The following is a 57,671-nucleotide window of genomic DNA, read 5'->3' as shown; positions in this document are numbered from 1 at the left end:
CATGCCACCGCCAACACCCCGGGCCACACCGCGCAGGACAAGCAGCACGGCAAGGATCAGGCCGCCAAACAGACGGCCCGGCAGGCGCCGCAGCCAGCCGCGCTTGTCCTCGGCGGGATCCGGCAGGGCTTCGGTTTCACCCGCATGCTGGCCGGGCACGGACAGCATGGGAATCACGGCCAGGGCAATCAGCAAGGCCAGCAGCAGGGAAAAGGTAATGGTCAGGGCCTGGTCGCCGAACAGTTGGCCGGCCAGGCCTTCCACGAAGATCAGGGGCAGAAAGACCGCCACCGTGGTCAGGGTGGAGGCCGTGATGGCACCGCCAACTTCGCTGCTGCCACGGACCGCGGCTTCCAGGGCGGAATCACCGGCCTGGCGCCGGCGGGCGATGCTTTCCAATACCACGATGGCGCTGTCCACCAGCAGGCCCACGGCCAGGGCGATGCCACCCAGGGACATGACATTGAGGCTGATGCCGGTGCCGTGCATGAGCAGAAAGGTGCCCACCACCGACAGCGGAATGGCGATGCCGATGATGAAGGTTGGCCGGGCACTGCCCAGAAAGAGGTACAGAACCAGCGCCGCCAGAAAGCCACCGATCAGGCCGGCGGACACCACTTCCCGCACCGCCTGGCGGATGAACTGGGACTGGTCGGCAATCACGGCCACTTCCATGCCCTCCGGCAGACCGCGCTTGACCTGCTGCAGACGCTGCTGAACCAGATCCGCCACCCGCACCGTATTGGCATCCCCTTCACGGTAAATGCCGATCTCCACCGCCTGCTCACCATTGAGTCGAGTGATGGCCTCGCGGTCCTTGTGGCCCATGCGGACCTCGGCAATCTCCTCCAGGCGAATGACTGCGCCCTCTCGACGGGCCACCACCGTGCTGCGGATGTCATCCAGATTGTCGAAGCGGTTCAGGGTGCGCACCAGCAGCTCGCGCGAGCCCTCGAAGAGGCTGCCACCGGAGACATTGACGTTCTCCGCCGCCAGGCGATTGCGCACATCCTCGATCTGCAGACCCAGGGCATCCAGGCGGTCGTCGTCCACCAGTACCTGGACTTCGCTGTCCAGGCCGCCGGATACGCGTACCGCCGCCACGCCATCCACCGATTCCAGGTCACGGGCCAATTGGTCTTCCGCGTAGCGGCGCAGGCGATCCAGGGTGGCGGCTCCCGTCTCACGGCCGTCTCCCAGGCTCAGGCGCAGGATGGGGTCGGTGGAGGGATCAAAACGCAACAGCAGGGGTCGCTCGGCCTCCAGGGGCAGATTGATGCGGTCGAGTTTCTCGCGCACTTCCACCACGGCGGTATCCATGCCGGTGCCCCAGGCGAATTCCAGGGTCACGTCCGACTGGCCCGCGCGGGAGACGGAGTTCACCCGGCGCACGCCGCTGACCGTGGCCAGGACTTCCTCCACCGGTCGGGTGAGCAGGTATTCCACTTCCTGTGGCGCACCACCCGGCAGCTCCGTGCGTACGGTCAGGCTGGGGTAGCTCATTTCCGGCAGCAGATTCACGGCCAGGCGGGACTGGGCCACCAGGCCGAAGACCACCACGCCCAGTGCAATCATGGCGATGGTGACCCGTCGACGGGTGGCGAACTCGACTATGCCCAGGGCTTTGCGACGCATGCGGCGAATTCCTTGATGGTGAAAGGGGAGTGGCGCCGAGGGGTGACATCAATCACCCCCCGGGGCCGGAATCAGATGGACTTGTTCTCGGCGACGGCCATGCTGTCCTCGCGGCCATTGATGCGAACCTTGGCACCATCGCGCAGGGTGGCGTGACCCAGGGTGATCACCGGCTCGTCGACCATGAGGCCGTCGAGGATCTCCACCCAGCCTTCCTCACTGTAGCCGGTCTGCACTTCGCGGCGCTCGGCCACGCCGTCGCGGATCACGAACAGGGTGGTGCGGCCATTTTCGAAGCTCAGGGCCTGGCGCGGCACCAGCAGGGCGTTGTCCCGGGTGTCGTAGAGGATGCGCAGGCGGGCGAAGGTGCCGGGCCGGAGCAGGCCGTTGCCGTCATCCACCGACACCGTGGCGCGCACGGTGCCCGAATCGGCATCCACCACCGGGCTGATGCGGCTGATGCGGCCGCCGTGCACCCGGTCGGGGGACGCATCGCTGCGGATTTCCACCAGCTGATCCACCGCCAGACGCCCCATCAGGCGCTCGGGCACATGCACCTCGGCTTCCAGGCGCGAGGTGTCGGTGACGCGGAAGACCACATCGCCCGGGCTGACGTTGTCACCCAGTCGAATGTGGCGCTCCGAGACCACGCCGTCCACCGGCGCCTTGATGCGCGTTTCCGCCAGTTCCACTTCCGCCAGGGACAGCGCCGCCCGCTGGGCTTCGATCTGGAAGCGCAGTTTCTCCACGGCATCAGCACTGACCAGGTTTTCTGCCTGCAGCTGTTTCTGGCGGGCATAGTCCTGTTCCAGGCCGCCCAGATCCGCGCGGCGCTGGCGAACTTCCAGGGCCCGGCGCTCGTCGTCCAGCACGGCCAGGATCTGTCCGGCCTGTACCCGGTCACCTTCCTCCACGCGCAGTTCCCGTACCAGGCCGTCGGCGCGGGAGACCACGCGGGCGTCCGAGATGGCCCGCAGGGTGGCGGTGGTGCGGTGATTGGCGCTGACCCGCTCAAGGCGCGGTGTTTCGGCGCGCACACTGGCGCGGGATTCTTCCGCCTGCTGGTTTTCCGGGGTATCCGCTTCCTGCTGGCAGGCCGCCAGTGACAGGGTCAGTGCAACCGCCACCAGCAGCCGGGGGAGCCAAACCATCTTGCGATCAGCCATGTTCATTCTCGTTCTCCTGCGCATGCTCTGCGTGACTTACCGTTCAGGTGATGTAGCTAAGTATAACACTAGGTCCGAGCTTGGCAAGGGTGACGGTGATTTTTTTCTCCCGCAAGGCGCCGAGATTGGGCGATGACCCTTGGAGCGCCCCGGATGGGAAGGGTTCTGGGGTGGGGCGGGAAATTCGGCCTGATGCCAATGGAATGATTATCTTGCCCCCTGTAGGCGCGGATGAATCCGCGCCTGCGGTGCCGGCACCCCCCCCGATTTTCCCATTGGCCCTGCCCTGACATAGAATCATGGGCCTGTTATCGAATGGATCAAGGGAGCACCTGATGCGTTATTGCCTTTCCGCCCTGTTTCTGCTGCTGCTGAGCGCCTCGCCGCTGCTGGCTGAAGAGGCAGAAGAACGCGATTATCGCGCCGAGGCCATCGAGATTCTTGAGTCCGTGCCCCTGATTGATGGCCACAACGACGTGCCATGGCAGTACCGTCAGCGGGTGGACAACCGCATTGCCCGGATCAATATCGCCGTCGACACCAGCGAGATGGAGCCGCCCATGCACACCGATATCCCGCGCCTGCGGCAGGGGCGGGTCGGTGGCCAGTTCTGGTCAATCTATGTGTCGCCGGACATGCCCGGTGCCGAAGCCACCAAGGCTCAGCTGGAGCAGATCGATGTGGCCCGGCGAATGATTGCCCGCAATGAGGACCTTCAGTTCGTGACCACGGCGGACGAGGTCGAGGAGGCCTTTGCCGACAGCCGCATTGCTTCCCTGCTGGGCATCGAGGGTGGCCATGTGCTGGATAACAGCATTGCCACCCTGCGCACCTTCTATGCCCTGGGGGCCCGTTACATGACTCTGACCCACTGGCAGAACAATGACTGGGCGGATTCCGCCACCGACGATCCCCGTCACGGGGGGCTGACCGACTTCGGGCGCGCCATCGTCGGCGAAATGAATCGCATTGGCATGCTGGTGGATCTCTCCCACGTGGCCCCATCCACCATGCACGACACCCTGGATGTCACTCATTCCCCGGTGATCTTCTCCCATTCCTCGGCCATGGGCGTGACACCGCATCCGCGCAATGTGCCCGATGACGTACTGGACCGCCTGCCGGAAAACGGTGGAATCGTCATGGTGACCTTCGTTCCGTCCTTCGTGAATGAACAGGTTCGGCAGCACGGTGCCGAGCGTCAGGCGCAGCAGGCCCGCCTGGCCTCGCTTCATATCGGGGATCCGGGCGCCCGCGAGCGCGCCATGGGGGAATGGGATGCGGCCAATCCCGCGCCCCGTGCCACCCTGAATGATGTGGCCGACCACATTGACTACATTCGTGACCGGGTCGGTGCAGATTACATCGGCATCGGCGGAGACTTCGACGGCATCACTACCGTTCCCGACGGTCTGGAGGATGTTTCCACCTATCCGGCCCTGTTTGCCGAGCTGCTGCGCCGGGGCTATGAGCGCGAAGAGCTCGAGAAGATTGCCGGGCTCAATCTGCTGCGGGTGATGCGAGCCAATGAGGCCTACAAGGCATCGGTCAGCGAACGTCGGCCAACGGATGTACGCATCGAGGATTTCCAGTGAGGGACGGCTCATGAAGACGGGGCAGACCATCGGCATTGTCATCGGAACCATTCTGGTGGTTCTGCTTGCAGTCACCACCCTGCTGCCGAAAGAGGTGCCGCATACTTACGAAAAGCACTTGTGCGCGCCGGGATCGGTCAGTTTTGCCCAGTTCCATGATCTGGAAGAGATGGTGAAATGGTCCCGGCTGCTGGGCGCGCCCGGGGGCGAGCGTGAATTCGACGGGCGTAGCGGTGAGGGGGCGTCCCTGCGTCTTGTGGACGGCAACGAGCGCTGGTTCTCACTGACCATCACTGAAAGCCGGCCGCAGGAAAGACTGTCCTATCATTTCCACACCCACGATGACCTCAACACCCGGGTGCGGGTGAATTTCGAAGCCATGGGTGACGATACGCGGCTGACCGTGCGTCTGGTTCAGGAGTTCGGCACCCTGTTCGGGCGCTGGGCCATCGTCTTTGTCCGTTCGGCCCTGGATGACTTCATCGTCAGGGAAATGGAGTCGCTGGAGGCACACCTGCAGGAAGCCGGCTTCGCCTGCGGCGATTGAGCACGCCTCGAACGATGGCCCGGCTGTGCTCGGCAACGATGTCGGCGATCAGCGAGACCACTTCTATTGGCGGAAGAGATGCAGCAAGCGCGGGGCATGGGGTTTGTCCGCGCCGGGCACCGGAAAGCGGTGGCCGATGTCCTCCCGCCTGAGCCAGTCGAGAATGGCCTGGTATTCATCGCCGCCACCCGGATGGCCACGATAGATCATCAGGCTGATCAGCCCGTCCTCGCGCAAGTGAGCCAGGCTGGCCTGGAGGGCTTTTAGGGTGGTTTCCGGGCGCGTAACGATGTCATGCCGCCCACCGGGCAGATAGCCGAGATTGAACATCACCACGGCCAGCCCCTGGCGCATGCCCGCCGGTAGTACCTGATCCAGGGCCTCATGTCCGCACTGAAGCAGATCCACCGAATCCATCAGACCGGCACCCTCCAGTCGTGTCCGGGCCACCCGGATGGCGGATTCCTGGATGTCGAGACCCAGGACGCGGCCACCCGGGGCGACCTGCCGGGCCAGAAAGCAGCAGTCGTGGCCATTACCCACGGTGGCATCCACCGCCATGTCACCGGCCTGGAGGCGATCCCGGATCAGCTCGTGGGCGATGGCTGTCAGCGATTTGCGCATGATCCACTCCCCGTGGGCGGCCTTCAGCCAGAGGCACTGTTCCGGCGTTCATGCCAGTAACGGGCGTCGGCCGGTTGCGGGATGGGCGAGCCCTTTTCCATGTGGTCGGCAAGCAGCCGGGCATAGTGGGGGGCCAGGATGGCGCCCTTTGAGCCAAGGCCGTTTAAGATGGCCAGCTGGGGGTGGTCGGGATGGCGGCCGAGCACCGGGTGATGGTCGGTCTTGCCCGGGCGGATGCCGGCCAGATGCTCCAGGACCGTCACCGCCGGCGGATCGAGAAAGAGGTTGCGGAAGCCCTCCAGCAGTTCACGGCGTGCGGCCTCGGTGGGCGTGGTGTCAGTGTGATCACGCTGGTAGGTGGCCCCGAGTCGATAACGACCTTCCCCCAGGGGGATCAGTCCCTTGCCGGCACTGATGATGCCCTCGGGCAGGGGGCGGCGTACGCCCACCGTCAGCACTTCCCCCTTGGACGGTCGCACGGGGGCCCAGTGAAACCAGGGGTTCTGTCCGACCCGGTGCCCCTCACAGAAGACCACCTGGCGGGCTCGCAGGTGGCGCCAATGCACGAGGCCGTCCCGGATCTGCAAATCCTCCGCTTCCAGGCGCTGCTCGATCAGACGGGCGGTATCGCGATAGAACTGTCGCAGGCGGCCAAGCAGTTTCGGCAGATCCACCCGAGCCCCCCGGATGCAGACACTGCCCCGCGGGTCAGCCAGGCCGTGGCCCAGTTTGCCCGGCGGCCTCCGTTCGCCGATATAGGGTTGATAGGCGGGATCCTCCGCCCGCTTGGCGAGCTGGGCGGCCTCCAGATCATCATTGAAGATTCGCCAGATTGGCGTCTCCTGGAACAGGATCAATCGAAAGGCTTCTTCGATTTCGCCATAGAGATCGATGGCGCTGCTCAGCAGCGGCTCAAGGTCGGCCGGCTTGGTGAAGCGCCGGCCACTCATGGGGTTGATGACCCCGCCGGAGACCCAGGAAGCACCCGGGTCAGCGTCATTGCCACCGGGGTCGGCGATCACGACCCGCCGTTGGCGGCGAATCAGCTCCCAGGCCAGCAGGCTGCCGGCAAGACCCTGGCCCACGATCAGGCAGTCCACAAACTCGGTTTGGCTGTTCATGACGGGATTGTATGCCAGGCCGTGGTGCCGTGGCCAAGCGATCGGCCTCCTGGGCCTGGGCCGTGACACAGCCGGGGAGTGCTATCTTCTCCGAAATGGCGCAGAATCACGCGCCTGTCAGACATTCAAACACCAAATGGGGAGTATTCATGCCAGCACCGAAAGCCCTCGCTGTCGAGCAGTTGTATCAGGTCTGTGATCCGGCCAATCTCGATTTTCACAGCACGGACGAACTGGACAACCCGGAAGGCGTCATCGGTCAGCAGCGGGCCCTGGATGCCCTGTCCTTCGGCGCGGGCATGCGCAGCCGTGGATACAACATCTTCGTTCTCGGGCCCAATGGCGTGGGCAAGAAGACGGTGGTACGGAAATTTCTGGCCGAGCAGGCCGCGGCCGCTGCCACGCCACCGGACTGGTGTCACGTGCACAACTTCGAGGATGAAAACCGGCCACGCCTGTTGCGTTTCGAATCCGGTCAGGGCCAGGCCTGCCGGCGCGACATGGACAAGCTGCTGGATCGGCTCAAGACCGTGCTGCCGGCCTCCTTTGAAAGCGAGGATTATCAGAACCGCCTGCAGGCCATCAAACAGGATTTCCAGAAACGCCAGCAGGAGGCGGTCAAGGAAATCGAGGATGAGGCGGAAGAATACGATATCGCCCTGATTCAGACCGCCTCGGAAATGTCCTTTGCCCCCCGCAGCAAGGGTGAGGTGATGGAGCCGGAGCAGTTCCACAGTCTGCCCAAGGCGGAGCGGGAACGTTTCGAATCACGCATCGAAGCCCTGCAGGAGCAATTGCAGACCGTCGCCGGGCAATTTCCAAAATGGCGAACGGAAATGCAGGAACGCGTCCGGGAACTCAATGAGGCGACCATACGCGAGGCCAGCGAGGCCTTTCTCGAAGACGTGGAGCGCAGCTACCCGGATCATGCCGAGCTGCATGACCATATCCGTGCCATCGGCAGCGACCTGGTCGTGAACCACGGGATCATTGCGCGCCTGGCCGAGGAGGACGAACCCGAAGTCAGGGCGGCATTCGAGCATTTGTTCACCCGTTACGGCCTGCTGGTTCTGGTGGACAACAGCGATCAGGACGGGGCGCCGGTGGTCTATCATGATTTCCCCACCCATCAGCACCTGATCGGGCGCGTGGAACACAAGGTGCGCCATGGTGCCCTGGTGACCGACTACTCGCTGATTCGCCCCGGTGCCCTGCATCGGGCCAATGGCGGTTATCTCATCCTCGAAGCGGAAAAGGTACTGAGCCATCCCTTCGCCTGGGACAGCCTCAAGCGCGCTCTCTACGCCCGGCAGGTACGCATTGAGTCCCTGGAACAGATGTACTCCTCGGTGAGTACCGTGTCCCTGGAGCCCCAGCCCATGCCCCTGGATATCAAGGTGCTGCTGCTGGGCGATCGTCATACCTACTATCTGCTGGCCGAGCATGACCCGGAATTCGGTGAGCTGTTCAAGGTACAAGCCGATTTCGAGGATGATCTGCCCCGCGGCCGTGACAATGACATGGGGCATGCACGTCTGGTGGCCTCCATCGTGCAGCGGGAGTCGCTGCTCGCCCTGGGGCCGGAAGCGGTGGCGCGCGTTATCGAGCATGGCAGTCGTCTGGCGGAAGACAGGGAGCGCATGTCCGCCCATGCCGGCAGTATCGCCGACCTGCTGCGGGAAGCCGATCACTGGGCCAGGATGGACGCGGCCGAGCGTATTCGTGTGGAGGACATCCAGAAGGCCATCGATCAACAGGAGTATCGCGCCCGGCGGGTGGAAGAGCGGATGGATCGCGAGATTGCCCGCCAGACAGTACTGCTGGATACCAGCGGCAAGGTTCCGGGCCAGATCAACGGGCTGACCGTCATGCAGCTTGGCAGTCATCATTTCGGCCGCCCCGTTCGCATCACGGCGGCGACCCGTCTTGGTTCCGGCTCCGTGGTCGATATCGAACGGGAAGTGGAGCTGGGCGGCCCGCTGCATTCCAAGGGGGTGTTGATTCTGTCCGGCTTTCTCGGCGCGCATTACGCGCCGGAGCACAATCTGTCGGTGAATGCGAGTCTGGTCTTCGAGCAGGGTTACAGCGAGATCGACGGGGATTCCGCCTCCCTGGCCGAATTGTGTGCACTGCTTTCCGATCTGGCCGGGGTGGGTATTCGCCAGGCCCTGGCGGTGACCGGTTCGGTCAACCAGAAGGGACAGATCCAGGCCATTGGTGGTGTGAACGAGAAGATCGAGGGTTTCTTCAAGGTCTGTCAGCAGCGTGGCCTGGATGGTTCCCATGGTGTCATCATCCCCCGATCGAACCTGGGTGATCTGATGCTGGATCACCAGGTTCGCGACGCTGTTTCCCGGGGGCTGTTCAATGTCTACGCCGTCGCAGATGTGGACGAGGCCATGTCCCTTCTGACCGGCAGGAACGCCGGTCGACGCCGTCGTGACGGCAGCTATCCCGCGAAATCGCTCAATGCCATGATCGAGGAGAAACTGGTACGTTTTGCCAGGATCAAACAGGAAGAGGAGGGCGGTGACGATGAATAGGGTGGTTCCGGTATTGCTGTGCCTGTGTCTGCCCATGCTGTTCTCCTGCACCCACCTGCAACGGGAACTGGAGCCACCTCAAGTGCGGCTTGATGCCATTGCGCTGGAATCACTGTCCCTGAGTCGACAGCGATTCCGCGTGACGCTGGAAGTCCATAACCCGAATGCCTTCCGCCTGCCCATCGCCAGCATCACCTACCACATGACCCTAGCGGATGTGCCCCTCACCCGGGGGCGCTTCGACGAGGGCCTCTCGCTGGCGGCGGGGGCAAGCCAGACAGTGAATCTGAGTGTGGAAACGGATCTGATGGCGACCGGCCAGGGGCTGTTGGAATGGCTGCGCCAGCCGAGCGAAGACCTGCCTTACCGCATGGAAGGGGAAGTGTTGCCGGATTTCTCCTGGGCGCGGGCGCGCCCCTATCGCCAGGAAGGGCGCATCCGGCTACAGCATTGAGCCGTATTCTGCCAGTGCTGGTGGCGGCATCATGCTTTGCCGAGTAGAATGCTTCTTAGGGGAGGCGGCGCAAGGAGATTGCGCGTCGATTTGGGGCTTGCGTTCAGGGAAGGAATACCGTCATGACAGAGTCGCTCGACAACTCCACGGGCATGCTTCAGCATCGGGGGCCAGGTCGCCCCGGTGTTCTCGAGGCCTTGTGGGATGTCTACCCCGATAATCTCTTCCTGATCCGGGTCGAATCCAGCGGCAGCTTCATTGTCGAAGCCGTCAACCCGGTGCTGCGGGAACGCTTCGGCATGCCCCGTGCGGCCATTGAGGGAAAGACCATCGAGGCCATTCACGGGCCGGAAATGGCAGCGGAAATTGTCGCTCGTTATCGGGAATGCCTGCTCGTCGGAGCACCCATCGAGTACGAAGAACCCAGCCGCTCTCCGCTTTCCGAAGGTGAAGTGTTCGAAACCATCCTCATGCCCTTGCGTGATAGGGACGGCCATATCAGTCATCTGCTGGGAATCTCACGGGCCATTACCCGGCTGCGTCGTGCGGAGCAGGTTCTGCGCCAGGACAATCGCGAGCTTGAACACCGGCTGAGCAGGAAGCGTGAAGAGCTGGATCAGCTGCGTGACAGTCTGAGGCGCCGTGCCCTGCGCGATGAAGTCACCGGCTGTTATACCCGTACCATCTTCCTGGAGATGATGGGAAGGGAGCTGGAGCGGGCAAAAGCGGAAGGCCGTCGACTGGGTCTGCTCATCATCGATCTGGATGATCTGCCGGCGTTGACTCGCCACTTTGGCAGTTCCGCCCGTGATGCCATGGTGTCCACCGTGGTCACCGTGTTGCGGGAATCCGTTTCGGAAATGGAACTGCTCGGGCGTTGTGACAGCGGGGAGTTTCTCCTGCTGCATGAACGGGATGAGGCCGGCAGCGAAGCGTTGGCCGAGGAGCTGTGTGCGCAGGTGCGGTCACTGACACCGGTCTGGCAGGGGCGGCCCATCGAGCTGTCCCTGAGTATCGGAATGGCCATGCTGAAGCCTGGCGCCGTGAGCAGTGTGGAACAGCTCAGTGAAATCGCGATGAAACGGCTTGAACAGGTTCGTGCAAGCGGTAGCGGAGGCTGGTTGTCCGAGCCGGTGGCCGCGCAGGGCTGAGCATTGGATTCGTTCCGTTCCCAAGATCAATCATCCGCCAGTTCCACTTCCGTGATGACCCTGTTTCTTCCCATTGCCTTGCCTTGGTAAAGGGCAGCATCCGCCCGCTTGAGCGTGTCATGCAGTGATTCCCCCGGTGAAAACAGAGCCAGGCCGAATGTCACGCTGATGGATATGGGCTTGCCTTCATGCATGAGCGGGCTGTCGGTAACAAGCGTGCGCAGGTTATTCGCCAGGCTCTCTCCACCGGCCAGATCCGTTTCCGGAAGCAGAAGTAGAAACTCTTCTCCGCCCCATCGTGCGACCAGATCCTCGTTTCTCACTCGTCTTGACAGTTTTTCCGCGACGGCCTTGAGCACCTCATCCCCGGCATCGTGGCCCAGTTCATCATTGATGCGTTTGAAGTGATCGATATCCGCAAGGGCAACCGTCAGTGGGCGCTGATGCCGCCTGACCCGATGGGCTTCCTGCTTCATCCACTCCTCGGCGGCCCGTCGATTGGGTAGTGTCGTGAGGGTGTCGGTGCGGGCCAGGCGTCGCAGTTCCTCCTGAGCGGCTGTCATCCGCTTCAGCGCATTCTCCGCCCGTTCGTTCTCTCGCTCCAGTGCCGTCATCTGTCGTGCGTTTCGGAACGCCGAAATCGCGTGCCGCCGGAAACGCTGAAAGCGCTCGGCATCGGCCTGCCCAAAGGCGCTATGATTACGAGTACTTTGAAGAATGAGAAAGCCATCCGCTTCACCGTCCAGTGCGATGTCCATCACCACCATTGCCTTCTGTGGATCCGATTCCTTGAGTGCTTCGTGACCTTTCAGTGGTGGCAGATTCTGGAAACGGCGCACGCCATGAACGAGAGGGAGGCCACCGTCGGTGTAGCGCCGTCTTGCCGTCTCGCCCTCCATGGTGATGTTTCCGATGGCCGCGTAACGATAGCCTTGATAGACAGCAACACGGTAGCGATCCATCTCGCCTTCCTTGACAAGGAAAACCCCGCGATCGGCATCCCGGAAGAAACTCAGCGCCTCTTCAAGTACTCGGCTGAGCATGTGGGAAAAATCATTCTCTGTATTAAGCGTGGCCACGATTCGGTCCAGGGATTCAAGCTCCCGGTTCCGGGCCTCAATCAATCGGCTGCTTCGACTTTTGAGGCGGTAACGGTTGAAGAGCAGGGCAATGATGAGGAGCAGGCCGAAGGTGCCGACGATCAGGCCGTTTCGAAGAATGGTGCCGGTGCGTTGACGTTCCTGGAGGAGCTTGATTTCCTGCTCTCTCTGCTCAACTTCGAACAGGGCTCGGAGCTCGCCGATCTGGCGACGGCTGTTTTCGTTATGCAGCTCTTCACGAAGCGTGATGTAGCGCCTGAGAAAGGCAAAGGCATCATCGGGCCTGTCCATGTCGTGGTAGAGGTCCGCGATCTGTTCGTAGGTTCCCATCAGGTGGTTGCGAGCGCCAATCTCGCGATTGATCTCGATACTGTCCAGGAAGAAGGGTTCCGCAGCCTCAAGGTCACCGCGGGCAACCATGATCTGGCCGAGGTTATGCAGTGATCGGGCAATGGCGTAGCGGTCACCGATGTTTCGATTCATGGCCAGTGCGCGTTCGTGATAGTCCTGCGAGGTGTCAAGATCGCCCCGATCATAGGCGATGATCGCCAGATTGTTGAGGGAGGCGGAGATACCGCTTCGCTCGTCGATGCGTTCACGAATGGCCAGGCTTGCCAGGTAGTGAGCTTCTGCTTCGTCAAGTTGCTGGCGATTCCGATGAATGACGCCAATGTTGTTGATGGCGCTGGCAAGCCCCGCCTCGAGGCGGGCAGATTCCGCTTCCGCCCGCGCCTGTTGGAAGTGGGTCAGACTCGCATCCAGGTCGCCAAGGCGAAAGTGAAGCGCTCCCATGTTGTTCAGTACCTCGACCACTTCCTGCGGTGCGGCCAGGTCACGATAGAGGCGAAGGGCATCCAGCTGGTAAGCCAGGGCCTGCTGGTAGTCACCCAGCTCGGTGAGCACCGCTCCCTTGCCGACCAGCAGACGTGCCTGCCAGTCTGACTCCTGGTTTGCGTCGATGAATTCCTCGGCCTCCCGGAAATGGAGCAGGGCATCAGCCAGTTCCCCCTGGGCCTGTAGCGCACGGCCCAGACGGTAAAGGGCACGGCCCGTGTCGAGGCGGCGCTGATGCTCACGCGCCAGCAAGAGCGCCTGTCGCGCATTGTCGGCAGCCAGGCCGGGTTGGCCGTCAAGGACTTCCCGTGACTGCTCCAGCAGCACATTGATGCGGACTTCGGTGCCGGACTGGGCCCGGGTCGGGAGGGAATGGGAACACAGCAGGGCGAGAAGGGCGACAGCGATCAGGCCGTTGCGGTAGGGCATGGACAGGCTCCTGCATGGGGCCTCCCTGTCCCCTGGTTCCGATATCAAGGGCGCTGACCGAGGCGATGAACGAATCGGCAGACCCTTAACAAGCTTAGCAGCAATGCCCGCTGGTGGATCCTCCTTCTTTGAAGCCTCTGATCAGAGGCTCGCCAGGTAAAGCCCGATCACCCTTGCCGCCACGAAGGCACGGCCCCTCAGCACTCAGCACTCAGCACTCAACCCCCACCTCCTGCCGTCATTCGCTGAGGGTGACCCCCAGGCCGGCCCCGGTATCCAGTCGCATGACGCCGTTCTCCAGAGTAAAACCACCGCTGGCCGGATCACGGCCCAGATCCAGGTGGCCGTCCAGATCCAGATAACGCGTGGCCGGGCTGGCCAGGGCGGCATGCAGGGCGGCGGCAATGCTGATGCGGGATTCATCCATGCAGCCCCACATGAGGTGGATGTCCGTCAGGTCAGCGATGTCGGCGATCCGTCGTGCGGCATGAATGCCGCCACATTTCATCAGTTTGATGTTGAATATGCCGCAGGCCCGGGGTGGCGCCGCGAGCCTGAGGGCATCCAGGGGTGACAGAAGGCTTTCGTCGGCGGCCAGCTGATCCCTAAGGCCCGGGCTGAGCAGGCGCATGTCGTAGTCGCTGGCCAGGGGCTGTTCCACGAACTCCACGCCACAGTCGCTGACTGCCTCCATGAAGCGTTTCAGGTCCGGCACGCCATAGCCCTGATTGGGGTCCACGCGAAGCGCAATGTCCTGGCCGAAGCGGGCGCGCAAACGGCGGATGCGTTCAACGTCTTCTTCCACTCGCTGGCCGGTCTTGACCTTCAGATGCCGGAAGCCGCGCCCGATGTATTCGGCGGCTTCTTCCAGGGTTTCCTCGATGCCCATGATGCCGATGGTGATCGAGGTGGGCAGCGATTCATGGCATTGCCCCAGCATGGCCGCCAGCGGGATATCCAGCTGTCGTGACAGGACATCATGCAGGGCCATGTCCAGGGCGGCGCGGGCAGCCGGCGTGTCGGGCAGGTGCCCGTCCAGCTGGCGCAGCAGCCGCGGCAGCTCACGTACGTCCTGGTTGATCAACCAGTCGAGACTGCCCGGATCAAGTGCCGCTTCGCAGTCATCCAGTGTTTCGCCGGTGACATGATGCTCCGGTGCCGCGCAACCCAGGCCCGGGCTGCCGGAACTTGGGATGATGCGGACGAAACAGTTGCCGACGGCCTCGGTGCGGCGAAAGGCGATCTCATAGGGGCGGCTCAAGGGAATGTCTTCGCGCCAGGTTTCGATGCGGAGAATTCTCATCCGGTGTTCCTCCGGTCGAGTCGGGCTTCGATGGCCGCGAGCAGCTCCGGGCTGTCTTCGAACAGTGGGCAGGCCACCGGCAGCTGCAGGGTATCCGAGAGGGTCTGGCGGGCCTCTGCCACCACGGGGTCGTCCGGGCGGCCATAGAGGGTGACGCCAATGGTCTCGACCCCGTAATGGCGGATGAGGGCGATTTCGTCCGCCACCGTGGGCAGGTGATAACCGCCCGCCTCGAGACCATCGAAATACTGCCGCTTCGGATCATGCTGCAGGATCACGGCGTCGGCGGCACCCGAGAGCAGGAACTCCGCGCCACAGGGGCCGCTCGGATTGCGCAGGGAGGACTGCCCTTCCAGCAGCATGATGTCGGGGTTCAGCTCCCGCGCGCAGCTCAGAATGGCATGTTCCAGTTCGCCACTGACGTAATCGTTCGGTGTGGCATCGAAGATGAAGCCATAGCGACCACCCTGCAGCCAGCCCGTCTGCCCGGTGTAGATCATCTCCGCCGTGTGGCCGCGCTGGCGCAGCGCCTGAATCAGCACGCGACTGGTGGTGCGCTTGCCGATGGCGCAGTCCATGCCGAGGACGGCAATGCGCGGTGTGGCGACATGGCGGATCTCGCCGGTCCAGAAATGCAACTGATCATTGGGCGGCGGGCGACGCAGGTCGATGATCTCGACACCCTGCTCCCGGGCGACCCGGTTCATGTCGGGATCCAGCCCGGCCCAGTCATGCAGGCCGTTGACCAGGCCGAGGCCGGCGGAGAGTGCACTCAGGGCGGCTTCGCGCAGGGGTGGGTTGAAACGCCCGCCATGGGGCGCAACCCCCAGGACACACCAGCGCGGTGGTGTGGGACAGGCGGCGATGGCTTCCGCCACCGACTCCACCACCGGAATGTCCCGGTGGGTGCCGTCCAGCCATTCCCCCGCATCACTCCCGGCGGCATCCGGATCCACCACTGCCCTCACCCGGAAACGCTCGCTGCCCCTGATCAGGCCGTGAGCCACCTTGCCATTGGCTGTCCTGTAGGCCCCATTGGCCAGAACGATTGCCTCTTCCTGCATGCCTTGCCTCCTTGTTCGGGAGCAACATTCTACCGTTCCCGTCGATTCGGGTAAGCCCGTCGCGGGCGAATGCGGGATGACTCAGGCGACGATTTGCGAGAAAATGGCGCCATGAGGAATTACACCACGGCATGCCGCGCGGACGCGTTCCGGTTCTGATGGAACAGCATTCGCAGCGGCCCATCGGTCTGTTCGGTGGCACATTCGATCCGATCCACCACGGTCATCTGCGTCCTGCTCTGGAACTGCTCGAAATCCTCGAGCTGGAGCAGGTGCGGCTGATTCCCTGTGCTGATCCGCCCCATCGCGGCGCGCCCATGGCGCCCGGCCCCTTTCGCCTGGAAATGGCCCGGGCCGCGGTGCATGACCAGCCGGGGCTGGAAGTGGATGATCGGGAGATGCGCCGGCCCGGCCCCTCCTACACCCTGGATACCCTGCTGGCCTTTCGCGAGGAACTGGGGCCGAAACGTCCGCTGTGTCTGATCCTTGGCAGTGATGCCTTCCTCGGACTGCCACGCTGGAGCCGCTGGGAAGCGCTGTTGGAGCAGGCCCATATCGTGGTGGCCCATCGACCCGGCTGGCAGCTGACGCCGGACGGTGACCTGTCCCGGGTGCTGGAGGCCTGTCGCAGTGACGACAGGGCCGACCTGCACCGGCTGCCGGCGGGCCGGATACTGACCCAGCAGGTGACGCAGCTGGAGATTTCCTCCAGCGTCATTCGCGAAATTCTCGACCGGGGCGGGTCGGTGCGCTATCTCACGCCTGACCCGGTGGTGAGAATGATCGAGAGCAGTCCCTATTACAGTCGGCGACCTGCCCGATCCTATGCCCGCGTGACGCGGGAAGGAGGAGTGTAAGACCGTGACGGATGAAGCGAAGACCGTACTCAGTGGCGCAGCCCTGAATGAGTGGCTGGTGGATGTGCTTGACGACATGAAGGCCCGTGACATCACGGTGCTGGATGTGCGCGAAGTCACGCCCATCGTGGATACCATGATCATCGCCTCCGGTACCTCCAGCCGACATGTGGCGTCGGTGGCCCAGCACCTGCTGCGCTCGGTGAAGAAGGCCGGCATGCAGGCCGGCATCGAAGGCGAGAAGGATTCGGACTGGGTGCTGGTGGATCTGGGCGAGGCCGTGGTGCATGTCATGCACCCGGAGACCCGGGCCTTCTACAACCTGGAAAAGCTCTGGAGCCTGGACGACCGGGATGAAGGCAATCGGGAGGCCCGTGCCCGGGTCGCCGGCGGCGGACGCCCGCCGTCCCTGTCCGGTCACTGAGACGCACTCGCCATGCGGATTCGCCTGCTTGCCGTGGGCCAGCGCCTGCCGGCCTGGATGAACGATGGCTTCGCGGAGTACGCCCGGCGTCTGCCCCATGAATGCCGTCTGGAGCTGAACGAGATCCCACCCGGTCGCCGCAGTGGCAAGACCGCCCCGGATCGTGCCCGTCAGCAGGAAGCCGAGCGGATTCTGAAAGCCATCGGCAATGATCGCCTGATCGCCCTGGATGAACGCGGCCAATCCCCCGACACCGTCAAACTGTCTGCCTGGCTGGGAGACTGGCTCATGGACGGGCGTGACCTCAGCCTGGTCATCGGCGGCGCCGACGGTCTTGATGACAGCGTCCTGGCACGAGCCGAACGGCGCTGGAGCCTGTCACCCCTGACCCTGCCCCATGGCCTGGTCCGCGTCGTGGTCGCCGAGCAACTGTATCGCGCCTGGTCGGTCCGCAGCGGTCATCCCTATCATCGCGCGTAGGGCGCTTCGACCCAGCACGGCCAATCCTTGTCGTAGTCGTAATCGTAATCGTAATCGGCATTACGAAAGCAGCAACGAGCTACGAGTGACGAATGACGAGCTAAATGACGAAAACCTCGCCGTGCAGGTTTCTGGTTTTTTGCTCGTCGCTCGCTGCTCGTCGCTCGTCGCTTGATAAATGCCGATTACGACTACGACTACGAGGGGCCGGTATGCACCGGCCCTGATTCACGCACCCCCCATCCCTGCGGCACAATGCCCCCTTGTTCACCCACCAAGGCAATACAAAGCCCATGCCCCGACTCATTCTCGCCTCCCAATCCCCACGTCGCCGTGAATTGCTGGAACAGATCGGGCTGACATTCGATGTGATTCCGGCGGACATCAACGAATCCGTTCAAGCCGGTGAGTTGGCCGTGGACTTTGTCGCGCGCATGGCGCGGGAGAAAGCCGAAGCCGTGGCCCGACAGCAGCCGGATGCACTGGTACTGGGTTCGGATACCGCCGTGGTGGTGGATGAACACATTCTTGGCAAGCCGGCGGATAAGGCCGATGCTCGGCGCATGCTTGGCCTGCTGTCCGGGCGTGAACATGCGGTGCTGTCAGCCGTGGCCCTGATCGTTCCGGGGCAGGCTGAGCGGGTGATCACGCAGGTGAGCCGGGTGCGTTTTCGTTCCATCAGCGAAACGGAGATGCACGCCTACTGGCGCAGCGGCGAGCCCAAAGACAAGGCCGGGGCCTATGCCATTCAGGGGCTGGGGGCGGTCTTTGTCGAACATCTCTCCGGCAGTTATTCCGGGGTCATGGGTTTGCCGCTGTTTGAAACCGCCCGGCTGCTCGAGGAAGCCGGCATCTCTTCGCTCTGACGGTCATTTTCAGGGGGCAGGCGGAGTCAGGGGGTAGCCCGCCTGTGGCAGAATGGGGGTTCTACCTGAAACGGATCTGTCGGGCATGAGTGAAGAGATTCTGGTCAACGTCACCCCCCGGGAAACCCGGGTGGCACTGCTGGAGAATGGCTCGCTCCAGGAAGTGATGATCGAACGCTCCAACAGCCGGGGGCTGGTCGGCAATCTCTACAAGGGTCGGGTCTCCCGGGTGTTGCCCGGCATGCAGGCCGCCTTCATCGACGTGGGCCTGGCCCGCACCGCCTTCCTGCACGCCAATGACATTGCCCGCTCGGCCCACACCGAGAACGAAACCCCCTCCGCCGGCCCGGCCAACATCCGCGACCTGGTGCATGAAGGCAAGGAAATACTGGTTCAGGTGCTCAAGGACCCCCTCGGCAGCAAGGGAGCGCGCCTGACCACCCACATCAGCATCCCTTCCCGTTATCTGGTCTACCTGCCCGGTGGCAAGGGCGTGGGCCTGTCCACGCGCATCGAAAATGAACACGAGCGGGCGCGACTGCAGGCCATGCTCGGGCAGATCATCGATGATGACACCCCGGGAGGCTACATCGTGCGCACGGCGGGCGAGGACGCCACCCTGGATGCCCTGCGCGCCGACATGCTCTTTCTCAGCCGCCTGTGGGAATCCATCCAGGATGTCTCGGCCACGGCAAAGCCGGGTGATCTGGTGCATGAGGATCTGCCACTGCCGGTGCGCATACTGCGTGACATGATGGGGCAGGGAGTGGAACAGGTGAGAGTGGATTCCTCCACGGTCTTCAGCCGCATGAAGGGGTTTGCCGACCAGTTCATTCCCGAGCTCAGCCCCCGGGTGCAGCATTACACCGGCCGCCGCCCCATTTTCGATCTCTACGGCGTGGATGATGAAATCAATCGTGCCCTGGAGCGGCGAGTGAATCTCAAGTCCGGTGGCTACCTGATCATCGATCAGACTGAAGCCATGACCACCATTGACGTCAACACCGGCGCCTTCGTGGGCAGTCGCAATCTGGAAGAGACCGCGCTCAAGACCAATCTGGAGGCGGCCCGTGCCATTGCCAGGCAGCTCCGTCTGCGCAATCTGGGCGGCATCATCATCATCGATTTCATCGACATGGACGATCAGGAGCACAAGGGCCTGGTACTCAATGCCCTTGAACGCGCTCTGGCACAGGATCCGGCCAAGAACCAGGTGTGCGAGGTGTCCGCCCTCGGCCTGGTGGAAATGACCCGCAAGCGTACCCGGGAAAGCCTGGAACACGTGCTCTGCGAGCCCTGTCCCACCTGTGAAGGCCGCGCCTCGGTAAAGACCCCCGAAACCGTCTGTTTCGATATTTTCCGTGAAGTGCTCCGCGAGGCCGGGCAGTATGAGGTGCAGGAGCTGCTCGTGATCGCATCCCAGGCCGTGGTGGATCTCCTGCTGGATGAGGAATCCGCCAGTCTGGCCGAAGTGGAGGAAATGGTGGGCAAACCCATCCGCCTCCAGGTGGAAAGCCAGTACTCCCAGGAACAGTTCGATGTCGTCCCCACCTGATATCCCGCTGCGTCAGCGCATTCGCCGCTGGCTGGCCGCCGTGCTGGCCACGCTGGTCATTGCACTGGCGATTCTGGTGGGGCTGTTCCGCCTGCTGGTTCCCCAGATCAGTGAATACCGTGACGTGATTGCCCAGTGGGCCGGTGACGCCCTGGGGGCGCCGGTGGAAATCAGCGAGATCGATGTCCGCTGGCGCTGGCTGGTGCCGGAAGTGGTGCTGGAAGACGTCATCATCCGGCCGGAAGCGGAGGGCGTGGATCCGGTTCAGGCCGGTGAGATCGCCATTCGCGTCTCGCCGCTGGATCTCATTCGTCCCGGCCCCATGCGGCCCGGGCGGGTGATCCTTCGCCGGGGCGATTTCGCTGTCCTTCGTGACCGTGAAGGGCGCGTCCGCATCCCCGGGGTCGCGGTCTTTGACCCGGCCGGCCAGGACAGCCGTGACCAGAACTGGCGAGTGGTGCTGGCCGATATTCTTGCCAATGCCGATTATCGGGTGGAAGACAGTCGACTGCGCCTGCGGGATGAAGTGCTCGACCTGGGCCCCTGGGATCTGCGCATTGCCCATACCCGGCTGCATTCGCGGGCCGACCGGCATCACTATCGCAGCGAACTGCAGTTGCCCGAGGAGATCGGCGGGCATCTGCGAATCGATCTGCTGGCCGAAGGCGATGCGCGGCATCCGGAGAACTGGGACTGGCAACTGGATCTGGATACCGAGGCGGCCCGGTTGGGCCTGCTTTCCGACCTGCTCTCGTGGGAACGACTGCGCCCGTTGCAGGGCGGTATCCGCGCGGATCTTCAGCTGCGTGGAAGCGGGGCGGCGGCGACCCTTCTGCGGGGTGACCTGATGCTGGATGCCCTGGAAGCCCGCTTCGACGAGCCCGCCCTTCGTCCCGTGGGTGACGAGAGTGGCTCCCGTCACCTTGTGTTCGAAGGAATCCGCTGGGAGACGGAGCGGGGTGGCTGGCGCCTGCAGGTAAGGCAGCTGGATCTGAGTCCCCAGGGTGTCCGCTGGCCGAGTTCGCAACTGGAGCTGCGTCGCCGTGATCAGCACCTCAGCGGCAATCTCCGTTATGCCCGCATCCAGGATCTGGCCTCACTGATGCAGGAAATCACCGCCCATGACCAGGCGGTCATTCAGTGGCTTGACCGTCTTCGGCCCCGGGGCGAGGTTCGGGATCTGCTGGGGGAGGTGCGCCTGGAAGACGGCCAGCCAAAGGATTTTTCCCTGCGCGGGCGGCTGACCGGAATCGGCATGCGGAGTTGGGAGCGGATTCCGGGGTTTGACGGCGTCAATGGCTGGCTGCGGTTGAATCAGGACGGTGGTCGCATGGAAATCGATGCCGGCCCGGTGCATTTCGATTATCCCGAGCTGTTTCGGGAGCGGCTGTCGGCGGAGCGCATGCAGGCTACCGTGGACTGGTCACGCCAGGGCGAGGGCTGGCGTCTTGTATCCAGTGATATTCGGGCCCGCAATCGGGATGCTCGGGCGACAGCCGAGCTCGGTCTGGATATCCAGCCGGATCAGCCGGTATGGATTCGACTCGAGGCGGACGTTCCGGAAGCCCGCAGTGACAATCTCTCCGACTATCTTCCGGTTGGCCGCATGCCGGAGGCCACCGTGGCGTGGCTGGATGAGGCCATTCAAGCCGGCGTTGCCCGCAACGGCCGAGTACTGGTGGACGGTCCAGCAATGCCCTTTCCCTATGCAAATGACGAGGGCCGTTTTCTCGTCACATTCGATGTCGACGATGGCAGGGTCGATTTCGAGCCGGGCTATCCGCCCCTGGAAGGGGTGAGTGCTGCGGTGCGCTTCGAACAGGCGGGCATGGCGATCCGCGCCCGTTCCGGCCGCATTGCCGGCTATCGTCTGAGGAGTGCCGAAGCACGAATCCCGGACGTGCGCGAGCCAGAACTGGAGCTGGAGGGCCAGGCCAGTGGCGGCCTGGCCGATGGCCTGGACTTCCTGCGTCAGTCGCCTCTGGCCGAGTGGTTCGCGGCACCCCTGGAACCGGTGCGGCTGGATGGGCAGGTGGACCTGGAACTGGCCATGCACATTCCCTTGAGAGAAGCCGCAGAACTGCAGCTGGATGGGGTCGCCAGACTGGCCGCGGGCCACGGACAGGTGGACTGGCTGCCGGGGGAAATCTCCGAGCTGGGTGGTGAGCTGAGCTTTACCGAGGAAGGTGCGCGGTCGGATGCGCTGACCGGTCGTCACCTGGGGCACCCCTTCCACGTCCAGGTTGATCCGGGCAGTCGTGGCCGACAGGCCGCCCCGGATGCGGAAAGGGAAACGGTAGCCATGCTACGGGGCGGGATCGACAGCGAACGCCTGCGGGCGGCTATGCCGGGTTACCGAATGCTGGACTGGCTGGAGGGTGATTTCCAGTGGCGGGGACAGGTTCGGGTGCCCAATGAGCCGGGGCAGGGTGACATCCAGGTGATTCTGGACAGCAAGCTGGAGGGACTGGCCATTGCCATGCCCGCCCCGGCGGGCAAGACGGCGGAAACCCGTCGTCCGCTGCAGGTTCGTTTTCCGGTGGGCAGCAGTCACAGCCGGGTGGATGTGGATTATGGCGCGGATCTGGCACTGAGCCTGAACGTGGCCATCCCCGATGAAGGGGCCGCTCATGTCCGTGGTCTGCATGTGGATGTGGGGCAGCCTCGGCAAGTGGCGCTGCCCGAAAGCGGGATTTCCGTTGCCGGCGACATCGCCGAGCTGGATGGCGTGGCCTGGTTGCGGGTGGACTGGCCGGTGGCAGCCGAAGCGGATGATGATGGATTGGTGCTGGATGCCATTGATCTTCGTGTCGGCAATCTGCGCGCTGGTCGTCTGCAGTTCGAGAACCAGACACTGAATCTCCTGCGCCGGGATGAGTACTGGCGGCTGCAACTGGAGGGCGAGGATGCCGAAGGCGAGCTGCGCCTTCCCTTGAATGTTGTCAGTGAGCGGGCCACGATCCGCGGGGCATTGAGTCGCCTGAATCTGCGTCCACTGGCCGCGGACGACGCCGGTGCCCCGGTGGAGCTCAACCCCCTGTTCATTCCCTCCCTGGACGTCCAGGTCACCGCCCTGATGCGCGATTCCCGCCTGCTGGGCGCAATGGATCTTGCCGTAATGGCGGTGCCGGGCGGCGTGATCACCGAACGTTTCAGCCTCAGCGGCACTGACATGACGGCGGAAATGTCCGCCGGCTGGCGCCTGGATCCGGACGGCGGGCAGCGAGGACGGTTGAGCGGCGAGGTGGAAAGCCGGAACGTGTCCGCCGCGATGGATGCCCTGGGCTTTCTGCCCGGCATCGAAGCCGGCTTCGGGCGGCTGGAAGGCAATGTTTCCTGGCGAGGCAGCCCGGGGCCTGATGCCCTGAGAACCCTGCTGGGTCAGGTGAGTGTGGAGCTGCGGTCCGGCCAGCTGCGGGAAGTCAACCCGGGGGCCGGGCGGGTTTTCGGTCTGCTGAGTTTTTCCGCCCTGCCACGGCGCCTGTATGGTGATTTCCGGGATGTTTTCGGACGCGGCCTTCGCTTTGATCGGGTCAATGGGGATTTCGTGCTTGCCAACGGGGATGCCTTTACAGGTAATCTGAAACTGGAGGGGCCGGTGGCCAATGTGGAACTGATCGGGCGTACGGGGCTCGTCAGTCGGGACTATGATCAGCGTCTGCGGGTGGAAACCCAGGTTGGCTCGGCCCTGCCGGTGGCGGGCGCCATCGCCGGCGGCGTGGGTGTGGGGGCCGCCATGCTGGTGATCTCCGAAGTCTTTCGCGGCCCACTGTCCAGAATGGGGCGGCTGGAATACCGGATTGACGGAAGTTGGGATTCACCGCGGGTGACGCCGCTTGATGAAGCTGCGAGGAGGGCGCTGGATGAATGAAAGGTCACATGGACGGTTGCTGCCGGCAGCCGGGCTTGTCATGGCGGTGATGTTGCCCCTGTCGGCCATGGCCGAGAGCTGGCAACTGTCGGCCGAGGAATGGAGCCGGCCGCGCTCGGGTGAAGTGGTTCTTTCCATGACACCGGTGTCCCGGGCCATGGCAGCCTGGGAGGGGCGGAACGATGCCCGGCTGGAACTGGTCTATCCGGGCGGAGAGCGGGGCGAACTGTGGGCCTCGGAACTGAAGGACTGGCTGGTGGCACTCGGGGTCGAAGCCGATGAGGTGCGCCTGCTGCCCGGTTCCGGTGCCGAGGACGTGCTTATCCTTCGCTTGCGTTGAAGCAACCACGAAAACGTTGAAAGACAGGGGAATGCATTGACCATGACCGAAAAAACAGAACAAAAGGATCCGGTTATTGCGGCCATCCAGATGGCCTCGGGGCCCCAGGTGAGCGCCAATCTGATCGAAGCTGAACGTCTGCTGGAAGAAGCGAGGGCCGCGGGCGCCTGTCTGGCTGTCCTGCCGGAAAACTTCGCCATGCTGGGCCAGACCGACGAAGAGCGCCTGCAGGAGGCCGAGTCGGATGGAGACGGGCCACTGCAGACCTGGCTGGCCGATCGGGCACGGCGCCTGGACATGTGGATTGTCGGTGGCACCATTCCGTTGGCCGCCGGAGCCGGCCGGGTCAGCGGAGCCTGCCTGGTGTACGACGATACCGGTGAGCGTCGGGCCCGCTTCGACAAGATGCACCTGTTCGATGTCACCCTGCCGGATGGGCGCGAGCGTTATCGGGAATCGGATTCCACCCGACCCGGTGACGAGGTCGTGGTGATCGATTCCCCCGTGGGCCGCCTGGGTCTCGCCGTCTGTTACGATCTGCGTTTCCCGGAGCTGTTTCGGGCCATGACCGACCAGGGCGCCGAAGTCTTCGCCGTGCCCTCGGCCTTTACCGTGCAGACCGGCCGGGCCCACTGGGAACTGCTGCTGCGTGCCCGGGCAGTGGAGAACCTGGCCTATGTGGCGGCTGGCGCCCAGGGCGGCTTCCACGTCAGTGGCCGCGAAACCTGGGGCCACAGCATGATCGTGGAACCCTGGGGTTCGGTGGTGGCCGAACGCAAGCAGGGCGCAGGCGTGGTGACCGCCCCGATTTCCCTGGAACGCCTGCGCACCCTGCGCGAGAGCTTCCCGGTACTTGAACACCGGCGCCGGACGGGCGCCTGAACGTGATTGTTGGAGAAACATGACGCAAGCACTGGATATTGCCAAGCAGCAACTGCTGGAACCGGGAGGTCTCGACGAGAACGCCCTGGCCCGCGTGCTGAATCGCATGATGAGTGCCTCGGTGGACGAGGCCGACCTGTATTTCCAGCTTCGGCGCAGCGAGAGCTGGGCTCTGGAAGACGGCATCGTCAAGGAGGGTGGTCACGGCCTGGATCGTGGTGTGGGCCTGCGTGCCGTGTCCGGTGAGAAGAGCGGCTTCGCCTATTCCGATGAAATCGTGCTGCCGGCGCTGGAAAAGGCGTCGGGGATGGCGCGTGCCATCGCCTCCGGCGGGCAGTCCGGGCGTCTCCAGGCCTGGCGGGCCGGGGGCGGGCGCAGCCTCTACCAGCCCATGGATCCCATCGAGACCCTGAGCCCGGACGAAAAGGTGGCCCTGCTGCAGCGGGTGGATGCCGCCTGCCGGGCCGAGGATCCGCGCATTTGCAAGGTCAATGTGAGTCTTGCCGCCACCCATGAAGTGGTGCTGGTGGCCGGCAACGATGGTCGTCTGGTGGCCGATGTGCGGCCGCTGATCCGCATGAACGTAGTCTGCATTGCCGAGCACAAGGGGCGCCGTGAACAGGGCATGGCCGGTGCCGGGGGACGTTTTTCCATCCAGACTCTGCTGGAGCGCGATGAGCCCCTGCGTCTGGCGAAGGAAGCGGCCCGTTCCGCACTGGTGAACCTGGATGCGGTCGAGGCGCCGGCCGGCAGCATGCCGGTGGTTCTGGGCCCCGGCTGGCCTGGCGTGCTGCTGCACGAGGCCATCGGCCACGGCCTGGAGGGCGATTTCAACCGCAAGGGCACGTCGGCCTTCTCCGGTCGCATCGGCGAACGGGTAGCCAGCGAATACTGCACGGTGGTGGACGACGGCACCCTGGAAGGTCGACGCGGATCTTTGAACGTGGACGATGAAGGGGAAGCCACCAACTGCACGGTGCTGATCGAGAACGGCATCCTCAAGGGCTACATGCAGGACCGCATGAACGCCCGGCTAATGGGGCAGAAATCCACCGGCAATGGCCGGCGGGAATCCTACGCCCACCTGCCCATGCCACGCATGACCAACACCTACATGCGTCCGGGGCCCCATGACCCTGAAGAGATCATCCAGTCCGTGGAACGCGGTCTGTATGCCGTCAACTTCGGCGGTGGCCAGGTGGATATCACCTCCGGCAAGTTCGTGTTCTCCGCCAGCGAGGCCTACCTGATTGAAAACGGACGCATTACCCGGCCGGTCAAGGGTGCCACACTCATCGGCAACGGCCCCGATGTCCTGACCCGGGTCAGTATGGTGGGCAATGATCTGGAGCTGGACCGCGGCATCGGCGTCTGCGGCAAGGATGGCCAGTCTGTCCCGGTGGGCGTCGGCCAACCCACACTCAAGGTCGACAGCCTGACGGTGGGTGGAACGGGGTAGTTTTTTTTCGTAGTCGTAATTGTAATCGTAATCGACATTTTCGGGTATTAAGGAAAACCCGATTACGACTACGGTTACGATTACGACTACGAGGAAAAACCTGAGGCTGCGGGATTTTCGGCTTTTAGCTTGCCGCTCGTGGAGCGTGGCTCGTTGCTGTGTACAAAACCCGATTACGATTACGACTACGAGAAAAGAATGAACAACAGCCCCAACTTCTGGCGCACCGGCCTCATCATGTTTCTGATCATCGTCGGTGGTCTTTCCCTGTTGCCCTACATTATTCCCACCGGGGCCGATCAGCGGGTGCCGGAGTCACCGTTTGCGGAGAGTCGCTTTCAGGCCGTGGGAGGCGTGACGCTGCATTACCGCGAGTTTCCGGCACGACCGGCGGAGGGGCAGGCGGTTCGTGGACAGCTTCTGCTGGTTCATGGCCTGGCCGGATCCACCTACAGCTGGCGCCATGTGCACGGGCCTCTGCAGGCGGCCGGTTATCATGTGCTGACGGTGGATGTGCCGCCTTTCGGATACAGTGAACCGATCGTGCCCGGGGCGGAGGGGCCGGATGAGGCCGAGCTGCTTTGGGGGCTGATCGACGCGCTCGGTGAGCAGCGCGGGCGCTGGCATCTGGTTGGCCATTCCATGGGCAGCGCCGTGGTGGCGAGGATGGCCGCGGCCGCGCCGGATCGGGTCGATCAGCTGGTGATGGTCGCCGGGACCCACGAGACCGCCAGTGAAGGTGGGGCCGGTATTGGCGGCGTGATCATGCAGTATCCGCCGGTGCAGCGCTGGCTGACCGTGATCGGCAGCCGGCGCCTGTTGAACGAGCCGGGCATGGAGCGGGCGCTGAGTTCGGCTTACGGACAGGAAGTGGAAGAGGCGGTGGTCGCCGCCTATCTTGCACCCTTGCGCATCCGCGGCAAGCCCGACGCGGTCATTCGTGGCCTGCAGGCCGGCAGTCCTCCGCTGGCGTCGGCGGAGCTGAGGCCCTTTTCGCTTAACCTGATCTGGGGTGGTCATGACGAATGGGTGCCCCTGTCCCATGGGCGCCGTCTTGCTGAGGCGGCCGAAGCCGAGCTCCACCTTCTGGATGAAGCCGCCCATAATCCCATGGAAACTCATCCAGACGCCTTCCTCGATCGGCTGCTGGCGATTCTGCCCTGACAGCCCTGTAGTCGAGTCGAATGAGCCCAGAATGAACCCGGGGAAGGGCCGCCGGCGGTTGGGCGCTTTACGCAGGTGTTATGTTATTGCATAATGTTGAGCTCTCGGATCAGAGCAATGGGCAGCCTTATCGGATGAAGGAAGTACCCGCCAACAAGGCCCGACTGGACTTTGCCGCCATCGGCATGTCCCTGCTGTGTGTCCTGCACTGCACGGCATTGCCGGTGATGGCAGCGGCCATGCCGTGGATTGCGGCCCTGGGCATCGTGGACGACTGGTTCCACCGGGCCATCCTCTTGCTGGTGATTCCGGTCAGTGGCTGGGCGCTGGGACTGGCCTGGCGGCGGCGCGGCGAGACGGGCTTGTTGCTGACAGGCATGGCCGGAATGGCCCTGATGGTGCTGGCGACACTGGAATTTGCCGCCTGGCATACAAATACCCTTGAAGTGGTGCTGACACTCGGCGGCGCCGCCCTTCTGAGCGCGGCGCATTTGCTGAACCTCCGGAACTTCCTGCGACCGAATACCGTCACTGATTCCATGGTGGCCGGTCATCCCCGGGCCTGGCGATAGCCGCCGCTTGACTCCGGCCTGTATAACCTGCCCCGACCGCTCACTTGACACGGGTGACTGACATGGCGAATCAACGCAGAACGCCATTGCATCGAGTGACCTGGCTGGCCTTCGTGCTGGTGAGTCTCATGCTGCCGGTCTCCGTGGTGGCGCACGGTTTCGTTCATGATCATGAGCACGAAACGGCTCATGTTCTGGATCAGTGTCTCTTCTGCAAGGTGGCCAGCCAGCAGGCCGGCCCCCTGCCCACCGGAAAGGCCGAGCTGCCGGTACCTCGCCGCCTGATTGTGGCGATCATTACTCATCCTGGCAGCAAGCTCCCCATTACCCTGGATTCCGCTTCCATCAAGGTACGCGGGCCCCCAACGGCCTGAATCCGGGCGCAGGCCCGTCATTTCCCCTTCAGGAACCGCAGCGCATCGCTCATGGCGATGCGCCTGCTGATGCATGACCATTTGAGGAGTCAATCCAATGCGAACGAAATATTCTCTGGCCAAGCTGTCCGGAATGGCCGCCATGGCGATTTCGGTCAGCCTGATTTCGAGTACGGTCGTTGCCGAGGACGACAATCTGCGCATGGACGATGTCATCGCCCAGGCCGAGACGCCGGAAGCGCAGCAGCGGCGACAGTCCGGTCCGGCCCGTGATCCGCTGGATCCCGCACCGGCCCGTACCCGCGCCATGCAGCTGGGTGGTGGTGATCAGGCCGTGACTTCCGGTACGCAGTTCAACCCGGCCATTTCCGTCATTCTCGATGGTATCTACTACAACGAATTCAGTGGTCATGTGGAATCGCCGGGCGGTTTTGACGCCGGTCATGGCCATGGGCATGGGCATGACCACGGCCACGGCGGCCACGGTTTCCAGGATGGATTCCAGATGCGCGACGTGGAGTTCGCCTTCTCCGCCACCGTGGATCCCTATTTCGATGCCTTCGTGATGTTCACTTTCGAGAACGGCAGCGTGGATCTCGAAGAGGCTTTCATTTCCACCCGCGCACTGCCGGCGGGGCTGCAGCTCAAGGCCGGTCGCTTCCTGAGTGACATCGGCTACATCAACAAGCAGCATCCCCATGACTGGGCTTTCGTGGATCGTCCCTGGATGAACGAATATCTGTTCGGCGACCATGGCCTGCTGGAGACGGGGGTGCAGATGAGCTGGATGCCGGCTACCCGTAGTTACACCCGCTTCGGTGTGGAACTGCTCAACGGTGAGAGCTCCGGTGTCGCCCCCTACATTGGTTCCGGTAACCACGAAATGGTCACCGTGCTGCCCAATGACCCGGAAAACGATGATTTCTCCCCCAACCGCAACCGCTGGCGTGCCAGCAACGGTTTTGACGACGTGACCGGGCCGCGTCTGGCCACGGCCTTTGCCAAGTGGGCGCCGGATCTGGGCTACGACCATGCCCTTCAGCTGGGTGCCTTTGCCGGTTGGAGCGAGGCCTATCAGCGTGATGAAGCCCATTCCAGCGGCCGTTATGAAACCTGGGACGGTGACGCCTCCTTCTGGGGTGTGGATGCCGTCTACAAGCGTGATGGTGGCGGTACCATGGGGCACCGCAACTTCACCCTGCAGTTCGAATACGCCATGCGCGAAATTGACGCCCTCTACATGAGCCGTCAGTTCACCGACTTCAGCACCCTGGAGCCCACCACCCGCAACCCGGATGGTGACGTGGTGAACCAGCGCTGGAAGCAGGACGGTTTCTATCTGCAGGGCACCTATGGTTTTGCCCCGCGCTGGAACTGGGGTCTGCGTGTGGAAGGCATGGGACTGACCAACGATGCCTACGCCGACCACTCGGAAGGTCGCGGCCTGCCCACGCCTTTTGAATCTTCATGGCGCTATTCCACCCAGCTGACCTATGCCCCGACCGAGTTTTCGCGTATCCGGGCCCAGCTCAACTATCTGGATGTGGGTGATGAGGCCGGTCACCATGACCATGAGCATCACGATGCCTGGGAGTTCATGCTGCAGTACAACATCAGCATCGGCGTGCATGGCGCCCACACATTCTGACGGGCGCCTGCCATGGGCAGGCTGATGACGTTCGAGCGGATCGGCCATCGAGGGCGATCCGCCCATGACTGAAATGGAGAGCGGGCCCGGGAACGGGCCCGCCACTCAGGAGGCAAACATGAAGCAATGGATCCTCGGAAGCATTCTGATGCTGGCGGCGGTGGCCGCCAGTGCCGAAGTCCGCGTGGCCGCCACCGTGCCGAACATGGGCATGCTGGCCCGTGTGGTGGGTGGCGAAGCCGTTGATGTCACCGTGATGGCGCCATCCGATCGGGACGCCCATTATCTGGAAGCCCGGCCCAGCATGATGGCGGCCCTGCGCCGTGCGGATCTTGTGGTGGCCGTGGGTGCCGAGCTGGAAGTAGGCTGGCTGCCGGCCGCCCTGCAGGGCGCCAACAACCCGCGGATTCAAGTTGGCCGCGCGGGCTACTTCGAGGGAGCTGCCCATATTGAGCTGATCGAAACCGGCGTCGAAGCCGACCGGGCCGGGGGCGATGTTCACCCCATGGGCAACCCGCACTACTACATGGATCCGGGCCGCATGGCGCAGGTGGCCCACGCACTGGCTGATCGCCTGGCACGTCTGGACGGTGACAATGCGGATTATTTCCGGGCCAACGCCCAGGCCTTCGCCGATGCCGTGGACGCCCGCATGGACGGCTGGCGCGCCAGGGCGGAAGGCACGGCCGGTGCGGTGCTGTATCATAAGGACGCGAACTACCTGATGCGTCTGCTGGATGCGCCGATTCTCGGTTATCTGGAGCCCCTGCCAGGCATTCCGCCCACGGCTCGCCACCTGCGGGAGCTGGTGCGGGGTCTGGAAGGTCAGCAAGGCATTACCCTGTACACGAACTTCCAGCCCTCCCGGGGTGCGGAGTTCCTGGAGCGGGAACTGGGGTGGCCCAGCCGTCAGCTGCCGAACCAGGTTGCCACGGATGCCCGCAAGGTGGATGCCTACTTCGAGATGATCGATCGTTGGGTCGAGGCCCTGGCCAGTGTCAAATGATGACAACAACAAGCCGCTGTTGACCGTGGACGGTCTGGTGGCGGGATACACGGGCCCCGTTGTGGGGCCCGTGTCTTTTGATGTGTTTCCCGGTGAAGTGCTTGGGCTGAGTGGCCCCAATGGAGCCGGCAAGTCCACCGTGCTCAAGGCCATCACGGCCGAAGCCAAACGTTTTGCCGGCACTGTCAGGCCCTGCCAGGGGCTGACAGTGACCCATCACCAGCAACGCCCCGAGCTGCCACCGGAACTGCCGTTGCTCGGGCGGGAGCTGCTGAAGGTCATGGCTGCCGACCGGCGGGATGCCCCTGCCATCATCCGTCCGCTCCTGGATCGCCCCATCAATCGCATGAGTGGCGGACAGTTCCAGCTGCTTGAAGCCTGGGCCTGTCTGGGAGGCGATGCCGAACTGGTGCTGCTGGATGAGCCAACCAACAACCTGGACGGCGACGCCATGGAGGCGCTGGCCGAGTTCATTAGGGCCGCGCGGCCCCCGCGTGCCATTCTCATGGTCAGCCATGAACGGGATTTTCTGCAGAAGAACTGCAGCCGCATTGTCGAGATTTCCCACCGAAAGGCCGAGGCATGAGCGATTTCATTCTCTTCGACCCCATGTTTCGCCTGCCGTTTCTGATTGGCCTGCTGCTGGCCGTGGGCCTGTCCCTGATCGGCGCCTACCTGCGCATGCGCGAGGAGTGGCTGGCCGCCCTGGGTCTGTCGCATATGGCGGCGGCCGGTGGCATTGCCGCCCTGCCTCTGGGTATTCCGGCCCTGGCGGGTGCCCTGGGCTTCGCCGGCCTGGCGGCCCTGCTGAAGGGGCTGCTGCCCAAGGCCAGCAACAATCACTATGGTCTGATGCTCCTGCTCGGCTGGGGTGGTGCCCTGATGCTGGCCGCCAATACCCATCAGGGTGAAGTAGTGGGTGAGGCTCTCCTGCGCGGTCAGCTTTACTTCACCAGCAAGCCGCATCTGATCGCGGCTTCCCTGCTGATACTGGCGCTGTTTTCCAGCCTCAGCTGGCTCTCGCCGCGCCTGCTCACCGAGCGCTTTTTCCCGGACTACTTCTCCGCCAATCGCATTCCGGCCTGGCCTCACCGTCTGGTCTTTGGTGCCCTGGTGGTGGTTGCCGCGGTTCTGGGCACCCTGGCCATGGGTGCCATGGCCGCCTTCGCCATGTTCTTCGTACCTGCCTGGGTGGCCTTCGTGCTGGCTCGTGGCTGGCGTCGGGCGTTGATGCTGACCATAGTCCTGGCGGTGGCCAGCTACCTGACGGCTTTCGTGGCCTCCATGCTGCTGGATCAGCCCTTCGGCCCGACCCTGGTGCTCTGCCTGGCCCTGACCGCCACCCTGCGTCTGTTCGCCAACCGGGCTGCCCGCCTCTCCGGTGCGCCGGGCGAGTGAATCGTGAATCGGACGGGGGCGTCGATCGGAGCCGGGGTTGTGGGAGAGGCTTCAGCCTCGATCAGCGGTTGTCGGAGCCGTTAGCGGTCACAGTGCCACCGCTCGTTCGACGGCTCCGAACGTGAGGTGTGAGGTGTGAGGCGTGAGGTGAAAACCTGAAGCCTCCGGCTTCCGCGCTGCGCGCGTTCAGGCCGGCCAAAGGCCGGCCGTTGGGCGCCAAAGGCGCCCCGCCTTTCACCTCACGCCTTTCACCTCACGCCTCACGCCTCACGCCTAACACCTCACGCCTAACACCTCACTTTCGAAGCCGTTCAGCAATGAGCGCCTCGGCACCTTCTAAGGCCCCCCTCCGATTCACGATTCACCATTCACGATTCACTCGTCTCCCCACCTCCCATCCCAACTGCGCTACCATTAACGCCCAATTCCACACGCCGCCATCTTCATGAAAATCCGTCCCGAACAGCTCGACGCCCACCTCCAGAAAGGCCTCGCCCCCCTGTATCTGCTGGCGGGAGACGAACCCCTTCTTCTGGACGAGGCGGCGGCGAGCATTCGTCGCCGGGTGCGCGAAGCCGGGGCCGAGGAGCGCATTGCCCTGGTGGCAGAAAAGGATTTCGACTGGTCACGACTGACCGAAGAGGCGGCCAGCCTGTCCCTGTTCGCCAGCAAGCGTCTGATGGAGTTGCGCCTGCCCGGCGGCAAGCCTGGCCAGGAGGGGGCGAAGGTTCTGACTCAGTGGGCCGAGCGGCCGCCGGAAGACACGACCCTGGTGGTGATCAGCGGCAAGCTGGACCGCGGCAGCCGCAACGCCAAATGGGTCAAGGCCCTGGAGCAGGCCGGCGCGATGGTGGAGTTCTGGCCCATCCCCCGGCACCAGCTGCCGGCCTGGGTGCAGAAGCGCATGGCCGCGTCCGGCTTGAGCGTCTCCCGCGAAGCCGCACGATTCATTGCGGAACGGGTGGAGGGCAACCTGCTTGCCGCCGCCCAGGAAGTGGAGAAGCTGCGGCTGTTGCTGGGCGAGGGGCAGGTCAGTGATTCGGATGTGCAATCCGCCGTGGTGGACAGCGCCCGTTTCGACCCCTTCCAGCTGGCCGATGCCGCGCTCAATGGGGAGACCGCCCGCGCCGTACGCATCCTGGAGGGGCTTCACGGTGAAGGTGTGGAACCACCCCTGCTGGTCTGGGTGCTGGCCCGGGAAGTGCGGTCACTGGCCGACATGGCCACCGGCATGGCCCAGGGCAAGCGCATGGAGGATGTCACCCGCCGGGTCTGGGCCAGCCGGCGCAGCCTGGTGGAAAAGGCCCTGCAGCGTCACCCGGCGGAACGCTGGCTGGCCCTGCTCGAGGAAGCGGGCCGCATTGATGCCATCGCCAAGGGCGCCGCACCGGGTAATGCCTGGGATGCGCTGCAGCGCCTGGTGATGGCGATGGCGTCCGTGAAGGCGGGGCGGCGGCTTGGGCTGGTGGCTTGACGAGTGAATCGGAAGGCGGTCGGCCGGGGGGCGAAGTACTGAGTACTGAGTGCTGAGTGCTGAGTCGGTGCTGATCGGAGGGGCCGGGGCTGATCGAAGGGAAGGAGCTTTCGGTTGGCTCTGGGCGTGAATCGTAAAACGTGAATCGTGAATCGGAGGGCGGCGTAAGAGGATGCCGGAGTTGTGGGAGAGGCTTCAGCCTCGATCAGCGGTTGTCGTAGCCGTTAGCGGTTTCAGTGCCACCGCTCGTTCGACAGCTCCGAACGTGAGGCGTGAGGAGTGAGGTGAAAGGCAGGGCGCCTCCGGCGCCCAAAGGCCGGCCGCCGGCCGGCCTGACACGCGCAAAGCGCGGAAGCCGAAGGCTTCGGCTTGTCACCTCACACCTCACACCTCACTTTCGAAGCCCCCCAGACCCGAGTGCCCCGACACTTTCTAACGCCCCCACTCAGCACTCAGCACTCAGCACTCGTAGCTTCCGCCGCCCGAACCACCGCCAGCAATTCATCCACCACCGAGTCCAGACTCGCCCGGTCCGGGCGCACGGCCGTGATATGCCCCAGCTTGCGCCGGGGGCGGGGGGCCTTGCCGTAATCGTGGTAGTGAACGTCCGGATAACGGATGCAGTCGGCCAGGGCCGGCATCTGCCCGAGACAGTTGATCATGGCCACGTGGCCGCGGGGGCTGGTGTCGCCCAGGGGCAGGTCGAGAATGCCGCGCAGGTGGTTCTCGAACTGACTGGTGGCCGCCCCCTCGATGGTCCAGTGGCCGGAATTGTGAACCCGGGGCGCCATTTCATTGGCAATCAGCTCACCGCCCTTCTCGAAGTACTCCACCGTCAGTACACCGGCGTAGTCGAAGGCATCCATCAATGAACGTATCTGGCTCTCCGCCTGGGTCTGCAGGGTCCGGTCGGCGCAGGGTGCGATGGAGAGACGCAGGATGCCCTCTTCGTGACGGTTGTCACTGAGCGGGTAGAAGGCCATTTCACCGGAGCGGTTGCGAACGGCGATGAGGGAAACCTCGCGATCGAAGTCGACGAAGCCCTCCAGGATCAGCGGGGCGCCTGACAGGGCCTCCCAGGCCGACTCAATGTCGCCGGCCTGGCGGATGAAGCGCTGGCCGCGGCCATCGTAACCCAGCTGCCGGCGCTTGAGCACAGCCGGCATGCCCAGTTCATCAATGGCCGCTCGCAGATCGACCAGGCTGTCCACCGTGCGGTAGGGGGCGGTCGCCATGCCATGCTCGGCGAAGGCCTGTTTTTCCGTCAGCCGATCCTGTGCGATACCCAGCAGGGCGGGAGAGGGATGAATCGGGGTGTCACCGGCAGCGGACTTCAGGGCCTCCACCGGCACGTTCTCCACGTCGTAGGTCAGCAGGTCCACCTGTTCTGCCAGGCGCCGGATGTCATCGGAGCGGGTGAAATCGCCCAGCACGATGTCACCCACCTGGGCGCCCGGGGTATCGCTGGTCTTGTCCAGGAAGGTGAAACGCATGCCCAGAGGGTAGCCGGCCAGGGCCATCATGCGTCCAAGCTGACCGGCGCCGATGATTCCGATGCTCATGATGTTGTCTTGCTCATTGCATTGACGGCCAAACCGGCCCGTCAGGGACAAAGGTCAGGGGCGCGGGTCCGGATTGGCCAGCACCCGTTCCGTCTGCTCGGCCCGGAAGGTATCCAGGGCCTGGCGTATATCGTCATCATGGTTGGCGAGCATGGCGGCGGCGAGGAGCGCGGCATTGATGGCACCGGCCCGGCCGATGGCCAGAGTGCCCACCGGCACCCCGGCCGGCATCTGGGCGATGGAAAGCAGGGAGTCCATGCCGTTCAGGGCCCTGGACTGCACCGGGACGCCCAGCACCGGCAAGGGAGTCTTGGCCGCGGCCATGCCCGGCAGGTGGGCGGCACCGCCGGCACCGGCGATGATCACCTCAAGACCGCGATCCCGTGCGCCGGCACAGTACTCGAACAGCAGATCCGGTGTCCGGTGGGCGGATACAACGCGGGTTTCATGGCCCACCCCCAGTTTCTCCAGGGTCTCCACCGCGTGCTGCATGGTTTCCCAATCCGACTGGGAGCCCATGATGATGCCGACTTTCACCTGCTTGCCTATTTCCATGTGCCATCACCAAAAGCCCGACAGACAGCGGAACCAGGGGTTCGCCGCGCCAGGCGTCAAGAGGAAACGGCGTATTGTACCGAAAGCGTCCCGAGAGGGCGAACCACGGCCTCTGATTGCTGGGCTGCGCCCGCGCTTCGTTTTCGCTTGACAGCACTATTCGGCCTCGGCTAAAGAATAAGTCGTGATAGGGGGGAGGTCCTGCACATTCTTGGGGAACCCTGTCCCGGAGAATCAATAAAGGAGCGACAGCGAAAGTTCGCTCCCACCAACCGTTGACCGGTGTGCCGGAGCAGTGGAACGGTGACGCCTGCCTTCATTGATTCCCCACCCCCAATCATGAAGTTCCTCTTGTCTTGTTGTCCCGGACCGGGTCGTCTGGCAATTGCCGGCGTTCGGTTGTAACGCGGCGGTGTGTCGCAAAGAAGGAGTCAAGCATCATGAAGGGATTGGGATTAGTCATTGGAACGATCCTGGCCACCACGGCCATGGGATCGATGCTGCCGGCCACGGCCAGCAGCCCCAGCGAGCGGCCCGTTGCCGCCAGTACCCTGGAGTCAGCCAGCACCGTCTCCAGAATCACTGAAGAAACTCTGGGCGTCGCCCGCTATCTGGTTGTCCTGCAGGACGCCCCGGCGGCATCCTACCGTGGTGGCGTCCTGGGATTCCCGGCCACCAGCCCGGCCGTGACCGGCGCCAGCCGCCTGGATCATCAGAAACCCCAGGTGCAGGCCTATGCGGCCTATCTGGAATATCGTCAGGACGAATTCCTCGGTCGCGCCGCCAACGCGCTTGGTCGCTCACTGCAGCCGGGGCACCGTTTTCAGTACGCCATCAACGGCCTGGTTCTTGAGTTGACCGCTTCCGAAGCTTCGCGTCTGCAGCAACAGCCTGACGTGGCACGGATCGTGGAAGAGCAGATCGATGAGTTGATGACCGATACCGGTCCCGGCTTCATCGGCGCCGATGCCCTCTGGGAAGGCAGTCACGGTGCGGGCTTGCAGACACGCGGTGAAGGGCTGGTGGTCGGTATCCTGGATACCGGTATCAATCCGACCCATCCTTCCTTTGCCGAGGTGGATCCCAATGACGGCTACACGCACGTCAATCCCCTGGGCTCTGGCAATTTTCTCGGCGCCTGTGACCCGGGCAGCGAACAGTACGATGCGGACTTTCCCTGCAACGACAAGCTGATCGGTGCCTGGAGCTTCATCGAGAGCTGGGGCGAGGAGAGCGCCTGGGACGAGAACGGACATGGCACCCATGTGGCCGGTACCGCCGCGGGCAATCATGTCACCACCACCTTCCAGGGAGTTGAAGTCGATATCTCCGGCGTGGCGCCGCGGGCCAACATCATTTCCTATCGTGTCTGTGGTGGCCCCGACACCCTGTGTAATTCCTTGGATCGTGCCGCCGCCATCGAGCAGTCCATCCTGGATGGCGTGGACGTGCTGAACCATTCCATTGGGGGCGGCATCAACCCCTACACGGATGCCACCTCACTGGCGTTCCTGGGCGCGACGGATGCCGGCATCTTCTCGGCGACGGCAGCGGGTAACAGCGGTCCAGAGGCTGGCACCGTTGGTCATCGCACACCCTGGATGATCACCGTGGCGGCCACCACCCATTCGCGCCTGTTTGCCCGTTCCGTGGATATCACGGGCCCGGGTACCGTCCCGGCCGAGCTGCAGGGCTTGGCCGGCGTGGTTGGCACCGGGCCGGCACCGGACGGCGACCTGAGCGCTTCCATCCTGTATGCCGGTGATCATGCGGCAGACGATTTCGCCTGTACCGCCCTGCCGGAAGATAGCATGGACGGTGCCATTGCCCTGGTGCGACGAGGCAACTGCACATTCATCGACAAGGCCAACAATGCAGCCAACGCAGGTGCCATTGCCCTGCTGGTGGTCAATAATGCCGGTGGCCCGCCGACCACCATGGGCGGCATGGAGAGTGCCACCATTCCGTCATTGATGGTTGGAAAGACGGGCGGTGATGCGATCATTGACTGGGTCTCCGGCAGCACGGATGCCACCGCAACCATGGGTGGTACCACTGAGCGCATACAGGATCCCGATTCCGGTGACACCATGGCCGGTTTCAGCTCTCGTGGTCCCGGTGGCCCGATGGCGGATGTGATCAAGCCCGACATCGCAGCGCCAGGCGTGTCGATTCTGGCCGCCTATGTCCCAGACAATGACAGTTTCGTCGCCATTCAGGGCACCTCCATGGCCAGCCCGCATATCGCGGGCGCCGGCGCATTGATTCGTGCCGTTCATCCCGGCTGGTCCCCCATGGAAGTGCAGTCCGCCCTGATGTCCACCGCCGTTACCTCGGTGATGGATACCGATGGTGAAACGCCGGCTGATGCATTCGACATGGGTGCCGGCCGCGTGGATCTGGATCGGGCCGTTCGAGCCGCATTGTTGCTGGACGAGACCCGTGCCAACTTCGAAGCGGCCGAGACCGGGGACCTGACCACACTGAACCTGGCGTCCTTCGCCAACATGGAGTGTGACGGCAGCTGCAGCTGGACCCGAGAACTGCGCAGTGTATTGGGTGATCCCGGCAACTGGACGATTACCGTCAATGCCGATACCGACCTGCTGCTGAGCGTGGACAGCACCACCTTCGCCCTGAACCACGGTGAGACCCATGAACTGACCCTGACGGCCGACGTCAGTGCTGCCGAGCCGGGTGAATGGCTGTTCGGCGAAGTGGTCATCAGTGAAGATGCCGACCAGGCTCCCAGTCAGCGTTTCCCGGTGGCTGTTCGCAAGCCCGTGCCGGTGGAGTATGGCCACTACACCATGACCACCAGTCTGGAAGACGCCAGCTGTGCCATGCCGCTGGCCAACTCCGGTGGCTACACTGATTTCCGGCCCTTCGGCCTCAACCCGAATGCAGCGGTCAGTGGAGATACCTTCGCATTCAATGTGTTTGGAACTCGCACCTTCCCGGTGGCCGGGCGAGAATTTGTCGGCATGCGTTTCACCGACGATGGTTTTGCTACATTCGGGGACGGTGCTCCGGCCAGTCCGTGGGTAAACCGCAGTCTGGATGATCTGGCCGGCGTGACTGCTCTGCTCGCCCCCATGTGGCGGGACTGGGTAGTGGTTTACGAGGAAGGCCAGCGTGGCGTTACTCTGGTTAATTTCGGCACCGGCAATGCCATCGACTGGAAAGGGGTTCAGGCCTACGGTGACCCGAATACCCGGATGGACTTCCAGCTCTACGCACGAAATGAGTTGTCACCCACCGCGCATGACATCGTCTTTGCCTATGACAATGTCCGCGTTGATGACTCCATCGGAACGGTCGGTTTGAGTGCTGATGGCGGTGACAGCTATCGTCAGTTGGCTTTCAACGGTGCCAGCATTGATCGAATCTACAACGGTATGGCCGTTTGCCTTAACTGGGTTGCGGATGTTTCCGAGCCGCAGTTTGTCCCCAATGCGACCGGCTTTACGGGGGCGGATTTTGAAGTCGTGCTGGAGGCCTATCCGCAAACCGCGTCTCTGCGTTATACCCTGGATGGCACGGATCCCGATCCGGACACCGGCACTGAAATTGCCAATGGCGGCAGCATCACTGTCAGCGATGGTACGGAAGTCCGCGTGATCGCCTATGAAGGGGGTCATGTCAGCGATGTGGTCATTCGCACCTTCCAGCAGCTGCCGCCACTGTCGATTCTTGACGGTGAAGGAGATCCTCTGGAGTCGGTGGTAGTGGCTGCAGGTGGTGAGGTGAGCTTCAGTGTCTCGGGGGGATCTGGCACCTACAGCAGTGTGTCGTCCTCACCCAACCTCACCAGCGGCCAGAGCGCGACCGTTCACGATGATGGTGATGGCAACTATCGCTTTGTGGCGCCGACCACGGGTGCGTTCGCCGGCCTCTATGAAGTCACCGTGACGGATGAAAGCGGCATGCAGGCCACGTTCACTGTGGAAGTGTCTCTGTTGGTGGAAGTGGATAGAAGCCTGCTTCTGGGTGGGGCGGAATCCGCCGAAATCCATGTTCGCGGTGCGGTGCCCGGAACGGGCCTGTCGTTGCTCCTGCAGGATGGTGAAGGCAGCGCCCTGCCAGCTGAAAGCGTGGCCAGCCTGGCAGACGGCAGTGTCACCGCCAGTGACGAGCCAGCAACGGGCAATCCGGCCTCCACGATGGTCGAGGCACTGGAAGTGGACGAGAACAGTGAGTTCCGTGTTCACGTCTCCGGTTCACCCTACTCGAACGTTGTGAGTGGTACGACATTGGTGCAGGCGGCCAGTTGGTATGCCGGCCAGGTGGCCGACATGGCGGGTGATGCCATTGCCAATGTCTCCGTGCGTGCTCTGGGTATCAGCAATGAGCTGAGTGAACCCTATCGGACGCATACCGGCGAGGAAGGGAATTTCCTGCTGGCGGCCCCGCGCCCGGACAATGACGACCCGCATTACACGCTGAGTGCCTCGGCTGATGACTTCCAGATCGGCGAAATTGCGGGTGATCTGTGTCTGGGTAGTACGCCCAGCTGCGTGGTCTACCTTGAAGGTGCCACCGCTTACCTCACGGTGGGTGTGGAGAACCTGCTTGATGGTGAAGAGGCGGATGTTCACGTCTACTTCGATACCATCGTGGAAGGTGCCGGTGAGATTGGACCATTCACCGTGGAAGGCAGTGCTGAGGATGAACTCGTCCTCAAGGCCCTTCCTCTGGATGGCGCCTTGATCTACAACCGGGTGGTGGCCACTGGCTTTGGCTACGAGGAGCAGGAAGTGGTAGCCGACAATGGCGGTTTTGTGCCGGAGGACGAAGCGGGCACGGAGGCTCAGTTGACTCTGTTCATGGAGCCCACCAGCCCCATGGTGTCCGATCTGGCCGTCAGCGACATCACCGCTACGTCTGCGCACCTGTCGGCGATCCTGGATCCCAACCAGCGTGTAACCACCGTCAGTTTCATTCTGGATGATGGTGACGATCTGCATACCCTGGATGCCGGTGAGGTATCGGCCAATGCCGAGGCTGGTGAAGTGTCCGTGACCGCCAGTAACCTGGCCTGTGGCAGTGCCTACTCCTTCTTCCTCTATGCAGAGAATGATCGCGGCATGAGCGGGGAGCTGGATGCCATTGAGTTCCAGACCATGGCCTGCCCGGTCAGTGGAGGTGGTTCTTCACGAGGCTGTACCCTGAGTGACAAGCGGGGTCCGATGGATCCGACCCTGCCGCTGTTGTTTATGCTGGGTATGTTCTGGCTGCTGCATCGCCGTCGCAGCCGGGCCTGAACGGCAAGCAAGTATCGTCAGTGATGGAGAGGCCGCCCTTCGGGGCGGCCTTTTTATTGCCTGATGAAAATTGGCTTGATGAAAAACGACGGTGCTCGGAACGGAGTCCGTCGTCGTGACGGGCCGGAAAAACAATCAGCCAATATCGAGACGGTCTCGCAGCAGGCGGAAGAGGGCACGGCTGGCGGCGGGTGGTTGACCGTGGATGAGTTCCTGTTCAGCGTGCTCCACCAGCTTGCGTGCTTCCTTTACCGTGTCTTCATTACTGGCATTGGCCAGTTCGAGGAAGGCGCTCTCATCACCGTTCAAGAGGCGTTGTCGCCATTGCTCCAGATGGTGGAAGGCCTTGGCGCTGGCGATTTTTTCCGACTCCAGGCGTGCCAGCAGGGCTTCAATGGGGGCGGGATCCAGCTTGCGCATCAGGGCACCAATGCGCTGTCGCTCCCGCCGCAATCCGCCGCCGCGGCGCATGGTGCGGATGCGTTTCAGGGAATCCAGCAGTTCCACCGGCAGGGACAGTTCCTCAAGGACGCTGTCCGGCAGTGCCGACAGTTTCATGCCCAGCTTCTCCCGGGCTTCCGCTTCTCGCTTGAGCTGGGAGCGGGAGGGACGCCGTTCGGCATCCCCCCCGTCCTCTGGTTCCCGTTCGGGAATGTCGTCGAAGTCATGCATGGCTATCAGTCACGGAAGATGGCGGTGTGAACCGTGCCATCCGCATCGATGCTGCCGCGATACATGCCGGAGGTATTGAAGGGCATGGTGATGTTGCCGTGGCGGTCGATGGCAATGATGCCGGCATTGCCGCCCATTTCCACCAGCTTGCGATTGACCACGTCGTCCGCGGCTTCGGCCACGCTGCGACCGGCGTACTCCATCTGCGCCGAGATGTCATGCAGGGTGACGGCACGCATGATGTACTCGCCGTGCCCCGTGGCGGAGAAGGCACCGGTGGCATTGTTGGCGTAGGTGCCGGAGCCGAGGATGGGCACGTCACCGATACGGCCAAAGCGCTTGTTGGTCATGCCGCCGGTGGAGGTGCCGGCCGCCACGTTGCCATTACGGTCCAGCGCCACGGCACCCACCGTGCCCAGGTTGAACTCCAGGTTCTCCCGCTGGCTGCGGAATTCCTCGCCCTGTTCGGCTTCCCGCTCGCGTGCCTGGTGGAGGGCCTCACGCCGGCGCTCGGTCTCGAACCACTCCGGGGCTTCCATGGGCAGGGCATGTTCTTCGGCAAAGGTCTGGGCACCTTCGCCGGAGAAGAAGACATGGGGGGATTCGTCCATGATGACCCGGGCCAGGTCGATGGGGTTACGGACCGTGCGCACGCCAGTCAAGGCACCCGCATTGCGATCACGGCCATCCATGATGGCGGCATCCATTTCAATGCGTTCATCGCTGGTGAAGACCGAGCCCCGACCGGCATTGAACAGTGGACTGTCTTCCAGCACACGGATCGCGGCCTGCACCGCATCCAGCGCTTCACCGCCATCGCGCAGGATGGAATGGCCGGCCTCAAGAGCCTCTTCCAGGGCCGCGTGGTATTCGGCTTCCTGCTCCGCGCTCATGGCCTCACGGTCCATGGTGCCGGCGCCACCGTGCACGGCGATGCCGATGGGGGCCTCGCCACTGTTCTCGGTGTGGGCGGCACTGTGCTCGCTGTCATTGCCGCAGGCGGCAAGGCCCAGGCTCATCAGGGTGATCAGTAGCAGCTTGCGCATGCGTCACTCCTCAAGTCGTTGTGTGGGGATTCGAACGGCTTTTCGTGAAGGGCATTCGCAATGATAACACCGCCCCTCACAGGGCATCGATCTCACCGTTGACGCCGATGCCATAGACCGGCATCTGGCGGGTGTTCTGGGAAAAGCCGATCTGCCCGTCGTGATCCACCGCGATCAGTCCGCCCTGGCCCTGTGTGTGATCCGCCATATGCTGAATTGCCGCTCTGGCCAGATCTTCCAGGCGGTCGAAATCGTCATGGCGGCAAGCCGTGTAGTGCGCCAGGGCGGTGCGGATCATGGCTTCTCCCTGACCGGTGCAGGAAACGGCCACCTGCTCGTCCGCCCAATTACCGGCACCGATCAGAGGGGTGTCGCCGAGACGGCCGGCCCGTTTGCCCACCACACCGCCGGTGGAGGTGGCGGCCGCCAGATGGCCACGGGTGTCGAGGGCCACACAGCCCACGGTGCCATGTCGTTCCTCCCAGCGCTCGCGCTCGTGGGCAACGATCAGGCTGGCCGGGTCACAGAAGGCAAAACCCCTCTCGCGCGCGAAGGCCTCGGCACCCTGCCCGACCAGGAGGACATGCCGGCCGTCGTCCATCACGGCCCGCGCCAGGCTCACCGGATTGGCAATGCCGCTTACGGCCCCCACGGCGCCGGCCCGGCGGTCATGCCCGCTCATGATGGAGGCGTCCGTGACAACCTGGCCGTCGGCATTGAGCGCCGAACCAAGACCGGCGTTGTATTGGGGGTTGTCTTCCAGCAGGCGAACCACATGTTCAACCGTGTCGAGAGCGCTGGTGCCCTGTTGCAGCAGGGCGTAGCCCGCCAGCCCGGCGTCCCGGACACCCTGGCGACAGGGTGGGTGGCGGTCAGCGCTGATCTCGCCGGCACCACCGTGACAGAGTAGGGCGATGGTCATGCTGTGCTTTCTCCTTGCCGGTGTTGCGCCCCTTGCTTGGCCCGGGGCCGAATTCGGAGTAGTTTGACGTTTGTGGCTGACCGTGTTGCCCTGCAGCCGCGAAGGGAGGCGGCATCGCCAATGTCCATCGACTGGAAAGCCTACGACCCGGGATCGTTCTACGATGAGCTTATCAGCTCTCCCGGTTATCCGAGAGCGGCCGCGCGGGAACTGTGCAAGCGCCTGCGCCAACTCAGTGATGAAGAGCTCCTGGAACGTCGCGATGCAGCCGAATTGGCCATTCTCGTCATGGGCATTACCTTCACGGTCTATCACGAGGGTGGGAGCATTGATCGCGCCTGGCCCTTCGATATCATTCCGCGCATCATCCCCCGAAGGGAGTGGGAACAGACCGAGGCCGGACTCCAGCAACGGGTGCAGGCCCTCAATCTGTTCATCAATGACATCTATCATGATCAGAAGATCATCCGTGATGGTGTCTTTCCCGAAGCACTTCTCAAGAGTTCCGGCAATTTCCGGCCGGAATGCGTGGGGGTCAGCCCACCGCTGGGTATCTGGGCACATATCTGCGGCAGCGATCTGATCCGCGGCAGCGACGGTCGCTTCCTGGTACTGGAGGACAACCTCCGGGTGCCCAGCGGTGTTTCCTACATGCTGGAGAACCGGCATGTGATGAAACGCACCTTCCCGGAACTCTTCGAGCACCAGAGCATCCTGCCGGTGGACGACTATCCGGCCCAGCTCTTCGACATGCTGGCCTCCCTCTCGCCCCGGCCCCAGGACTACCCCGTGGTGGTGGTGCTCACGCCGGGCATCTACAACTCCGCCTATTTTGAGCATGCCTACCTGGCCCAGCAGATGGGTGTCGAGCTGGTGGAAGGTCGCGATCTTATCGTGGCCGAGGATGACTGCGTCTACATGCGCACCATCGAGGGCCTGACCCGGGTGGATGTGATCTATCGCCGCATCGATGACCTCTTCCTGGACCCGGAAGTCTTCAATCCGGAGTCGGCGCTCGGGGTGCCGGGCCTGATGCGTGCCTGGCAGGCGGGGCAGGTTGCCCTGGCCAATGCCCCGGGGGCCGGGGTGGCGGATGACAAGGTGGTCTACGCCCATGTGCCGGACATGATCCGCTATTACCTGGATCAGGACCCCATCATCGACAATGTGCCCACCTTTGTCTGCCACGATGAGCGTCAATGCGAGCACGTGCTGGCCAATCTGCATGAGCTGGTGGTCAAGCCGGCCAATGAATCCGGCGGCTACGGCATGCTCATGGGGCCCCTTGCCAGCCAGCGCGAACGGGAGGAATTCGCCGAGCACATCCGGCGCAACCCGCGCAATTACATCGCCCAGCCCCTGATCGAACTGTCCACCACACCGACCATTGATGGTCACGGCAAGGTGGCACCCCGACATGTGGATCTGCGCCCCTTCATCCTCAGTGGCGAGGAAATCAATGTCACCACCGGTGGGCTGACGCGCGTCGCCCTCAAGGCCGGTTCCTTCGTGGTGAACTCCTCCCAGGGCGGTGGCAGCAAGGACACCTGGATCGTGGACACCGAGCCGAAGAAGGGGAGGAAGTGATCATGCTGTCGAGAGTCGCCGAGAACCTCTACTGGACGGCCCGCTACATGGAACGGGCGGAAGACCTGGCACGCCTGGTCAATGTCCATTCCAATCTGATGCTGGATCTGCCCCGTTCCATCGAGCTTGGCTGGGAGCCCCTGGTTGCCATTACCGGCAGTGAAGCGGGATTTGCCGAGCTGTTCGACGAGGTGGATGAACGCAATGTCACCCGTTATCTGATCGCGGATAAGCGCAATACCGGGTCCATCCTGGCCTGCCTGTTCCAGGCCCGTGAAAACCTGCGCTCCACCCGTGATCTTGTGCCGCGTGAAGCCTGGGAACAGGTCAATGACCTTTATTTGTATGCCCGCCGGGAGCTCAAGGGCGGCATCGCCAAGCGCAAGCGCTATGACTTCCTGCGCGGTGTGATCCAGCAATGTCAGCAGTTCACCGGCTTGCTCGCCGGCACCATGAGCCATGACGAGGCCTATGAGTTCTTGCGCATTGGCCGCAATCTGGAGCGGGCAGACATGAGCACACGCATCCTGGATGTGCGCTCACAGGATCTTCTGCCCAAGCGTTCCGAAGAGCTTACGCCCTTCGAGAACATCCAGTGGATGAGTGTTCTGAAGTCACTGACGGCCTATCAGATGTATCGGCGGCATGTGCGGGTGCGGGTACGCGGAATCGATGTGCTGCGATACCTGCTTCAGGATCGCCAGTTGCCCCGGGCACTGATGCATTGTCTTGAACAGGTGGAATCCTGCCTGCATGACCTGCCGAGGAACGATGCCCCCCTGCGTTCGGTGACGCGCATGCAGCGCCGGGTGCAGGAAGCGGATGTGCCAGAACTGGCCGAGGCCGGTCTGCACGAATTCATCGATGACGTTCAGCTGGATCTGGCCCACCTGCACGAAAGTATCAGCACCACCTACTTTCTACTGGATCGGGCGGCATGAATACCTTCCGCTGCACCTGCGGCAATACGCTCTATTTCGAGAACAACCAGTGTCTCGCCTGTGGCAGTCGCCTGGGCTTTCTGCCCGAGCACCTGAGCCAGGCGGCGCTGGAGGATCTGGGCAACGGCCGCTGGCGGGCCCGTAGCCCGGACGGGGATCTTGGTGTCTATCGACGTTGCCATAATGATATCGAGCACAATGTCTGCAACTGGATGGTGCCCGATGAGCAGGAGGAAATCTTCTGCCAGGCCTGCCGGCTGAATCGCGTCATTCCCAATCTGAAGATTGCCGGAAATCATGCCAAATGGCTCAATGTGGAGCAGCAGAAGCGACGCCTGATCTATGATCTGCTCCGACTGGGTCTGCCCTTTCAGGGCAAGCAGGACAACCACGACACCGGACTGGCCTTTGCCTTCATGGAGGATGAGCAGAGTACGGGGGAGTTCGTCGATACCAACTGGTCGGGTGGAAAGGTCTTCACCGGCCATGCCAATGGCCTGATTACCATCAACATCCTGGAAGCCGATGACGTGGCCCGGGAAGCCATGCGCCAGCAGATGAATGAAGCCTCCCGAACTCTGCTGGGGCATTTCCGTCACGAGATCGGGCACTATTTCTGGGATCGGCTCATCCGGGACGGCCAGCGCCTGACCTCCTTCCGCAGTCTTTTCGGTGATGAGCGTCTGGACTACCAGCAGGCCCTGGAGAGTCATTACCAACAGGGCCCGCCTGCCGACTGGCAGAACAATTTCATCAGTGCCTATGCGGCCTCCCATCCCTGGGAAGACTGGGCCGAATGCTGGGGCCACTACCTGCAGATCCGGGATGCCCTGGAAACCGCCTGGGCGCTTGGCCTGGTGCGTGACCGACCACGGGACTTCAGTCATCTGATCCGAATCTGGAACCGGGTCAGTGCCAGCATCAATCTCATGAACCGCAGCCTCGGCCTGCGCGACGCCTATCCCTACACCCTCACCGACCCGGTTCTGGACAAGATGGTCTACATCCACGACCTGATCACGATTGAAGGGAAGAGAGAATCGTGAATGGTGAATCGTGAATCGAAGGAGGCGTTAGAGGATGTCGGGGCGCTCGGGGTATAGCGGCCTCGAAGGTGAGGCGTGAGGTGAAACCCCGAAGCCTTCGGCTTCCGCGCTTCGCGCGACCAGGCCGGCCTTAAGGCCGGCCGTTGGGCGCCAAAGGCGCCCTGCTTTTCCCCTCACGCCTCACATTCGGAGCCGAGAAACCAGCGGCGCCATCCCACCCGCTAACGGCTCCGGCAAGCGTTGATCGCGGCGGACGCCGCTCCCACAGGCACGGCCTCGATCAACGCCTCCTTCGATTCACGATTCACCACTCCCGATTCACGCCTCTCACACCCCTCTGCTAGAATCCACCCGTTTTCCACACAATCCCTTCCGAACTGGAGCGTCCATGGGCAAGCGTGCCGAGGTCAGTGCCGCAATTGATCGAGCCGAGCTGGAAAGTGCCGTGGAAATGGGCCTGTCCCGGGCCCGTGACCTGGGCGCCGATGCCGCCGAGTGCGGGGCCAGTGTGGACGTGGGCCTGGGGGTGACGGTTCGCCTCGGTGAGGTCGAGACCCTGGAATACCGTCAGGATCGGGGCATTGGCATCACGGTCTTCATGGGGCAGCGCAAGGGCGTGGCCAACACCTCCGACCTGTCGCCACAGGCCATTCAGGAGGCCGTCCAGAAGGCCTGTGACATTGCCCGCTTCACCCAGCCGGACCCCCATGCCGGCTTGCCACCAGCGGACCGCCTGGCCCGGGACATCCCGGATCTGGACCTGTGTCACCCCTGGGCGCTGGAGCCGGACGAGGCCATTGAGCTGGCCCGTCGGTGCGAGAACGCCGCCCGTGACGAGGACGAACGCATCGACAACTCCGATGGCGCCAGTGTGGATACCCAGCACGGCGTCCGTGCCTATGGCAACTCCCACGGTTTCATCGGCAGTTTCGAGGGCACCACCCATGGCATCAGCTGCAGCGTGCTGGCGCGGGACGAGAAGGGCATGCAGCGTGATTTCTGGTACACGACAGCCCGCGAGCACGGCGCCCTCCAATCGCCGGAAGCGGTGGGCCGCGAAGCCGCACAGCGGACGCTTCGTCGCCTGGGTGGCCGCCGCCTTAGCACCCGCAAGGCTCCGGTACTTTTCGTGCCCCAGCTGGCGCGGGGCCTGATCGCCACCATTGTCGGGGCTGCTTCCGGTCCGGCCCAGTATCGACAGGCCTCCTGGTTGCTGGAGGGCGTGGGCAAGCGCGTCCTTCCGGACTGGATGGATCTGGTGGAGCATCCCCATGTTCCCCGCGCCCTGGGCAGTGCGCCTTTCGACGCCGAAGGCGTGGCCATTGCTGACAACCCCCTGGTGGAGGAAGGTCACCTCAGCCGCTATGTGCTGGACAGCTATTCCGCCCGCCGACTTGGCCTGGAGACCACCGGAAACGCAGGCGGTGTTCACAACCTGACCCTGGAATGCCCAAAGCGCCCGCCGGAGGCGCTGCTGGCCACCATGGGCACCGGCTTGATCGTCAATGAGCTCATGGGTCAGGGCGTCAACGGCGTGACGGGTGACTATTCCCGCGGTGCCGCCGGATTCTGGGTGGAAGGAGGGGAGATCGCCTTCCCGGTGGAGGAGATCACCATCGCCGGCAATCTGCGCGATATGCTCGGTCATGTGCTTGCCGCCGGTGACGATGTGGATTGGCGGGGCAACATTCTCTGTGGTTCCTTGCTGCTCGAAGAGATGACCATTGCCGGTGAATGAGTCATGACCTATTGCGTCGCCATCCGCAGCGAGGCCGGGCTGGTGCTCGCCTCCGATTCCCGAACCAGTGCCGGTGTGGACGATGTCAGCGTCTACAGCAAGATGCATGTGTTGCCCGGCAATGAACGGCGCTGCCTGGTGCTCCTCTCGGCCGGCAATCTGGCCACCACCCAGGCCGTGACCAGCCGCATCCAGCGGGATCTCAAGGACCCTGAAGCGGAGCAGTCACTGGATCAGCTGGAACACATGGATGATGTGGCCGAATACATCGGCAGCATCAGCACCCGCGTGCAGCGAGGCGGGGAAGGCAGCACCCAGGCTGACTTCCGCCCCGAGGCCAGTTTCATCCTCGCCGGTCAACTGGGCGATGATGAGCCGGACTGTTATCTGATCTATCCGGAAGGTAATTTCATCCGCGTCAGCCGCGACAAGCCCTTCCTGCAGATTGGCGAAACCAAGTACGGCAAGCCCATCCTGGATCGCATCGTCGAGCCGGACATCTCCCTGGAAATGGCCGCCCGCTGCGCCCTGGTATCACTGGATTCCAGCATGCGCTCCAACCTCAGTGTCGGCCCCCCCCGTCGAACTGGCCTTCTATCGGCGTGATGCCTTTGAACTCGAACATCAGCTGCGCTTTGAAGAGGATGATCCTTTCTGGCGCCGCATGCAGGATGCCTGGGCCAGGAATCTCCGACAGGCCTTCATGGATCTGCCAAAGTTTGATTGGGAAGAGTGAGAGGGTAGTGCTGAGTACTGAGTACTGAGTGCTGAGTACTGAGTGGGTGCGGGTCGGAGGGGACGGCGGTTCTCGGAGGGGCGGGGCTTTCGGCTGGCATTGGGCGTGAATCGAAAATCGTAATTCGTGAATCGGAAGGTGGCGCCGGCCGAAGCCGTGTCTGTGGGAGAGGCTTCAGCCTCGATCAGCTTTTTTCGGAGTCGTTAGCCGCGCCGGTGCCACCGCCCATTCGCCGGCTCCGAACGTGAGGAGTGAGGCGTGAGGCGTAAGGTGAAAACCCGAAGCCTCACGGCTTCCGCGCTTCGCGCGAACAAGGCCGGCCAACGGCCGGCCGTTGGGCGCCAAAGGCGCCCCGCCTTTCCCCTCACACCTAACACCTCACACCTCACTTTCGAAGCCGCAATACTCCCAGCGCCCCGACACCTTCTAACGCCCCCACTCAGCACTCAGCACTCAGCACTCAGCACTCAGCACTCAGCACTCAGCACTCAGCACTCAGCACTCAGCACTCAGCACTCAGCACTCAGCACTCAATCCCCATCCCGAAGCCGGATCAGCAGCGGCTCAATCCCCTGATCCTCCAGCCGCCCACGGGTGCGCTCCAGGCGCTCGGTGCCTTCGATGGGGCCGACACGGACCCGGTAGTAGGTCTGGCCGTCGTCAATGCTCACGCGCTGGATATGTGATTCAAAGCCGGCCATGCCCAGCTCGGCACGCAGACGGTCGGCATCCGATTCGCGGCGGAAGGAACCCACCTGCAGCACGTAACGACCATCGGCCGGCAGCGCGGGTTGTTCGCGGGATTCGTCGGAGGTGCGTGGGGTGCGGATGCGCACTTCCTCTTCCGGCACCACCACTTCGAAGCTCTCCAGCATGCGATAGAAGCTGAAGCGCTCGCGCTCTTCTTCACCCTGCTCCTCGCGCTGGCGATCCCGTTCGGCCTTGGCCGCTTCCAGGTCGATGCGTGGCAGCTCCGTGTCCGACTGCTGCAGCCAGGTCACGCCCATGGCGGTGCCGAAGCCGAGCACGAAACCACCAATCAACCAGATCCATCCCGGCGTGGTGTCCACGTCCTTCCTCCTGCGTGCCTGTCCGCTGTGCTTGTAATCTTTTGGCATGATGCCCTACATGCTTTCCGGCGTGGAGACGCCAATCAGGCCCAGGCCATTGGCCAGCACCTGGCGGGTGGCTTCCACCAGGGCCAGGCGCGCATTTCGCAGTTCCTCTTCCATCACCAGGAAGGTGTGGGCGTTGTAATAGGTGTGCAGGTCATTGGCCAGATCGCGCAGGTACTGGGTCAGCAGATGGGGCGCCCGGTTGCGGGCGGCGGCTTCCACCACCTCGGGGTAGCGCGACAGGCTGACCATGAGCTGGTCTTCATGCGGCTCGTCCAGCTGATCCAGGTTGGCCAGGCCGGTATCCCGGCTGTACTCGAAACCCTTCTCCGCCGCCTGGGCGAAGACGCTGCAGATGCGCGCATGGGCGTACTGCACGTAGTACACCGGGTTGTCACTGGACTGGGACTTGGCCAGCTCCAGGTCGAAATCCAGGTGCTGGTCATTGGAGCGCATGACGTAGAAGTAGCGCGCCGCGTCCGCGCCCACTTCCTCGCGCAGCTCCCGCAGGGTCACGAAGGAACCCGAGCGGGTGGACATCTGCAGCTTTTCCTTGCCGCGATAGAGATGAGCGAACTGCACCAGGCGCACTTCCAGAGAATCCCCCGGCTGGCCCATGCCTTCCAGGCCGGCCTTGAGGCGGGCGATGTAGCCGTGGTGGTCGGCACCCAGGATGTCGATCAGGCGGTCGTAACCCCGCTCGCGCTTGTTCAGGTGATAGGCGATGTCGGAGGCGAAGTAGGTGGTCTGGCCGTTATCGCGCACCACCACCCGGTCCTTCTCGTCGCCGTACTTCTCGGCGCGAAACCACAGCGCACCGTCCTTCTCGTAGATGTCACCGCGTTCCCGGCCCACTTCCAGGGCATGCTCCACCAGCTTGTTCTCGGTCAGGGAGCGCTCGGAGAACCACTCATCGAAAGTGGTGCCAAAACCTTCCAGGTCCTCGCGGATGTCGTCGAGGATGTCATCCAGGCCCAGCTTGAAGACGGTGTCGAAATCCGCCGCGCCCAGCAGCTCGCGTGCACGGGCGATCACCGCATCAATGTATTCTTCCTTGTCGCCCCCGGCCGGCTCATCGGCGGGCAGGCCGTCGAAGACCTCGTTGGCCGGCTTCATGAAGCGCTCACCGTGTGCCTCGCGCAGCTTGGCGGCGATATCCACGATGTAATCGCCCTTGTAGCCATTGCTGGGGAAAGCAATGGCTTCGCCGCCGGCTTCCAGGTAGCGCAGCCAGATGCTCGCGGCCAGGATGTCCATCTGGCGGCCGGCGTCGTTGACGTAGTACTCCCGGTGCACCGGATGGCCGATGGCCTCCAGCAGATTGCCCACGGTGCTGCCGTAGGCCGCGCCCCGGCCGTGGCCCACGTGCAGGGGGCCGGTGGGATTGGCGGAAACGAACTCCAGCAGGATCTTCTCGTCCTTGCCGATGTCACTGCGCCCGTAGGCCGCGCCCTTGGCGAAGACCTCATCCACCACCGCGTGCCAGGCCGCCGGGGTCAGGAAGAAATTGATGAAGCCCGGCCCGGCGATCTCCACCTTGGCCACATGCTCGGAAGCCGGCAGGGCTTCGGTCAGGGCGGTGGCGATCTCGCGCGGATTCCGGCGCGCCGGCTTGGCCAACATCATGGCCAGGTTGCAGGCGAAATCCCCATGCTGGCGATCGCGCGTGCGCTCCACCTGAATCGGCAGCTCCCGCGCCTCCGCGGGCAGGACCTCGTCCCGGATCAGCGTCTCCCGGGCCTGTTCAAGCAACTGGCTGAGTTCTTCCTTCACGATGCAACTTCCGGCTGGTTAAAAGCCGCGATTCTAACATTAACTGTGGGGGTGCAGATGGGCCGGGGCGGTGGTTAAAGACGGGACCACGAAATGGACACAATATGAAAGGCAAAAACCCTTTAGCCGCGAGATGGACGCGAAATGGACGCTAGATGTTTGGCCGTGCTTGATTAGCCACTGTGCGGCTTCGGAGGGGCCGTGCCATCCTCTGGCACGGCCCCTCCGAAGCCGCACGGCATCACTCCAGGCATGGCCCACATCTAGCGTGCATCTAGCGTCCATCTCGCGGCTAAATGTTTCAAAGGTTTTCGCCTTTATCTCGTGTGCATTTCGTGTCCATTTCGTGGTCCGACCCCCTCAAAACAGATCAATCGGATCCACATCCAGCGACCAGCGCACCTTGCGCGCCGATTTCAGCCCTTCCAGCCAGGGCGCCCAGTCGCGCAGCAGGGCGTGCAGGGCGGGGCGGGCCTCGGCCTGGATCAGCACCTGGGCGCGGTAACGGCCGGCGCGGCGTTCCATGGGGGCGGGCACCGGGCCCATCAGCAGCAATTCCTGGCTGGCGCGGCGGCTGCCCTCGTCCACCGCTTCCTCGAGAAAGGCGTTGACCGCCTCGCGCTGGTGAGCTTCGGCCCGCAGCAGGGCGAGATGACTGTAGGGCGGGAAGCCCGCCTCGTTGCGTTCGCGCAGGGCGGCATCGGCGAAGGCGCCGTAACCGCCCTGGATCAGGGTTTCCAGCAGGGGATGATCCGGCACCCGGGTCTGGATCAGTACCTCCCCGGGTTTCTCTCCGCGCCCGGCACGGCCGGCCACCTGGGTGATCAGCTGGGCGGTGCGTTCCGGGCCGCGGAAGTCCGCGCTCATCAGGCCCTGGTCGGCGTCCACCAGGCCCACCAGGGTGAGGTCGGGGAAATCATGTCCCTTGGCCAGCATCTGGGTGCCGATCAGCAGGCGCGCGCGCCCTTCACGAGCGGCCTGCAGGCGGGCATCCATCTCGCCTCGTCGCCGGGTGGTGTCACGGTCGATGCGCACTACCCCCACATCCGGAAAGCGCCGGCTCAGCACCTGTTCCAGCTTCTCGGTGCCCTGGCCGGCCACGCCCAGCTTCTCGCTGGCGCATTCCGGGCAGGCCCGGGGCAGTCGACGGCTGTTGCCGCAGTGGTGACAGTCCAGGCTGCCGCGACCCCGGTGGTAGGTCATGCGCGCATCGCAGCGGCTGCAGTCGGCGGTCCAGCCGCATTGATTGCAGATCAGCACCGGCGCATAGCCACGGCGATTGAGAAACAGCAGCGCCTGGTTGCCGGCGCGCAGGTGCCGATCCAGGGCCGTGAGCAGCTGGCCGGAGAGCCCCCCGTCCAGATCCTGCCCGCGAAGATCCACCGTGCGGATAAGCGGCGGTTTTGCCTTGCCGGCCCGCTTTGGCAAGGCCAGCGCCTGGTAACGCCCGTCGCGGGCATTGCGCAGGCTCTCCAGCGACGGTGTGGCCGAACCCAGCACCACCGGCAGCGCCTGCTGGCGCGCCCGCACCAGGGCCAGATCCCGCGCCGAGTAACGGAAACCGTCCTGCTGCTTGAAAGCCGGATCGTGTTCCTCGTCCAGGATCATCAGGCCCGGGTGTTTCAGGGGCAGAAACACCGCCGAGCGGGTGCCAATGAGCACGTCCAGCTCACCATCGCGGGCGGCCAGCCAGGTGTCGCGGCGCTCGCGTTCGTTCATGCCGGAGTGATACAGGCCAATGCGGGCCGGCAGGCTGTCGCGAAAGCGCTGGGTCAGCTGCGGAGTGAGCGCGATCTCGGGCACCAGCACCAGGCATTGACGCCCCTGGGCCAGAATGCGGCGCATCAGGGCCAGATAGACCTCGGTCTTGCCGCTGCCGGTCACCCCTTCCAGGAGATGGCAGGAGAACCCGTCCAGGTGGCTGCTGATGGCCTCCACCGCCGTTTGCTGGCGTTCATTCAGGGCCACGCCCCCGTCCACCGGTTCGCTGGGCAGCGCCACTGTCAGGCCGCGCTCCTCGCCGGCCACCAGGCCTTTCTCCTCCATGCGCCGCATGACGCCCTGCCAGCCCTCGCCCAGATCCTGCAGTTCGGCGGCGGGCAGGGCGCCGCCGGCCTGTTGCAGGCGGGCGAGGATGCGCTGCTGGCGGGGAGCGCGGGCCAGATCCCCAGGCGACAGGTGCCGGCCTTCCTCGCTCAGTTGCCACCAGCGTTCAGCGCTGCGCGTGGCCGCCTCGCCCCGGCGCAGCGCCACCGGCAGCAGGTGTTCGAGCACTTCCCCCGGCGGGTGGTGGTAGTAGCTCACGCTCCAGAGCGCCAGGCGCAGCATGTCGGCCGGCACCACCGGCGCCTCGTCCAGCAGCCGGCTGATCCGTCGCAAGCGGCTGCGGGGCATGGCCGGGTCAGCCTCGCCGGTCTCCACCACCAGGCCCACCAGCTGGCGGGAACCGAAGGGCACCCGCACCCGTCGCCCGGCCACCGGGCCGCTGACCGGGGTGTCGGGTGGCAGGTAATCAAACAGCCGGCGCAGGGGTGAGGGGATGGCAACCCGCCAGACAGTCTCGCTCATGGGCGAGCCGCCCGTTTGGACGAGGCCCTGTGGGTTTTCCACAGAAGCTGTGGATAAGTCTGTGGATGAGCTGTTGTCATTCCTTCCAAACCGCGTTGCCTGTTGCCTGTGTTTCAGAATGGTGAAATTTTAGCCGATTACGTTTCTTGTTTTAAAACAACAATTTACTATCATTACCTGAAACAGGGCTTCAGCTTGGTACGCATTTTTACGGACAAGTCCGTGCATGTGCATAAGTCAAGCGGGAAAACGCCTGAATCAAAATTTTTTTCACATTTGTGTCAACCGCCTCCCCGCAGGCGCGTTAATCCCACTGTAAAGGCCCTGAAAACAACGGGGCCGGCGCGAAACCGGAGGGGGAATGCAGGACAGTCTGGATGAATTCCTGGCTTCGGTCGAGCTTCGCGCCTTCCATCTCGTCCGCCTGCGACTGGGCAGTGCGGATGATGCCCACGACGTGGTGCAGGACGGCATGGAGCGTTTCGTGCGCCACTACCGGGACAAGCCCCGGGAGGAATGGACCCGGCTCTTCTACGGGATCATTCACAACCGGGTGCGGGATTACCAGCGTCACGGCCAGGTTCGAAACCGCGTCCTGCAGACGCCACGGCCGGACGAGGAAGACGGGAGTGATCCCGTTGAGCGCGCCGAAGGCCCGGCCGCGCTGCGGCCCGAGGAGCGGGTCGGCACCGATGACAGTATGCAGGCCCTGGCAGCCGCCATTGGCGAACTGCCGGAGCGACAGCAGGAAGCGGTCACCCTGCGCATCATCCAGGGAATGGACGTGGCGGAAACCGCCGCCGCAATGGGCTGCTCGGAAGGCAGCGTGAAGACGCATCTCTCCAGGGCGCTGGGCGCATTGAGAGAGGTGCTGGGAGAACATCGATGAGCGAGCACGACAAAGACGACGCCCTGATTCGGGCACTGAGCGAGCGATTCGACGCCGGGCTGGACTCGGTGAGCGAATTCGATCGCGCGCGTCTGCGCCGTGCCCGTCAAAAGGCCCTGGCCGCGCAGCCGCCGGCCCGCCGTGGCTGGGTGGTACCCGCCGCGCTGGCCGCCTCGGTGGCCCTGATGGCCCTGCTCACCGTGCCCTTCTGGTCGGGTGAGCCCGTCCCCGCCGAGGAAGAACTGCGGATGGCGGAACAGGAGATTTCCGACCTGGAAATCCTGCTGGCGGAAGACGAATTGAGTCTCTACGCCGACCTGGATTTCTACGTCTGGCTGGAGGCCGAACTGGCCGATGAGGCTGCCAGCGATGCGAGCTAGTCAGGCATGTGGCCTCGCGCTGGCTCTGCTGGCATTGCCCTTGGCGGCCGGCGAAGAGCCCGACATGGAACTGATCGAGTTCCTGGGTGAATTTACGGGGGCGGATGGCGAGTGGGTGGATCCCATGGATCTTTACCTGCTCGAAGCGGAACTGCCGGAGCTGCTCGACGAGGAGCTGGCAGAGGAGGAAGACCATGAAGATCGTTAATCGCACGGCCGGGGGGCTGAAGGTGCAGGGGTTGTGGCCCGCGCTATGGCTTTCCGGGGCATTGATGATCTCCGGTACCGCTTTCGCCAACGCCCCTGACTGGAATGAACTGAGCGACAACCAGCGCCAGGTGCTCCAGCCCCTGGCTGAGCAGTTCGACCGGATGCCGGAAGAACGGCGCGAGAATCTGGCCCGAGGCGCCGAGCGCTGGAGCCAGATGGATGAATCCGAACGGGAACAGGCGCGTGAGCGTCATCGGCAGTGGCAGTCCCTGGACGACAGTGAGCGCCGCGGCATCCGCGAACGCTACGTCGCCTTCCAGAACCTGCCGCCCCAGGCCCAGGATCGTGTACGTGCCGCTTTCGAGCGTTATCACGACATGCGCCCGGAAGAGCGCGAGGAAATCCGCGAGCGCTGGCAGCAGATGAGCCCGGAAGAGCGCCGCGAATTCGCCCGCGAACGTCGCGAAGAAGCCATGGAGCGTCGTGACGAAGCCCGTGAACGGGGCATGGAGCGCCGCGACATGCAGCGCGAAATGCGCCAGGACCGACAGGACATGCGTGAAGACCGGCGCGACATGCGCCGGGAGCAACGCCAGGATCGCCGCGAAGGACGCGGCCCCGGGCGAGGAGGTCCGGACGGAATGTAACCCCCCCCGCGTTCCGTCCGTTCGGGAGCCCCTGGCGTGCCAGGGGCTTCTTTTTTTTGGGGGATCGTTGGTACGGGGGATCTA

Annotated in this window: 48 protein-coding genes (1 of these 48 running past the window's edge); 33 read left to right on the top strand and 15 right to left on the bottom strand. The window is 63.6% G+C overall.

The genetic code is table 11. The features are described from left to right. Together RBH19_RS08820 and RBH19_RS08815 are read right to left on the bottom strand one after the other, a co-directional pair. On the bottom strand, positions 1–1,635 hold the 5' portion of the coding sequence (locus tag RBH19_RS08820; RefSeq protein ID WP_306728475.1) for an efflux RND transporter permease subunit. 1,599 nt of this gene lie to the left of the window's left edge; the window shows 1,635 of its 3,234 coding nt (coding positions 1–1,635); its start codon is at positions 1,633–1,635; the stop codon falls past the left edge of the window. Between the two features lie 71 nt (positions 1,636–1,706). Further along, positions 1,707–2,807: an efflux RND transporter periplasmic adaptor subunit gene (locus RBH19_RS08815; RefSeq protein WP_306728474.1), complete on the bottom strand. Its 1,101-nt coding sequence runs from the start codon at positions 2,805–2,807 to the stop codon at positions 1,707–1,709. 329 nt (positions 2,808–3,136) lie between these two features. On the opposite strand from RBH19_RS08815, the gene RBH19_RS08810 reads away from it, so the two are divergent. Together RBH19_RS08810 and RBH19_RS08805 are read left to right on the top strand one after the other, a co-directional pair. Beyond that, on the top strand, positions 3,137–4,396 hold the full coding sequence (locus RBH19_RS08810) for a dipeptidase (protein WP_306728473.1): 1,260 nt from the start codon (positions 3,137–3,139) through the stop codon (positions 4,394–4,396). 10 nt (positions 4,397–4,406) lie between these two features. Beyond that, the gene (locus RBH19_RS08805) at positions 4,407–4,943 is read left to right on the top strand and encodes an SRPBCC family protein (protein WP_306728472.1); all 537 of its coding nucleotides are present in this window, start codon (positions 4,407–4,409) and stop codon (positions 4,941–4,943) included. A gap of 63 nt (positions 4,944–5,006) precedes the next feature. On the opposite strand, the gene mnmM is transcribed toward RBH19_RS08805, so the two are convergent. Beyond that, positions 5,007–5,567, bottom strand: a complete 561-nt coding sequence (gene mnmM, locus RBH19_RS08800; RefSeq protein ID WP_306728471.1) for a tRNA 5-(aminomethyl)-2-thiouridylate-methyltransferase MnmM — start codon at positions 5,565–5,567, stop codon at positions 5,007–5,009. A gap of 23 nt (positions 5,568–5,590) precedes the next feature. Then, positions 5,591–6,688 carry an NAD(P)/FAD-dependent oxidoreductase gene (locus tag RBH19_RS08795; protein ID WP_306728470.1) on the bottom strand — a complete coding sequence of 366 codons (1,098 nt, stop codon included), beginning with the start codon at positions 6,686–6,688 and terminating at the stop codon, positions 5,591–5,593. Between the two features lie 149 nt (positions 6,689–6,837). Here RBH19_RS08795 and RBH19_RS08790 point away from each other — a divergent pair, with 149 nt between their 5' ends. From RBH19_RS08790 to RBH19_RS08780, 3 genes are all read left to right on the top strand, one after another. Beyond that, positions 6,838–9,231, top strand: a complete 2,394-nt coding sequence (locus RBH19_RS08790; RefSeq protein ID WP_306728469.1) for a Lon protease family protein — start codon at positions 6,838–6,840, stop codon at positions 9,229–9,231. After that, a complete protein-coding gene (locus RBH19_RS08785) occupies positions 9,224–9,685 on the top strand; it encodes an LEA/WHy family protein (RefSeq protein WP_306728468.1) in 462 nt (153 codons plus the stop codon). The genes RBH19_RS08790 and RBH19_RS08785 overlap by 8 nt, the downstream gene beginning before the upstream one ends. A 122-nt stretch (positions 9,686–9,807) precedes the next feature. After that, a complete protein-coding gene (locus RBH19_RS08780; protein WP_306728467.1) occupies positions 9,808–10,836 on the top strand; it encodes a sensor domain-containing diguanylate cyclase in 1,029 nt (342 codons plus the stop codon). Positions 10,837–10,862: 26 nt separating this feature from the next. Here the strand turns inward: RBH19_RS08780 and RBH19_RS08775 are convergent, their stop codons facing one another. From RBH19_RS08775 to RBH19_RS08765, 3 genes are all read right to left on the bottom strand, one after another. Further along, entirely contained in the window at positions 10,863–13,199 is a 2,337-nt protein-coding gene (locus RBH19_RS08775) for a tetratricopeptide repeat-containing diguanylate cyclase (RefSeq protein ID WP_306728466.1), read from the bottom strand. 238 nt (positions 13,200–13,437) lie between these two features. Further along, the gene (locus RBH19_RS08770) at positions 13,438–14,502 is read right to left on the bottom strand and encodes a mandelate racemase/muconate lactonizing enzyme family protein (protein WP_306728465.1); all 1,065 of its coding nucleotides are present in this window, start codon (positions 14,500–14,502) and stop codon (positions 13,438–13,440) included. Continuing rightward, entirely contained in the window at positions 14,499–15,566 is a 1,068-nt protein-coding gene (locus RBH19_RS08765) for an N-acetyltransferase DgcN family protein (RefSeq protein WP_306728464.1), read from the bottom strand. The genes RBH19_RS08770 and RBH19_RS08765 overlap by 4 nt, the downstream gene beginning before the upstream one ends. Before the next feature lie 131 nt (positions 15,567–15,697). Between RBH19_RS08765 and nadD the strand changes: the two genes are divergently transcribed. From nadD to holA, 17 genes are all read left to right on the top strand, one after another. Next, positions 15,698–16,423: a nicotinate-nucleotide adenylyltransferase gene (nadD, locus tag RBH19_RS08760; protein ID WP_306728463.1), complete on the top strand. Its 726-nt coding sequence runs from the start codon at positions 15,698–15,700 to the stop codon at positions 16,421–16,423. A 4-nt stretch (positions 16,424–16,427) separates the two neighbouring features. Further along, a complete protein-coding gene (gene rsfS / locus RBH19_RS08755; RefSeq protein ID WP_306728462.1) occupies positions 16,428–16,847 on the top strand; it encodes a ribosome silencing factor in 420 nt (139 codons plus the stop codon). Positions 16,848–16,859: 12 nt separating this feature from the next. Next, a complete protein-coding gene (gene rlmH, locus RBH19_RS08750; RefSeq protein WP_306728461.1) occupies positions 16,860–17,327 on the top strand; it encodes a 23S rRNA (pseudouridine(1915)-N(3))-methyltransferase RlmH in 468 nt (155 codons plus the stop codon). 293 nt (positions 17,328–17,620) lie between these two features. Continuing rightward, positions 17,621–18,193 carry a Maf family protein gene (locus RBH19_RS08745; protein WP_306728460.1) on the top strand — a complete coding sequence of 191 codons (573 nt, stop codon included), beginning with the start codon at positions 17,621–17,623 and terminating at the stop codon, positions 18,191–18,193. An 85-nt stretch (positions 18,194–18,278) separates the two neighbouring features. Beyond that, positions 18,279–19,748 carry a ribonuclease G gene (rng, locus tag RBH19_RS08740; protein WP_306728459.1) on the top strand — a complete coding sequence of 490 codons (1,470 nt, stop codon included), beginning with the start codon at positions 18,279–18,281 and terminating at the stop codon, positions 19,746–19,748. Further along, positions 19,732–23,619, top strand: a complete 3,888-nt coding sequence (locus RBH19_RS08735; protein ID WP_306728458.1) for a YhdP family protein — start codon at positions 19,732–19,734, stop codon at positions 23,617–23,619. Before rng ends, RBH19_RS08735 begins: the two co-directional genes overlap by 17 nt. Continuing rightward, entirely contained in the window at positions 23,612–23,959 is a 348-nt protein-coding gene (locus RBH19_RS08730) for a hypothetical protein (protein ID WP_306728457.1), read from the top strand. The genes RBH19_RS08735 and RBH19_RS08730 overlap by 8 nt, the downstream gene beginning before the upstream one ends. Positions 23,960–24,001: 42 nt before the next feature. Next, positions 24,002–24,841: a carbon-nitrogen hydrolase family protein gene (locus tag RBH19_RS08725; protein WP_306728456.1), complete on the top strand. Its 840-nt coding sequence runs from the start codon at positions 24,002–24,004 to the stop codon at positions 24,839–24,841. A gap of 19 nt (positions 24,842–24,860) precedes the next feature. Continuing rightward, positions 24,861–26,300, top strand: coding sequence for a metalloprotease TldD (tldD, locus tag RBH19_RS08720; RefSeq protein WP_306728455.1), 1,440 nt, complete (start codon positions 24,861–24,863; stop codon positions 26,298–26,300). Positions 26,301–26,498: 198 nt separating this feature from the next. After that, complete coding sequence (locus RBH19_RS08715) at positions 26,499–27,464, top strand: alpha/beta fold hydrolase (RefSeq protein WP_306728454.1); 966 nt, start codon at positions 26,499–26,501, stop codon at positions 27,462–27,464. A gap of 134 nt (positions 27,465–27,598) precedes the next feature. Beyond that, the gene (locus RBH19_RS08710) at positions 27,599–28,036 is read left to right on the top strand and encodes a MerC domain-containing protein (RefSeq protein WP_306728453.1); all 438 of its coding nucleotides are present in this window, start codon (positions 27,599–27,601) and stop codon (positions 28,034–28,036) included. A gap of 62 nt (positions 28,037–28,098) precedes the next feature. Further along, the gene (locus tag RBH19_RS08705) at positions 28,099–28,410 is read left to right on the top strand and encodes a hypothetical protein (protein ID WP_306728452.1); all 312 of its coding nucleotides are present in this window, start codon (positions 28,099–28,101) and stop codon (positions 28,408–28,410) included. Positions 28,411–28,507: 97 nt separating this feature from the next. Next, on the top strand, positions 28,508–30,058 hold the full coding sequence (locus tag RBH19_RS08700) for a TonB-dependent receptor (protein ID WP_306728451.1): 1,551 nt from the start codon (positions 28,508–28,510) through the stop codon (positions 30,056–30,058). Between the two features lie 118 nt (positions 30,059–30,176). Further along, positions 30,177–31,064 carry a metal ABC transporter substrate-binding protein gene (locus tag RBH19_RS08695; protein WP_306728450.1) on the top strand — a complete coding sequence of 296 codons (888 nt, stop codon included), beginning with the start codon at positions 30,177–30,179 and terminating at the stop codon, positions 31,062–31,064. Next, entirely contained in the window at positions 31,054–31,650 is a 597-nt protein-coding gene (locus RBH19_RS08690; RefSeq protein ID WP_306728449.1) for an ATP-binding cassette domain-containing protein, read from the top strand. Before RBH19_RS08695 ends, RBH19_RS08690 begins: the two co-directional genes overlap by 11 nt. Continuing rightward, positions 31,647–32,462, top strand: a complete 816-nt coding sequence (locus tag RBH19_RS08685) for a metal ABC transporter permease (protein ID WP_306728448.1) — start codon at positions 31,647–31,649, stop codon at positions 32,460–32,462. The genes RBH19_RS08690 and RBH19_RS08685 overlap by 4 nt, the downstream gene beginning before the upstream one ends. Positions 32,463–32,907: 445 nt before the next feature. Beyond that, positions 32,908–33,936 (top strand): DNA polymerase III subunit delta, encoded by a 1,029-nt coding sequence (holA, locus tag RBH19_RS08680; RefSeq protein WP_306728447.1) that lies wholly within the window; start codon positions 32,908–32,910, stop codon positions 33,934–33,936. A 452-nt stretch (positions 33,937–34,388) separates the two neighbouring features. Here holA and RBH19_RS08675 read toward each other — a convergent pair whose 3' ends face one another. Further along, complete coding sequence (locus RBH19_RS08675) at positions 34,389–35,498, bottom strand: 5-(carboxyamino)imidazole ribonucleotide synthase (protein ID WP_306728446.1); 1,110 nt, start codon at positions 35,496–35,498, stop codon at positions 34,389–34,391. 54 nt (positions 35,499–35,552) lie between these two features. After that, a complete protein-coding gene (gene purE / locus RBH19_RS08670) occupies positions 35,553–36,053 on the bottom strand; it encodes a 5-(carboxyamino)imidazole ribonucleotide mutase (protein ID WP_306728445.1) in 501 nt (166 codons plus the stop codon). Positions 36,054–36,493: 440 nt separating this feature from the next. Here purE and RBH19_RS08665 point away from each other — a divergent pair, with 440 nt between their 5' ends. Beyond that, positions 36,494–41,317: a S8 family serine peptidase gene (locus RBH19_RS08665; RefSeq protein ID WP_306728444.1), complete on the top strand. Its 4,824-nt coding sequence runs from the start codon at positions 36,494–36,496 to the stop codon at positions 41,315–41,317. 135 nt (positions 41,318–41,452) lie between these two features. On the opposite strand, the gene yjgA is transcribed toward RBH19_RS08665, so the two are convergent. The 3 genes from yjgA to RBH19_RS08650 all read right to left on the bottom strand — a co-directional run bounded on the left by yjgA (position 41,453) and on the right by RBH19_RS08650 (position 43,957). Further along, positions 41,453–41,989 (bottom strand): ribosome biogenesis factor YjgA, encoded by a 537-nt coding sequence (gene yjgA / locus RBH19_RS08660; RefSeq protein ID WP_306728443.1) that lies wholly within the window; start codon positions 41,987–41,989, stop codon positions 41,453–41,455. Between the two features lie 5 nt (positions 41,990–41,994). Then, entirely contained in the window at positions 41,995–43,035 is a 1,041-nt protein-coding gene (locus tag RBH19_RS08655; RefSeq protein WP_306728442.1) for an isoaspartyl peptidase/L-asparaginase family protein, read from the bottom strand. A 76-nt stretch (positions 43,036–43,111) separates the two neighbouring features. Next, entirely contained in the window at positions 43,112–43,957 is an 846-nt protein-coding gene (locus tag RBH19_RS08650) for an isoaspartyl peptidase/L-asparaginase family protein (protein ID WP_306728441.1), read from the bottom strand. A gap of 120 nt (positions 43,958–44,077) precedes the next feature. On the opposite strand from RBH19_RS08650, the gene RBH19_RS08645 reads away from it, so the two are divergent. The 6 genes from RBH19_RS08645 (at position 44,078) to RBH19_RS08620 (ending at position 50,005) form a co-directional block, all read left to right on the top strand. Beyond that, positions 44,078–45,544: a circularly permuted type 2 ATP-grasp protein gene (locus tag RBH19_RS08645; RefSeq protein WP_306728440.1), complete on the top strand. Its 1,467-nt coding sequence runs from the start codon at positions 44,078–44,080 to the stop codon at positions 45,542–45,544. Positions 45,545–45,546: 2 nt separating this feature from the next. Further along, positions 45,547–46,485 carry an alpha-E domain-containing protein gene (locus tag RBH19_RS08640; RefSeq protein WP_306728439.1) on the top strand — a complete coding sequence of 313 codons (939 nt, stop codon included), beginning with the start codon at positions 45,547–45,549 and terminating at the stop codon, positions 46,483–46,485. Further along, positions 46,482–47,531 (top strand): zinc-binding metallopeptidase family protein, encoded by a 1,050-nt coding sequence (locus RBH19_RS08635; RefSeq protein ID WP_306728438.1) that lies wholly within the window; start codon positions 46,482–46,484, stop codon positions 47,529–47,531. The genes RBH19_RS08640 and RBH19_RS08635 overlap by 4 nt, the downstream gene beginning before the upstream one ends. A 388-nt stretch (positions 47,532–47,919) precedes the next feature. After that, the gene (gene pmbA / locus RBH19_RS08630) at positions 47,920–49,269 is read left to right on the top strand and encodes a metalloprotease PmbA (protein WP_306728437.1); all 1,350 of its coding nucleotides are present in this window, start codon (positions 47,920–47,922) and stop codon (positions 49,267–49,269) included. Positions 49,270–49,272: 3 nt separating this feature from the next. After that, the gene (locus RBH19_RS08625; RefSeq protein ID WP_306728436.1) at positions 49,273–49,875 is read left to right on the top strand and encodes a proteasome-type protease; all 603 of its coding nucleotides are present in this window, start codon (positions 49,273–49,275) and stop codon (positions 49,873–49,875) included. Next, positions 49,835–50,005 carry an Ntn hydrolase family protein gene (locus RBH19_RS08620; protein WP_306728435.1) on the top strand — a complete coding sequence of 57 codons (171 nt, stop codon included), beginning with the start codon at positions 49,835–49,837 and terminating at the stop codon, positions 50,003–50,005. Before RBH19_RS08625 ends, RBH19_RS08620 begins: the two co-directional genes overlap by 41 nt. A 530-nt stretch (positions 50,006–50,535) precedes the next feature. On the opposite strand, the gene RBH19_RS08615 is transcribed toward RBH19_RS08620, so the two are convergent. The 3 genes from RBH19_RS08615 to RBH19_RS08605 all read right to left on the bottom strand — a co-directional run bounded on the left by RBH19_RS08615 (position 50,536) and on the right by RBH19_RS08605 (position 55,461). After that, positions 50,536–51,123: an SPOR domain-containing protein gene (locus RBH19_RS08615; protein WP_306728434.1), complete on the bottom strand. Its 588-nt coding sequence runs from the start codon at positions 51,121–51,123 to the stop codon at positions 50,536–50,538. A 6-nt stretch (positions 51,124–51,129) separates the two neighbouring features. Then, positions 51,130–52,893, bottom strand: a complete 1,764-nt coding sequence (gene argS / locus RBH19_RS08610) for an arginine--tRNA ligase (RefSeq protein ID WP_306728433.1) — start codon at positions 52,891–52,893, stop codon at positions 51,130–51,132. Between the two features lie 360 nt (positions 52,894–53,253). After that, positions 53,254–55,461: a primosomal protein N' gene (locus RBH19_RS08605; protein ID WP_306728432.1), complete on the bottom strand. Its 2,208-nt coding sequence runs from the start codon at positions 55,459–55,461 to the stop codon at positions 53,254–53,256. A gap of 361 nt (positions 55,462–55,822) precedes the next feature. Between RBH19_RS08605 and RBH19_RS08600 the strand changes: the two genes are divergently transcribed. Genes RBH19_RS08600 through RBH19_RS08585 form a run of 4 tightly spaced genes read left to right on the top strand, consistent with a single transcriptional unit; the run spans position 55,823 to position 57,587 of the window. Next, positions 55,823–56,350 (top strand): RNA polymerase sigma factor, encoded by a 528-nt coding sequence (locus tag RBH19_RS08600; protein ID WP_306728431.1) that lies wholly within the window; start codon positions 55,823–55,825, stop codon positions 56,348–56,350. Then, positions 56,347–56,730 carry a hypothetical protein gene (locus RBH19_RS08595; protein WP_306728430.1) on the top strand — a complete coding sequence of 128 codons (384 nt, stop codon included), beginning with the start codon at positions 56,347–56,349 and terminating at the stop codon, positions 56,728–56,730. Before RBH19_RS08600 ends, RBH19_RS08595 begins: the two co-directional genes overlap by 4 nt. Next, positions 56,720–56,938: a hypothetical protein gene (locus tag RBH19_RS08590; protein ID WP_306728429.1), complete on the top strand. Its 219-nt coding sequence runs from the start codon at positions 56,720–56,722 to the stop codon at positions 56,936–56,938. Before RBH19_RS08595 ends, RBH19_RS08590 begins: the two co-directional genes overlap by 11 nt. Continuing rightward, positions 56,925–57,587, top strand: coding sequence for a DUF3106 domain-containing protein (locus RBH19_RS08585; protein ID WP_306728428.1), 663 nt, complete (start codon positions 56,925–56,927; stop codon positions 57,585–57,587). Before RBH19_RS08590 ends, RBH19_RS08585 begins: the two co-directional genes overlap by 14 nt. The last annotated feature ends 84 nt before the right edge of the window (positions 57,588–57,671 follow it).

Source organism: Natronospira bacteriovora (assembly GCF_030848495.1).
Lineage (GTDB): Bacteria > Pseudomonadota > Gammaproteobacteria > Natronospirales > Natronospiraceae > Natronospira > Natronospira bacteriovora.
This window is presented reverse-complemented; position numbering and strand designations above follow the sequence as displayed.

Coding starts and splice junctions, on each gene's coding strand:
- RBH19_RS08815 (WP_306728474.1), bottom strand. CDS start 2,807: ATGAACATGGCTGATCGCAAGATGGTTTGGCTCCCCCGGCTGCTGGTG.
- RBH19_RS08810 (WP_306728473.1), top strand. CDS start 3,137: ATGCGTTATTGCCTTTCCGCCCTGTTTCTGCTGCTGCTGAGCGCCTCG.
- RBH19_RS08805 (WP_306728472.1), top strand. CDS start 4,407: ATGAAGACGGGGCAGACCATCGGCATTGTCATCGGAACCATTCTGGTG.
- mnmM (WP_306728471.1), bottom strand. CDS start 5,567: ATGCGCAAATCGCTGACAGCCATCGCCCACGAGCTGATCCGGGATCGC.
- RBH19_RS08795 (WP_306728470.1), bottom strand. CDS start 6,688: ATGAACAGCCAAACCGAGTTTGTGGACTGCCTGATCGTGGGCCAGGGT.
- RBH19_RS08790 (WP_306728469.1), top strand. CDS start 6,838: ATGCCAGCACCGAAAGCCCTCGCTGTCGAGCAGTTGTATCAGGTCTGT.
- RBH19_RS08785 (WP_306728468.1), top strand. CDS start 9,224: ATGAATAGGGTGGTTCCGGTATTGCTGTGCCTGTGTCTGCCCATGCTG.
- RBH19_RS08780 (WP_306728467.1), top strand. CDS start 9,808: ATGACAGAGTCGCTCGACAACTCCACGGGCATGCTTCAGCATCGGGGG.
- RBH19_RS08775 (WP_306728466.1), bottom strand. CDS start 13,199: ATGCCCTACCGCAACGGCCTGATCGCTGTCGCCCTTCTCGCCCTGCTG.
- RBH19_RS08770 (WP_306728465.1), bottom strand. CDS start 14,502: ATGAGAATTCTCCGCATCGAAACCTGGCGCGAAGACATTCCCTTGAGC.
- RBH19_RS08765 (WP_306728464.1), bottom strand. CDS start 15,566: ATGCAGGAAGAGGCAATCGTTCTGGCCAATGGGGCCTACAGGACAGCC.
- nadD (WP_306728463.1), top strand. CDS start 15,698: ATGCCGCGCGGACGCGTTCCGGTTCTGATGGAACAGCATTCGCAGCGG.
- rlmH (WP_306728461.1), top strand. CDS start 16,860: ATGCGGATTCGCCTGCTTGCCGTGGGCCAGCGCCTGCCGGCCTGGATG.
- RBH19_RS08745 (WP_306728460.1), top strand. CDS start 17,621: ATGCCCCGACTCATTCTCGCCTCCCAATCCCCACGTCGCCGTGAATTG.
- rng (WP_306728459.1), top strand. CDS start 18,279: ATGAGTGAAGAGATTCTGGTCAACGTCACCCCCCGGGAAACCCGGGTG.
- RBH19_RS08735 (WP_306728458.1), top strand. CDS start 19,732: ATGTCGTCCCCACCTGATATCCCGCTGCGTCAGCGCATTCGCCGCTGG.
- RBH19_RS08730 (WP_306728457.1), top strand. CDS start 23,612: ATGAATGAAAGGTCACATGGACGGTTGCTGCCGGCAGCCGGGCTTGTC.
- RBH19_RS08725 (WP_306728456.1), top strand. CDS start 24,002: ATGACCGAAAAAACAGAACAAAAGGATCCGGTTATTGCGGCCATCCAG.
- tldD (WP_306728455.1), top strand. CDS start 24,861: ATGACGCAAGCACTGGATATTGCCAAGCAGCAACTGCTGGAACCGGGA.
- RBH19_RS08715 (WP_306728454.1), top strand. CDS start 26,499: ATGAACAACAGCCCCAACTTCTGGCGCACCGGCCTCATCATGTTTCTG.
- RBH19_RS08710 (WP_306728453.1), top strand. CDS start 27,599: ATGAAGGAAGTACCCGCCAACAAGGCCCGACTGGACTTTGCCGCCATC.
- RBH19_RS08705 (WP_306728452.1), top strand. CDS start 28,099: ATGGCGAATCAACGCAGAACGCCATTGCATCGAGTGACCTGGCTGGCC.
- RBH19_RS08700 (WP_306728451.1), top strand. CDS start 28,508: ATGCGAACGAAATATTCTCTGGCCAAGCTGTCCGGAATGGCCGCCATG.
- RBH19_RS08695 (WP_306728450.1), top strand. CDS start 30,177: ATGAAGCAATGGATCCTCGGAAGCATTCTGATGCTGGCGGCGGTGGCC.
- RBH19_RS08685 (WP_306728448.1), top strand. CDS start 31,647: ATGAGCGATTTCATTCTCTTCGACCCCATGTTTCGCCTGCCGTTTCTG.
- holA (WP_306728447.1), top strand. CDS start 32,908: ATGAAAATCCGTCCCGAACAGCTCGACGCCCACCTCCAGAAAGGCCTC.
- RBH19_RS08675 (WP_306728446.1), bottom strand. CDS start 35,498: ATGAGCATCGGAATCATCGGCGCCGGTCAGCTTGGACGCATGATGGCC.
- purE (WP_306728445.1), bottom strand. CDS start 36,053: ATGGAAATAGGCAAGCAGGTGAAAGTCGGCATCATCATGGGCTCCCAG.
- RBH19_RS08665 (WP_306728444.1), top strand. CDS start 36,494: ATGAAGGGATTGGGATTAGTCATTGGAACGATCCTGGCCACCACGGCC.
- yjgA (WP_306728443.1), bottom strand. CDS start 41,989: ATGCATGACTTCGACGACATTCCCGAACGGGAACCAGAGGACGGGGGG.
- RBH19_RS08655 (WP_306728442.1), bottom strand. CDS start 43,035: ATGCGCAAGCTGCTACTGATCACCCTGATGAGCCTGGGCCTTGCCGCC.
- RBH19_RS08650 (WP_306728441.1), bottom strand. CDS start 43,957: ATGACCATCGCCCTACTCTGTCACGGTGGTGCCGGCGAGATCAGCGCT.
- RBH19_RS08645 (WP_306728440.1), top strand. CDS start 44,078: ATGTCCATCGACTGGAAAGCCTACGACCCGGGATCGTTCTACGATGAG.
- RBH19_RS08640 (WP_306728439.1), top strand. CDS start 45,547: ATGCTGTCGAGAGTCGCCGAGAACCTCTACTGGACGGCCCGCTACATG.
- RBH19_RS08635 (WP_306728438.1), top strand. CDS start 46,482: ATGAATACCTTCCGCTGCACCTGCGGCAATACGCTCTATTTCGAGAAC.
- pmbA (WP_306728437.1), top strand. CDS start 47,920: ATGGGCAAGCGTGCCGAGGTCAGTGCCGCAATTGATCGAGCCGAGCTG.
- RBH19_RS08625 (WP_306728436.1), top strand. CDS start 49,273: ATGACCTATTGCGTCGCCATCCGCAGCGAGGCCGGGCTGGTGCTCGCC.
- RBH19_RS08615 (WP_306728434.1), bottom strand. CDS start 51,123: ATGCCAAAAGATTACAAGCACAGCGGACAGGCACGCAGGAGGAAGGAC.
- RBH19_RS08605 (WP_306728432.1), bottom strand. CDS start 55,461: ATGAGCGAGACTGTCTGGCGGGTTGCCATCCCCTCACCCCTGCGCCGG.
- RBH19_RS08600 (WP_306728431.1), top strand. CDS start 55,823: ATGCAGGACAGTCTGGATGAATTCCTGGCTTCGGTCGAGCTTCGCGCC.
- RBH19_RS08595 (WP_306728430.1), top strand. CDS start 56,347: ATGAGCGAGCACGACAAAGACGACGCCCTGATTCGGGCACTGAGCGAG.
- RBH19_RS08590 (WP_306728429.1), top strand. CDS start 56,720: ATGCGAGCTAGTCAGGCATGTGGCCTCGCGCTGGCTCTGCTGGCATTG.
- RBH19_RS08585 (WP_306728428.1), top strand. CDS start 56,925: ATGAAGATCGTTAATCGCACGGCCGGGGGGCTGAAGGTGCAGGGGTTG.